Source organism: Enterococcus sp. (assembly GCF_022711995.1).
In the GTDB taxonomy this organism is placed as follows: Bacteria; Bacillota; Bacilli; order Lactobacillales; family Enterococcaceae; genus Enterococcus_D.
The window spans coordinates 1-56382 of sequence record NZ_JALAHI010000037.1 but is presented as its reverse complement, the minus strand read 5'-3'; the positions used below and the strand labels follow the sequence as shown (position 1 = coordinate 56382).

At 42.4% G+C, this 56382-nt stretch carries 68 protein-coding genes; 58 read left to right on the top strand and 10 right to left on the bottom strand.

What is annotated here, in order from left to right:
• Positions 1 to 720 precede the first annotated feature (720 nt).
• The gene (gene guaA / locus Q0A12_RS03610) at positions 721 to 2286 is read right to left on the bottom strand and encodes a glutamine-hydrolyzing GMP synthase (protein ID WP_291291314.1); all 1566 of its coding nucleotides are present in this window, start codon (positions 2284 to 2286) and stop codon (positions 721 to 723) included.
• An 81-nt stretch (positions 2287 to 2367) separates the two neighbouring features.
• The gene (coaA, locus tag Q0A12_RS03605) at positions 2368 to 3291 is read right to left on the bottom strand and encodes a type I pantothenate kinase (protein WP_291291313.1); all 924 of its coding nucleotides are present in this window, start codon (positions 3289 to 3291) and stop codon (positions 2368 to 2370) included.
• Between the two features lie 46 nt (positions 3292 to 3337).
• Here coaA and Q0A12_RS03600 point away from each other — a divergent pair, with 46 nt between their 5' ends.
• From Q0A12_RS03600 to Q0A12_RS03535, 14 genes are all read left to right on the top strand, one after another.
• Positions 3338 to 3643: a hypothetical protein gene (locus Q0A12_RS03600; RefSeq protein ID WP_291291312.1), complete on the top strand. Its 306-nt coding sequence runs from the start codon at positions 3338 to 3340 to the stop codon at positions 3641 to 3643.
• Entirely contained in the window at positions 3600 to 4202 is a 603-nt protein-coding gene (locus tag Q0A12_RS03595) for a class I SAM-dependent methyltransferase (RefSeq protein WP_291291311.1), read from the top strand. The genes Q0A12_RS03600 and Q0A12_RS03595 overlap by 44 nt, the downstream gene beginning before the upstream one ends.
• Before the next feature lie 243 nt (positions 4203 to 4445).
• Positions 4446 to 5465, top strand: a complete 1020-nt coding sequence (locus tag Q0A12_RS03590; protein ID WP_291291310.1) for a LacI family DNA-binding transcriptional regulator — start codon at positions 4446 to 4448, stop codon at positions 5463 to 5465.
• 123 nt (positions 5466 to 5588) lie between these two features.
• Positions 5589 to 6890, top strand: a complete 1302-nt coding sequence (locus Q0A12_RS03585; protein ID WP_291291316.1) for a pyrimidine-nucleoside phosphorylase — start codon at positions 5589 to 5591, stop codon at positions 6888 to 6890.
• Positions 6891 to 6902: 12 nt separating this feature from the next.
• Entirely contained in the window at positions 6903 to 7565 is a 663-nt protein-coding gene (gene deoC / locus Q0A12_RS03580) for a deoxyribose-phosphate aldolase (protein ID WP_291291309.1), read from the top strand.
• A 21-nt stretch (positions 7566 to 7586) separates the two neighbouring features.
• Positions 7587 to 7985: a cytidine deaminase gene (locus Q0A12_RS03575; RefSeq protein ID WP_291291308.1), complete on the top strand. Its 399-nt coding sequence runs from the start codon at positions 7587 to 7589 to the stop codon at positions 7983 to 7985.
• A gap of 63 nt (positions 7986 to 8048) precedes the next feature.
• Positions 8049 to 9164, top strand: a complete 1116-nt coding sequence (locus Q0A12_RS03570) for a BMP family protein (protein WP_291291307.1) — start codon at positions 8049 to 8051, stop codon at positions 9162 to 9164.
• A gap of 254 nt (positions 9165 to 9418) precedes the next feature.
• Positions 9419 to 10987 carry an ABC transporter ATP-binding protein gene (locus tag Q0A12_RS03565; protein ID WP_291291306.1) on the top strand — a complete coding sequence of 523 codons (1569 nt, stop codon included), beginning with the start codon at positions 9419 to 9421 and terminating at the stop codon, positions 10985 to 10987.
• On the top strand, positions 10980 to 12131 hold the full coding sequence (locus Q0A12_RS03560) for an ABC transporter permease (RefSeq protein WP_291291315.1): 1152 nt from the start codon (positions 10980 to 10982) through the stop codon (positions 12129 to 12131). The genes Q0A12_RS03565 and Q0A12_RS03560 overlap by 8 nt, the downstream gene beginning before the upstream one ends.
• The gene (locus Q0A12_RS03555; protein ID WP_291291305.1) at positions 12131 to 13084 is read left to right on the top strand and encodes an ABC transporter permease; all 954 of its coding nucleotides are present in this window, start codon (positions 12131 to 12133) and stop codon (positions 13082 to 13084) included. The genes Q0A12_RS03560 and Q0A12_RS03555 overlap by 1 nt, the downstream gene beginning before the upstream one ends.
• A gap of 167 nt (positions 13085 to 13251) precedes the next feature.
• The gene (gene deoB / locus Q0A12_RS03550) at positions 13252 to 14418 is read left to right on the top strand and encodes a phosphopentomutase (protein ID WP_291291304.1); all 1167 of its coding nucleotides are present in this window, start codon (positions 13252 to 13254) and stop codon (positions 14416 to 14418) included.
• A 10-nt stretch (positions 14419 to 14428) separates the two neighbouring features.
• Positions 14429 to 15247 carry a purine-nucleoside phosphorylase gene (locus tag Q0A12_RS03545; RefSeq protein ID WP_291291303.1) on the top strand — a complete coding sequence of 273 codons (819 nt, stop codon included), beginning with the start codon at positions 14429 to 14431 and terminating at the stop codon, positions 15245 to 15247.
• Positions 15248 to 15300: 53 nt separating this feature from the next.
• The gene (deoD, locus tag Q0A12_RS03540) at positions 15301 to 16005 is read left to right on the top strand and encodes a purine-nucleoside phosphorylase (protein WP_291291302.1); all 705 of its coding nucleotides are present in this window, start codon (positions 15301 to 15303) and stop codon (positions 16003 to 16005) included.
• A gap of 182 nt (positions 16006 to 16187) precedes the next feature.
• The gene (locus tag Q0A12_RS03535; protein ID WP_291291301.1) at positions 16188 to 17375 is read left to right on the top strand and encodes an iron-containing alcohol dehydrogenase; all 1188 of its coding nucleotides are present in this window, start codon (positions 16188 to 16190) and stop codon (positions 17373 to 17375) included.
• A gap of 87 nt (positions 17376 to 17462) precedes the next feature.
• Here the strand turns inward: Q0A12_RS03535 and Q0A12_RS03530 are convergent, their stop codons facing one another.
• The 4 genes from Q0A12_RS03530 to rpiA form a co-directional block, all read right to left on the bottom strand.
• A complete protein-coding gene (locus Q0A12_RS03530; protein ID WP_291291300.1) occupies positions 17463 to 18107 on the bottom strand; it encodes an SGNH/GDSL hydrolase family protein in 645 nt (214 codons plus the stop codon).
• Positions 18108 to 18228: 121 nt separating this feature from the next.
• Positions 18229 to 18915, bottom strand: coding sequence for a 2,3-diphosphoglycerate-dependent phosphoglycerate mutase (gene gpmA / locus Q0A12_RS03525; RefSeq protein WP_003127950.1), 687 nt, complete (start codon positions 18913 to 18915; stop codon positions 18229 to 18231).
• Between the two features lie 232 nt (positions 18916 to 19147).
• The gene (locus tag Q0A12_RS03520) at positions 19148 to 19732 is read right to left on the bottom strand and encodes a recombinase family protein (RefSeq protein WP_291291299.1); all 585 of its coding nucleotides are present in this window, start codon (positions 19730 to 19732) and stop codon (positions 19148 to 19150) included.
• Positions 19733 to 19890: 158 nt separating this feature from the next.
• The gene (rpiA, locus tag Q0A12_RS03515; RefSeq protein WP_291291298.1) at positions 19891 to 20565 is read right to left on the bottom strand and encodes a ribose-5-phosphate isomerase RpiA; all 675 of its coding nucleotides are present in this window, start codon (positions 20563 to 20565) and stop codon (positions 19891 to 19893) included.
• 330 nt (positions 20566 to 20895) lie between these two features.
• Between rpiA and rpsL the strand changes: the two genes are divergently transcribed.
• The 4 genes from rpsL (at position 20896) to tuf (ending at position 25351) form a co-directional block, all read left to right on the top strand.
• Positions 20896 to 21309: a 30S ribosomal protein S12 gene (gene rpsL / locus Q0A12_RS03510; RefSeq protein WP_003127956.1), complete on the top strand. Its 414-nt coding sequence runs from the start codon at positions 20896 to 20898 to the stop codon at positions 21307 to 21309.
• Positions 21310 to 21374: 65 nt separating this feature from the next.
• On the top strand, positions 21375 to 21845 hold the full coding sequence (gene rpsG / locus Q0A12_RS03505; protein WP_003127957.1) for a 30S ribosomal protein S7: 471 nt from the start codon (positions 21375 to 21377) through the stop codon (positions 21843 to 21845).
• An 82-nt stretch (positions 21846 to 21927) separates the two neighbouring features.
• Entirely contained in the window at positions 21928 to 24012 is a 2085-nt protein-coding gene (gene fusA, locus Q0A12_RS03500) for an elongation factor G (RefSeq protein WP_291291297.1), read from the top strand.
• Between the two features lie 151 nt (positions 24013 to 24163).
• Positions 24164 to 25351, top strand: a complete 1188-nt coding sequence (tuf, locus tag Q0A12_RS03495; RefSeq protein WP_228159481.1) for an elongation factor Tu — start codon at positions 24164 to 24166, stop codon at positions 25349 to 25351.
• Between the two features lie 63 nt (positions 25352 to 25414).
• Here tuf and Q0A12_RS03490 read toward each other — a convergent pair whose 3' ends face one another.
• On the bottom strand, positions 25415 to 26140 hold the full coding sequence (locus tag Q0A12_RS03490) for an NADPH-dependent oxidoreductase (RefSeq protein ID WP_291291296.1): 726 nt from the start codon (positions 26138 to 26140) through the stop codon (positions 25415 to 25417).
• Positions 26124 to 27569: a PLP-dependent aminotransferase family protein gene (locus Q0A12_RS03485; protein ID WP_291291295.1), complete on the bottom strand. Its 1446-nt coding sequence runs from the start codon at positions 27567 to 27569 to the stop codon at positions 26124 to 26126. The genes Q0A12_RS03490 and Q0A12_RS03485 overlap by 17 nt, the downstream gene beginning before the upstream one ends.
• A 101-nt stretch (positions 27570 to 27670) precedes the next feature.
• Between Q0A12_RS03485 and thiD the strand changes: the two genes are divergently transcribed.
• From thiD to truA, 35 genes are all read left to right on the top strand, one after another.
• Positions 27671 to 28495 carry a bifunctional hydroxymethylpyrimidine kinase/phosphomethylpyrimidine kinase gene (gene thiD, locus Q0A12_RS03480; RefSeq protein ID WP_291291294.1) on the top strand — a complete coding sequence of 275 codons (825 nt, stop codon included), beginning with the start codon at positions 27671 to 27673 and terminating at the stop codon, positions 28493 to 28495.
• A complete protein-coding gene (locus Q0A12_RS03475) occupies positions 28488 to 29033 on the top strand; it encodes an ECF transporter S component (RefSeq protein ID WP_291291293.1) in 546 nt (181 codons plus the stop codon). The genes thiD and Q0A12_RS03475 overlap by 8 nt, the downstream gene beginning before the upstream one ends.
• 472 nt (positions 29034 to 29505) lie before the next feature.
• Positions 29506 to 29814 carry a 30S ribosomal protein S10 gene (gene rpsJ, locus Q0A12_RS03470; RefSeq protein WP_003127966.1) on the top strand — a complete coding sequence of 103 codons (309 nt, stop codon included), beginning with the start codon at positions 29506 to 29508 and terminating at the stop codon, positions 29812 to 29814.
• A 22-nt stretch (positions 29815 to 29836) separates the two neighbouring features.
• Positions 29837 to 30466 (top strand): 50S ribosomal protein L3, encoded by a 630-nt coding sequence (gene rplC / locus Q0A12_RS03465; protein WP_003127967.1) that lies wholly within the window; start codon positions 29837 to 29839, stop codon positions 30464 to 30466.
• A 29-nt stretch (positions 30467 to 30495) separates the two neighbouring features.
• On the top strand, positions 30496 to 31119 hold the full coding sequence (gene rplD / locus Q0A12_RS03460; protein WP_291291292.1) for a 50S ribosomal protein L4: 624 nt from the start codon (positions 30496 to 30498) through the stop codon (positions 31117 to 31119).
• Positions 31119 to 31412 (top strand): 50S ribosomal protein L23, encoded by a 294-nt coding sequence (locus Q0A12_RS03455; RefSeq protein WP_003127969.1) that lies wholly within the window; start codon positions 31119 to 31121, stop codon positions 31410 to 31412. Before rplD ends, Q0A12_RS03455 begins: the two co-directional genes overlap by 1 nt.
• 39 nt (positions 31413 to 31451) lie before the next feature.
• Positions 31452 to 32285 carry a 50S ribosomal protein L2 gene (gene rplB, locus Q0A12_RS03450; protein ID WP_003127970.1) on the top strand — a complete coding sequence of 278 codons (834 nt, stop codon included), beginning with the start codon at positions 31452 to 31454 and terminating at the stop codon, positions 32283 to 32285.
• Positions 32286 to 32327: 42 nt separating this feature from the next.
• Positions 32328 to 32606, top strand: coding sequence for a 30S ribosomal protein S19 (rpsS, locus tag Q0A12_RS03445; protein ID WP_003127971.1), 279 nt, complete (start codon positions 32328 to 32330; stop codon positions 32604 to 32606).
• Positions 32607 to 32629: 23 nt separating this feature from the next.
• A complete protein-coding gene (gene rplV, locus Q0A12_RS03440) occupies positions 32630 to 32977 on the top strand; it encodes a 50S ribosomal protein L22 (RefSeq protein ID WP_003127973.1) in 348 nt (115 codons plus the stop codon).
• Positions 32978 to 32990: 13 nt separating this feature from the next.
• Positions 32991 to 33647, top strand: a complete 657-nt coding sequence (rpsC, locus tag Q0A12_RS03435) for a 30S ribosomal protein S3 (RefSeq protein ID WP_003127974.1) — start codon at positions 32991 to 32993, stop codon at positions 33645 to 33647.
• A 2-nt stretch (positions 33648 to 33649) separates the two neighbouring features.
• Positions 33650 to 34084 (top strand): 50S ribosomal protein L16, encoded by a 435-nt coding sequence (gene rplP / locus Q0A12_RS03430; protein ID WP_003127975.1) that lies wholly within the window; start codon positions 33650 to 33652, stop codon positions 34082 to 34084.
• Positions 34074 to 34262 carry a 50S ribosomal protein L29 gene (gene rpmC, locus Q0A12_RS03425; protein WP_002288664.1) on the top strand — a complete coding sequence of 63 codons (189 nt, stop codon included), beginning with the start codon at positions 34074 to 34076 and terminating at the stop codon, positions 34260 to 34262. Before rplP ends, rpmC begins: the two co-directional genes overlap by 11 nt.
• A gap of 24 nt (positions 34263 to 34286) precedes the next feature.
• The gene (gene rpsQ / locus Q0A12_RS03420) at positions 34287 to 34553 is read left to right on the top strand and encodes a 30S ribosomal protein S17 (RefSeq protein ID WP_005232528.1); all 267 of its coding nucleotides are present in this window, start codon (positions 34287 to 34289) and stop codon (positions 34551 to 34553) included.
• Positions 34554 to 34613: 60 nt separating this feature from the next.
• Positions 34614 to 34982: a 50S ribosomal protein L14 gene (gene rplN / locus Q0A12_RS03415; protein ID WP_003128006.1), complete on the top strand. Its 369-nt coding sequence runs from the start codon at positions 34614 to 34616 to the stop codon at positions 34980 to 34982.
• Between the two features lie 35 nt (positions 34983 to 35017).
• Positions 35018 to 35329, top strand: coding sequence for a 50S ribosomal protein L24 (rplX, locus tag Q0A12_RS03410; protein ID WP_117474682.1), 312 nt, complete (start codon positions 35018 to 35020; stop codon positions 35327 to 35329).
• A gap of 27 nt (positions 35330 to 35356) precedes the next feature.
• The gene (gene rplE / locus Q0A12_RS03405; RefSeq protein WP_003128008.1) at positions 35357 to 35896 is read left to right on the top strand and encodes a 50S ribosomal protein L5; all 540 of its coding nucleotides are present in this window, start codon (positions 35357 to 35359) and stop codon (positions 35894 to 35896) included.
• Positions 35897 to 35914: 18 nt separating this feature from the next.
• On the top strand, positions 35915 to 36100 hold the full coding sequence (locus Q0A12_RS03400; protein WP_003128010.1) for a type Z 30S ribosomal protein S14: 186 nt from the start codon (positions 35915 to 35917) through the stop codon (positions 36098 to 36100).
• A 32-nt stretch (positions 36101 to 36132) separates the two neighbouring features.
• Positions 36133 to 36531 carry a 30S ribosomal protein S8 gene (gene rpsH, locus Q0A12_RS03395; RefSeq protein ID WP_003128011.1) on the top strand — a complete coding sequence of 133 codons (399 nt, stop codon included), beginning with the start codon at positions 36133 to 36135 and terminating at the stop codon, positions 36529 to 36531.
• Positions 36532 to 36562: 31 nt separating this feature from the next.
• Positions 36563 to 37099, top strand: a complete 537-nt coding sequence (rplF, locus tag Q0A12_RS03390; RefSeq protein ID WP_291291291.1) for a 50S ribosomal protein L6 — start codon at positions 36563 to 36565, stop codon at positions 37097 to 37099.
• A gap of 55 nt (positions 37100 to 37154) precedes the next feature.
• The gene (rplR, locus tag Q0A12_RS03385) at positions 37155 to 37511 is read left to right on the top strand and encodes a 50S ribosomal protein L18 (protein WP_291291290.1); all 357 of its coding nucleotides are present in this window, start codon (positions 37155 to 37157) and stop codon (positions 37509 to 37511) included.
• 20 nt (positions 37512 to 37531) lie between these two features.
• Positions 37532 to 38032 carry a 30S ribosomal protein S5 gene (gene rpsE, locus Q0A12_RS03380; protein WP_003128014.1) on the top strand — a complete coding sequence of 167 codons (501 nt, stop codon included), beginning with the start codon at positions 37532 to 37534 and terminating at the stop codon, positions 38030 to 38032.
• A gap of 13 nt (positions 38033 to 38045) precedes the next feature.
• Complete coding sequence (gene rpmD, locus Q0A12_RS03375; protein WP_003128015.1) at positions 38046 to 38225, top strand: 50S ribosomal protein L30; 180 nt, start codon at positions 38046 to 38048, stop codon at positions 38223 to 38225.
• Between the two features lie 39 nt (positions 38226 to 38264).
• A complete protein-coding gene (gene rplO / locus Q0A12_RS03370; RefSeq protein WP_003128016.1) occupies positions 38265 to 38705 on the top strand; it encodes a 50S ribosomal protein L15 in 441 nt (146 codons plus the stop codon).
• Complete coding sequence (gene secY, locus Q0A12_RS03365; protein ID WP_291291289.1) at positions 38705 to 40000, top strand: preprotein translocase subunit SecY; 1296 nt, start codon at positions 38705 to 38707, stop codon at positions 39998 to 40000. The genes rplO and secY overlap by 1 nt, the downstream gene beginning before the upstream one ends.
• Before the next feature lie 60 nt (positions 40001 to 40060).
• Positions 40061 to 40705 (top strand): adenylate kinase, encoded by a 645-nt coding sequence (locus tag Q0A12_RS03360; RefSeq protein ID WP_291291288.1) that lies wholly within the window; start codon positions 40061 to 40063, stop codon positions 40703 to 40705.
• Positions 40706 to 40893: 188 nt separating this feature from the next.
• Positions 40894 to 41112, top strand: coding sequence for a translation initiation factor IF-1 (gene infA, locus Q0A12_RS03355; RefSeq protein ID WP_002288695.1), 219 nt, complete (start codon positions 40894 to 40896; stop codon positions 41110 to 41112).
• A 32-nt stretch (positions 41113 to 41144) separates the two neighbouring features.
• Positions 41145 to 41261, top strand: a complete 117-nt coding sequence (gene rpmJ, locus Q0A12_RS03350; RefSeq protein WP_002288710.1) for a 50S ribosomal protein L36 — start codon at positions 41145 to 41147, stop codon at positions 41259 to 41261.
• 17 nt (positions 41262 to 41278) lie between these two features.
• Entirely contained in the window at positions 41279 to 41644 is a 366-nt protein-coding gene (gene rpsM / locus Q0A12_RS03345; RefSeq protein ID WP_003128035.1) for a 30S ribosomal protein S13, read from the top strand.
• Between the two features lie 27 nt (positions 41645 to 41671).
• On the top strand, positions 41672 to 42061 hold the full coding sequence (gene rpsK / locus Q0A12_RS03340; RefSeq protein ID WP_003128036.1) for a 30S ribosomal protein S11: 390 nt from the start codon (positions 41672 to 41674) through the stop codon (positions 42059 to 42061).
• Between the two features lie 79 nt (positions 42062 to 42140).
• Positions 42141 to 43079, top strand: coding sequence for a DNA-directed RNA polymerase subunit alpha (locus Q0A12_RS03335; protein ID WP_003128037.1), 939 nt, complete (start codon positions 42141 to 42143; stop codon positions 43077 to 43079).
• A 71-nt stretch (positions 43080 to 43150) separates the two neighbouring features.
• Positions 43151 to 43531: a 50S ribosomal protein L17 gene (rplQ, locus tag Q0A12_RS03330; protein WP_291291287.1), complete on the top strand. Its 381-nt coding sequence runs from the start codon at positions 43151 to 43153 to the stop codon at positions 43529 to 43531.
• Between the two features lie 271 nt (positions 43532 to 43802).
• On the top strand, positions 43803 to 44639 hold the full coding sequence (locus Q0A12_RS03325) for an energy-coupling factor ABC transporter ATP-binding protein (protein WP_291291286.1): 837 nt from the start codon (positions 43803 to 43805) through the stop codon (positions 44637 to 44639).
• Positions 44615 to 45481, top strand: coding sequence for an energy-coupling factor ABC transporter ATP-binding protein (locus Q0A12_RS03320; protein ID WP_291291285.1), 867 nt, complete (start codon positions 44615 to 44617; stop codon positions 45479 to 45481). The genes Q0A12_RS03325 and Q0A12_RS03320 overlap by 25 nt, the downstream gene beginning before the upstream one ends.
• On the top strand, positions 45471 to 46268 hold the full coding sequence (locus Q0A12_RS03315; protein ID WP_291291284.1) for an energy-coupling factor transporter transmembrane component T: 798 nt from the start codon (positions 45471 to 45473) through the stop codon (positions 46266 to 46268). Before Q0A12_RS03320 ends, Q0A12_RS03315 begins: the two co-directional genes overlap by 11 nt.
• A 68-nt stretch (positions 46269 to 46336) precedes the next feature.
• A complete protein-coding gene (gene truA / locus Q0A12_RS03310) occupies positions 46337 to 47080 on the top strand; it encodes a tRNA pseudouridine(38-40) synthase TruA (protein WP_291291283.1) in 744 nt (247 codons plus the stop codon).
• Positions 47081 to 47191: 111 nt separating this feature from the next.
• On the opposite strand, the gene Q0A12_RS03305 is transcribed toward truA, so the two are convergent.
• Both Q0A12_RS03305 and rpmB read right to left on the bottom strand, forming a co-directional pair.
• A complete protein-coding gene (locus Q0A12_RS03305) occupies positions 47192 to 49822 on the bottom strand; it encodes a YfhO family protein (protein ID WP_291291282.1) in 2631 nt (876 codons plus the stop codon).
• Between the two features lie 174 nt (positions 49823 to 49996).
• Entirely contained in the window at positions 49997 to 50185 is a 189-nt protein-coding gene (gene rpmB / locus Q0A12_RS03300) for a 50S ribosomal protein L28 (RefSeq protein WP_003128045.1), read from the bottom strand.
• Positions 50186 to 50451: 266 nt separating this feature from the next.
• Between rpmB and Q0A12_RS03295 the strand changes: the two genes are divergently transcribed.
• The 5 genes from Q0A12_RS03295 to acpP all read left to right on the top strand — a co-directional run bounded on the left by Q0A12_RS03295 (position 50452) and on the right by acpP (position 56157).
• A complete protein-coding gene (locus Q0A12_RS03295; protein ID WP_003128046.1) occupies positions 50452 to 50814 on the top strand; it encodes an Asp23/Gls24 family envelope stress response protein in 363 nt (120 codons plus the stop codon).
• Between the two features lie 44 nt (positions 50815 to 50858).
• Positions 50859 to 52532 carry a DAK2 domain-containing protein gene (locus tag Q0A12_RS03290; RefSeq protein ID WP_291291281.1) on the top strand — a complete coding sequence of 558 codons (1674 nt, stop codon included), beginning with the start codon at positions 50859 to 50861 and terminating at the stop codon, positions 52530 to 52532.
• Between the two features lie 158 nt (positions 52533 to 52690).
• Positions 52691 to 54736 carry an ATP-dependent DNA helicase RecG gene (gene recG / locus Q0A12_RS03285; RefSeq protein ID WP_291291280.1) on the top strand — a complete coding sequence of 682 codons (2046 nt, stop codon included), beginning with the start codon at positions 52691 to 52693 and terminating at the stop codon, positions 54734 to 54736.
• A 47-nt stretch (positions 54737 to 54783) separates the two neighbouring features.
• Positions 54784 to 55800, top strand: a complete 1017-nt coding sequence (gene plsX / locus Q0A12_RS03280; RefSeq protein WP_291291279.1) for a phosphate acyltransferase PlsX — start codon at positions 54784 to 54786, stop codon at positions 55798 to 55800.
• A 114-nt stretch (positions 55801 to 55914) separates the two neighbouring features.
• Complete coding sequence (acpP, locus tag Q0A12_RS03275) at positions 55915 to 56157, top strand: acyl carrier protein (protein ID WP_003128051.1); 243 nt, start codon at positions 55915 to 55917, stop codon at positions 56155 to 56157.
• Positions 56158 to 56382: the final 225 nt, after the last annotated feature.

Sequence of the window (56382 nt, the reverse complement as noted above, 5' to 3'; positions counted from 1 at the left end):
TAGAAAATCCCCTAGTTGGGTTTTAGAGCTATGCTGTTTTGAATGCTTCCAAAACAGGTGGAGCGATTATTAGATCTTCCGGATAGTTTTAGAGCTATGCTGTTTTGAATGCTTCCAAAACTCGATTATGATTCAGAGGTCGAAACTCAATGTTTTAGAGCTATGCTGTTTTGAATGCTTCCAAAACCTATTAAGAGAGATAGATTTTCGTAGGACTGTTTTAGAGCTATGCTGTTTTGAATATTATTAAGTAATGCAATATTTTTTCTAATAGACATATTAACCCCTTATCAAGACTAATTATGATAACGGTTAATCATCTAACGCTACAAATGGCGGATCTGGAAGCTATTCTGGCGGTAACTATTCTTCAAATGCTGGCTCTACTGGAGGAAACTACAGTAGTGGTAATGGTGGAGTATCGTCTGGTGGAAGTAACGGTGAAAATTCTGTGGGTGTTTTAATTACAGATGAGAATGGTAACAGTTGGCAAAATGGCGTTTTTGAAAGACAAGATGATGGATCATTTGTTCATAAAGATAATGACGGAAATGTCTAAGGTGGATGGAAATGGAAATAATCATAAAATTTTTGTTCTCTGAATTTTGTTATAAATTTTGAATAATTTTTTAGTGGTATCAATAGTTACCGGATAGGTTACCGAAAAAGAAGAAAAGGTCTAGAAATGTTGATTTATCAACATCTAGACCTTTATTTTATTTATTCCCACTCCACAGTTGCAGGTGGTTTGCTCGTAATATCATACACGATCCGGTTGACGTGTGCGACTTCGTTGACGATGCGGACGCTGATTTTTTGCAGGACTTCCCATGGGATGCGGGCAAAGTCAGCGGTCATGCCATCGATGGAAGTGACTGCACGGATCCCAATGGTGTAGTCATACGTACGGCCATCGCCCATCACACCTACCGAGCGAATACCTGGTAGGACGGTGAAGTATTGCCAGATGTCGCGGTCTAAACCAGCATTGGCGATTTCTTCTCGCAAGATGGCGTCTGAGTCGCGGACGATCTCTAATTTTTCTTCAGTCAATTCACCAAGAACACGAATGCCTAGACCTGGTCCTGGGAATGGTTGGCGCCATACGATGCTGTCAGGCATGCCTAATTGCGTTCCTAGTTCACGAACTTCGTCTTTGAACAATGTGTTCAATGGTTCGATCAATTTGAACTGCATGTCTTCAGGCAGACCGCCTACATTGTGGTGAGATTTGATGGTTTGTGCTGTTTCTGTTCCTGATTCGATCACATCAGTATAAAGGGTTCCTTGTGCAAGGAATGATACGCCTTCTTCGCCGGCTAATTTGGTTGCTTCGTCATCAAAGACATAAACGAATTCATTTCCAATGATTTTACGTTTTTGTTCTGGATCAGAAACGCCAGCTAGTTTGGATAGGAAACGTTCTTTGGCGTCGACTTTGATGATGTTCAAGCCGAATTTGCCACCAAGGCTTTCCATCACTTGTTCGGCTTCACCTTTACGCAATAAGCCGTGATCAACGAAGATACAGGTTAATTGATCACCAATTGCTTTTTGTAAAAGTACACCAACGACAGAGGAATCTACACCGCCGGAAAGGCCTAATAAGACTTTCTTATCGCCGACTTGTTCGCGGATCTTAGCGATCTCCATATCGATGAAGTTATCCATTGTCCAGTCGCCTGTACATTGGCAGACATCCATTGCAAAGTGTCGCAATAAATCATTTCCGTATTCAGAATGGCGAACTTCGGCATGGAATTGAATGCCGTACATTTTGCGTTCCGCATGTTGGATAGAAGCGATTGGGCAGTCTTTGCTGGTAGCAACGACGTCAAATCCTGTTGGCGCTTGGGTAACAAGGTCGCCGTGACTCATCCAAACGGTTTGTTTGTTCGGAGTATCTTGGAAAAGAGCTGCATCGGCAGAAGTAACTTCTAATTCGGCTTTTCCGTATTCACGGTTTTTAGCTGGTTCGACTTTTCCGCCTAATTTATAAGTAATCAACTGCATACCGTAACAGATTCCTAATACGGGGATTCCCAAATCAAAAATCTTTTCATCAATACCAAAGGCTTTCTCATCATATACACTGTTTGGTCCGCCGGAAAGAATGATCCCTTTAGGATTCATCGCTTTTACTTCTTCAGCAGTAATGCGGTGGCTCAATAACTCTGAGAAAACACCGAACTCACGAATACGGCGGGTGATCAGCTGATTATACTGACTACCGTAGTCGAGTACGATAATTTTTTCAACGTTTGGCATGTTGTCAACGTTTGTCACAATAAATTACCTCTATTCTTTTAGTTTTATTGAAAAAAGGAAGATTCCTTTTCAACAGCATAAGGGTGAATAATGAAGCAGTCAATATTTACGCAGAAAAACTTCATCAATCGAATGGCGCTTTGTTTTATGGAGAATTATATCGGCTCTGCTGCGTGTAGGCAAGATGTACTCGTGTAAATTCTTTAAATTCACATTTTTCCATACTTCTTTTGCCATTTTGATTGCTTCCCCGCGATCTCCGATCGCATACTGATAGTAATAATTACTTGGATCTTGAAACGCTGTGTCCAATAGGGATTCAAAGCGCTCCAAATACCACTTTTCAATCAAGTCGGGTTGAGCATCGACAAAAATCGAAAAATCGAAGAAGTCACTGACATAAATTTGCTGGTTTGCGGGCAACTGCAGTGTATTGATCCCTTCAACGATCAAAATATCTGGTTGGTTGATGATTTCAAACGTGTCAGGAATGATATTGTAGACCTCATGGGAATAGACGGGAATCTTGATTTCAGGTTCTCCGGATTTCACCGCGTTCAAAAAATTGATCAATGCTTCCATATTGTAGCTTTCAGGGAAGCCTTTGCGATCTAAGATTCCTCGTGTTTCTAAGACCTCATTAGGGTACAAGAAGCCGTCGGTGGTAATTAGTTGTACGGTGCGGCGAGGAAAAAGCCGACTCAATAGATTTTGCACCAAACGAGCTGTGGTACTCTTGCCCACAGCAACACTGCCGGCAATACCGATGATAAAGGGCGGCATTTTTACATAGCGATGCAAGAAAAGTCCTTTGCTCAATGTAAGAGATTCAAATTCTTTCATATAAAGGTGGATCAAATGGCACAATGGTACATACACATCTTCGACGTCTTGAACCGAGATGCGGTCATTCAAGCTCTTGATATTGTCTAATTCTTCTTGAGTGAAAGGCATCATGCCATTGGTGTAAAAGCCTTGCCATTGCTCTCGAGGAATTTGATAAAAATTCATGGTTTCCTGCATGTTCGACTCCTTCATATAGAACCGATCTATCTAAGCAGACGGGTTCTTGGCAGCTAGAAAAGGCTGTTTTCTTGCTCTAGTTGCTACTCGAAAGTATTTTACCATAGAAATGACAAGAACTTATAAAAAAACCAGGAAAAATCATTGGCAAAGAGACAAAAATTTTATAAGTTTATCAAGGAAATACCTGTCAGGAGTTTACTTCTGCGCTATTTTCGGTATCATGGAAAAGAATGAAGCAACGGATGATTGCTTAGTAGCGAATGGACGAAGTAAGAATAATCGTTATTTAAAAGAGGAGCGCAAAGATGGGAAATCATTATTATACAGAGAATCCGGAAACGGCACATGATTTTGAACAATGGTCTTTTGAGTTAAAAGGAAAGAAATTTCAGTTTGTGACAGATAGTGGGGTATTTTCAAGGGAGACCGTCGATTATGGCTCTCGCGTACTGATTGATGCCTTTGAATGGGCGGGTTTACCAGAGGGAACGATTTTGGATGTGGGGTGTGGCTATGGACCGATTGGGTTGTCATTGGCTTATGCATCCCAGCGTCCAGTGGAAATGATCGATATCAACCAGCGGGCGGTTGATCTTGCCCAAGGCAATGCGAAACGAAATGGCATCGAGAATGCCGACATTCATGCCTCGAACATTTACGAAACCTTGCATCAAGGCGAATACGCAGCAATTCTTAGCAATCCACCTATTCGGGCAGGCAAAGAGGTTGTTCATGAGATTTTGACAGGGGCTCTGCCGCTATTGAAAACGGGCGGCACATTGACGATTGTGATCCAGAAGAAACAAGGCGCCCCCAGCGCTCAAAAGAAAATGCGTGAAGCCTTTGGCAATGCTGAAATCATCAAGAAAGACAAAGGCTACTATATTATTCAAAGCTATAAAGAATGAGGAAACAGAAGTGAAAGGATGCATTTTCTTTCGATTCTTTTTAAGATCACGAGGAGTTGGTAGATGTTATCAAAAATCGTTGGTCTTTTTTTGTTGTCTCATTTTTCTTGGTTTATTGATTTTGGATGGACACATTGATGTTTTTTTATCCCGGAAAAAAGAAAATTTAGGAAGAAAGCAAGGAGTGCTATTTTTTTGAGGAAAAATTTGCTACACTTTAGGCAAGAAAGAGGTGAGAAGTAAATGAAGCTGACAATCAAGCAGATTGCTGAAATGGCAGGGGTGTCTGTCACCACGGTTTCGCAAATTTTGAACAACAAAGGCAGTCGCTTTAGTGAGGAAACCCGCAAACGGGTACTAGACATTGTCAATAAACACCATTACAAGCCAGATTTTTTTGCTTCGAATCTAATTAATCGTCATTCAAAAACCATCGGCATGATCGTTCCAGATGTTACCGATTTTTTCTTTTCAAAAGTCATTGAAGGGGCAGAGAGCTATTTCAATCCATTGGGCTATATGTTGGTACTCTGCAATTCCCGTCATAGTCAGGAGAAAGAGATTCAATACTTGAAAGAATTGTCGCATCGTTCAGTAGATGGGATTCTATTAGCGACACCGCATCAATTGCCTGAGGAATACTCATTGAAGAGCGGTTTTTTTGATGACCGACCAATTATTTTAGTCGATCGGGGAATCAATCAAAGAGATAATGGACGTTTGATCGTGAAAGAATATGAAGGGGCGTATCAGGCTGTTAGCTATTTGATCGATAATGGGCATCAAAATATCGGCATGCTAAAAGAAAGTACCGGATACTACCAATTGGAAGAACGGTTCAATGGGTACCGTCATGCCTTGAAAGATCATCAAATCCCTTTTAAAGGGCGTTACGTAGAAACGGCTGAATTGACGGTAACTGGCGGCTACGAAGCTTGCAAAAAATTATTGAATTTCCGTGAGTTGACGGCAATTTTTTGCGGCAATGATGCGATGGCTATCGGCTGTTATCAAGCAATTTATGAAGCAGGCAAAAAGGTACCTGAAGACATTTCTGTTATTGGCTTTGATGCTTTGAAATTAACGGAGTATATTACACCACCGTTGACGACTGTCATGCAACCAACTTTTGAGATTGGATTTACCGCAGCAAAATTTTTGGTAGACGCCATCGAGTTTCCTTCTCGACGAATTCCAAATAAGATTTTTGATACAAAATTAATTCTTCGTGAGAGTGTGAAGGCATTGACAATTGAGAAATAGTGCGGTATATTTCCAATTGTAAGTGTTTTCATTGTTTCGATCTATCTAGTAAACTGTTTTACTAAAGTGGTTTACCTATAAAAAAAATATTGTATAATGTCAGAGGAAGCGAGGAACATTTTGATGCGAATGGTGGATTTAATTGAAAAGAAACGTGACGGCAAGTCATTGACAAAGGAAGAGATCGACTACATTGTAACTGCGTATACTGAAGGAAGTATCCCAGATTACCAAATGAGTGCTTTGTTGATGGCTATTTTTTATGTGGATATGTCTGATGAAGAGATCACCAATCTGACTTTAGCTATGGCGAATTCTGGAGAAGTGATTGACCTTTCTTCAATCGAAGGCATTAAAGTAGACAAACATTCAACAGGTGGCGTGGGAGATACCACGACATTGATCTTAGCCCCATTGGTAGCGAGTGTTGGTGTGCCGGTTGCCAAGATGTCTGGTCGTGGGCTTGGTTATACAGGCGGTACGCTGGATAAATTAGAATCCATTCCTGGATTTCAGATTGAAATCGCAGAAGAAGAATTTATTCGTCTCGTGAACGAAAGCAAAGTAGCTGTTATTGGACAGTCGGGGGACTTAGCTCCAGCAGACAAAAAATTGTATGCGTTGCGGGATGTCACAGCAACCGTCAGTTCGATTCCGTTGATCGCTAGCTCGATCATGAGTAAGAAAATTGCAGCCGGTGCGGATGCGATTGTGCTAGATGTGACAACAGGCGATGGCGCATTTATGAAAAAAATCGAAGATGCCAAGCGTTTGGCACAAACGATGGTTCGGATTGGCAAATTGGCTAATCGACAAACAATGGCGGTTATTTCGGATATGTCTCAGCCGCTAGGTGAAGCGATTGGAAATAGTTTAGAGGTCGTAGAAGCAATCGAAACATTGCAGGGAAATGGACCGGCTGATTTAGAAGAAATGTGTTATGCATTAGGCAGCCAAATGGTGGTTTTAGCCAAAAAAGCAGACACGTTGGAAGAAGCGCGGGAAATGTTGGCAGAGGCACTACATTCCGGTAAAGCACTGGCTAAATTCCGTGAGATGATTCGCAACCAAGGTGGCGATGATTCTGTGATCGACGATCCAAGCCAAATTTTAACAGCCAAATACCAACGAGCAATACCAGCAAAAGAGTCTGGTGTTATAACGAAGATCGTTGCGAATGAATTGGGCATCGCAGCCATGATGTTAGGTGCTGGCCGCAAGACCAAAGAAGAAGATATTGATCACGCAGTCGGAATCAAACTCCATAAAAAAGTGGGGGAATCGGTTCAGGCAGGCGAAGCATTGTTGACGATCTACAGCAACACAGAAGCGATCGATGAGGTTATCGAATTGATCAATCAAAACATTGAAATCGGAGAAAGCGGCGGTGAACCACCGTTGATCCATGAAATCATTACAGAATAAGGAGCGAATAAAATGGAATTGAATCGCATGATCGACCATACTATTTTAAAAGCAGATGCAACCAAAGAAGATGTTTTACGCATTATTGAAGAGGCAAAAACCTATCACTTTTACTCCGTCTGCATCAACCCTACATGGGTAGCTTTGGCAGCAGAAGAGTTAAAAGGTGAGCCAACAGCAGTTTGTACAGTCATCGGCTTTCCTTTAGGCGCCAATACCTCAGAAGTTAAAGCTTATGAAACAACTGATGCTATCAAGAATGGTGCTGATGAAGTGGATATGGTCATCAACATTGGGGCACTAAAATCAAAACAATACAAAAAAGTTCAAGCAGACATCGAAGCGGTTGTTGAAGCAGCTAAAGATAAAGCATTAGTAAAAGTAATCATTGAGACAGCACTTCTAGATAACGAGGAAATTGTCAAAGCTTGTGAATTAGCCAAAGCAGCAGGGGCTGATTTCGTCAAAACATCGACTGGTTTTTCTACCGGTGGCGCAGTGGCAGCTGATGTCAAATTGATGCGTGAAACAGTGGGACCTGAAATGGGTGTGAAAGCATCTGGCGGGATCCATAGCGAAGCAGAAGCGGTGGCAATGGTCGAAGCAGGAGCGAATCGTTTAGGAACCAGTGCAAGCGTCGCAATCGTCACTGGATCAACGGGTGCCGGTTACTAATTTCATAAAGCGAGGTTCATCATGACAAAAGCAAAAAAAGAGTGGATCGAAACGGCGGTTGCCGCATTAGATAAAGCCTATGTGCCTTATTCTAAATTCCCTGTTGGCGCCTGTTTGGTCACCAAAGAAGGAACCATCTATCAAGGGATCAATATTGAAAATGCTTCGTTTGGCTTAACGAATTGTGCGGAACGAACGGCATTTTTCAAAGCTGTTTCAGAAGGCGAAAAGGACTTTCAGCACTTGGTTGTTGCAGGTCATACACCCGATCCAATTTCACCTTGCGGCGCTTGCCGCCAAGTAATGGTGGAGTTCTGTCAGCCGGATATGCCAGTCACTTTGGTAGGAGATGATGGTGTGATCAAAGAGACAACTGTCGAAGGGCTATTGCCATATTATTTTACGAACAAAGATCTATAAACCACGTTCATTCAGTCAAAGCGGCTGTTGAAAAAAAACTATTTTATAGGGGGCTTTACAGCAATGAAAAAAGCAAAATTATTTAGTTTAGGTATTGTTGCAGTAGCTGGGTTGACACTACTTGGCGCATGTGGGAATGGAGGAAAGTCAGGTTCGACTGATTCAACAGGCGGCGGTTCTGCAGACGGCAAAACAGATGCAGCACACAGCGTTGCAATCGTTACGGATATTGGTGGTGTAGATGACCGTTCATTCAACCAATCAGCTTGGGAAGGGTTGCAAGCTTGGGGAAAACAACATGACATCGCTCGTGGCGTTGGCGGATATGACTATATTCAATCAAATGAAGCCTCAGAATATACAACAAATGTGAATGGTGCTGTCCAAAATGGATTCAAAACGATTTTTGGTGTCGGCTACCTATTGAAAGATTCAATTGAAGAAGCAGCAGCACAAAATCCTGATACACAATTTGGGATCATTGATGATGTCATCGAAGGTAAAGACAATGTTGTATCTGCAACATTTAAAGACAACGAAGCCGCTTATTTAGCTGGTTTTGCAGCAGCTTACACAACAAAAACGAACAAAGTTGGTTTCATCGGCGGTGAAGAAGGGGTCGTAATCGACCGTTTTGAAGCTGGTTTTATCAAAGGGGTAGAAGATGCAGCTAAAGCATTAGGCAAAGATATCAAAGTTGACCCTCAATATGCCGCATCATTTGGTGACCCTGCCAAAGGAAAAGCATTAGCAGCTTCAATGTACCAAGGTGGCGTTGACGTAATCTTCCATGCTTCAGGTGGTACAGGTGCTGGTGTCTTCCAAGAAGCAAAAGCAATCAATGAACAATTGAACGAAGCAGATCTTGCTGACAAAAAAGTTTGGGTTATCGGTGTAGATAGCGATCAACAAGACGAAGGTGCATACAAAACAAAAGACGGCAAGGAAGACAACTTCACATTGGCTTCAACACTTAAAGGTGTAGGGGCAGCCGTGCAAGATATCTCAACTCGTGCATTGGAAGATAAATTCCCTGGCGGAGAACACATTGTCTATGGTTTGAAAGACGGCGGTGTGGATATCACTGAAGGTTACTTGTCAGATGATGCAAAAGCAGCAATCGAAACAGCAAAACAAGATGTGATCGATGGCAAAGTAGAAGTGCCAGAAAAACCTTAATCAACCATCTATTATTTAGACAATGGTCTAAATGAAAACAAGATAAACAACTATGAGGGTCTGAACGATAGTAGGCAGTTGGCTATCGTTCAGAGACTCATCTTGTCACCATTGCTTTGTTGCTTAATATCTTGATGAAAGCTAGACGGTTTTCATGAGGATAGTAAACATCCTAAGCAATAGCATTTATTTTTGATCAAAATTGTTGTGTCACTGTGTGTGAGAGCGAATTAGAAAGTAAGGATGTGAGAAACTTGGCTGAAGAAAAATATGTTGTAGAAATGCGTCATATCACCAAAGAGTTTGGAACCTTCAAAGCCAATGACGATGTCAACTTACAAGTAAGGCCGGGAGAAATCCACGCATTGCTTGGGGAAAATGGAGCTGGCAAGTCGACCTTGATGAATATGCTGTCAGGTTTGTTAGAACCGACATCAGGCGATATCTTGATGAATGGGGAAAAAGTGAATGTCACTAGTCCTACAGCAGCCAATAAACTTGGGATTGGCATGGTCCATCAGCATTTCATGCTGGTTGATGCGTTTACTGTCACAGAAAATATCATTTTAGGAAGTGAACCGAACAAGCTGGGGATTTTGGACCGCAAAAAAGCCCGCAAAGAGATCCAACGGGTTTCTGAACAATATGGCCTATCGGTTGATCCAGATGCATATGTTCGCGACATCTCAGTCGGGATGGAACAGCGTGTGGAAATTCTAAAAACCCTCTATCGGGGAGCGGATGTATTGATTTTTGATGAACCAACTGCCGTGTTGACGCCTCAAGAGATCGAAGAATTGATCGTAATCATGAGAGGGCTGGTTCGGGAAGGAAAATCGATCATTTTGATCACCCATAAATTGGATGAGATCAAAGCGGTGGCGGACCGTTGTACAGTTATTCGCCGAGGCAAAGGAATCGGTACAGTCAACGTCAAAGACGTCACGTCACAGCAATTGGCAGACATGATGGTCGGTCGTTCTGTTTCCTTCAAAACACCGAAAAAACCTGCTGATCCAAAAGAAGTCGTTCTTTCGATCGAAAACTTAGTCGTGAAAGAAAATCGTGGGTTAGATGCAGTCAAAGGCTTAAGTTTAGAAGTGAGAGCCGGGGAAGTCTTAGGGATCGCCGGAATCGATGGCAATGGCCAGTCAGAGCTGTTGCAAGCAATCACTGGATTACGAAAAGCAGAAAGTGGAAAAGTCTTATTAAATGGCGACGACATCACGAACTTCAAACCTCGTAAAGTAACAGAATCCGGTGTCGGGCATGTGCCGGAGGACCGCCACAAATATGGGTTGGTCCTGGATATGATGCTTTCAGAAAATATTGCTTTACAAACCTATTATCAAAAACCATTGAGCAATTATGGTGTGCTGGACTACGGGGAAATGAATGAATTTGCTCGTGAGTTGATTCAAGAGTTTGATGTCCGTACAGTGAATGAAATCGTGCCAGCCCGTGCTCTTTCAGGGGGGAATCAGCAAAAAGCAATCATTGCTCGGGAAATTAGTCGTGATCCGGATCTATTGATCGTTGCTAATCCTACTCGGGGCTTAGACGTCGGAGCAATTGAGTTTATCCATAAACGGTTGATCGAACAGCGGGATAAGTTTAAAGCTGTTTTATTGGTCAGCTTTGAATTAGATGAAATTTTGAATGTGTCAGACCGAATCGCCGTTATCCATGCTGGTGAAATCGTCGGTGTTGTTGATCCGAAAGAAACTTCGGAAAAAGAACTCGGATTATTGATGGCGGGCTACTCCTTAGAAGAAGCGCGGCGTGAGTTACAAATGGAGGAAGTAGGTGGTTCAGTTGAATAACCGCAAAGAAAAAATTCGGAACCTGCTTGTGCCAATCATCGCTGTCATTCTTGGATTTGTCCTTGGGGGCATTATCATGGCAGCATTTGGCTATAGTCCAATTCATGGCTATCAACAAATGTTCCGTACCGTATTTGTCAATGGACAAAGCGGTGGATTGAATGCACGAAATATTGGAGAGATTTTCGTGACCGCGGCTCCGCTGATTTTTACAGCACTGGGCTTTGCAGTCGCAAACTCTGCAGGATTCTTTAATATTGGGCTTTCTGGTCAAGCGTTAGCGGGCTGGGTATCAAGTATCTGGGTGGCACTGTCCATGCCTGATGCACCACGAATCATCGTGTTGCCTGTTGCGATTTTGGTAGGAGCGGCATGTGGCGCGATCGCAGCGGCAATACCAGGTATCCTCCGTGCCTTTTTCGGTACAAGTGAAGTGATCGTAACCATTATGATGAACTACATTTTACTGTATACAGGGAATCATATCGTCAATAATGTGATGAATGAGTCAATGATTTCAACGAAAGGTGTAACAAAAATGGTAGGCGATAATGCCTCTTTGCAAACGCCTTTCTTAGCAAATCTAACCAATAATTCTCGATTAAATATCGGGATTTTCATGGCACTGATCTTCCTCGTGTTGATTTGGTTCATGATGAAGAAAACAACTTTGGGTTATGAGATTCGAGCAGTTGGACTGAACCCAACGGCATCTGAATATGCAGGGATGAGCAGTAAACGGACCATCATTATTTCAATGATCATCTCTGGAACATTAGCCGGATTAGGTGGCGTCGTTCAAGGTTTAGGAACATTTGAAAACTTCTTTGTTCAAGGTTCATCATTGAGCATTGGTTTTGATGGGATGGCGGTTTCGTTATTAGGTAGCGGCTCATCGATCGGAATTTTGCTTTCTGCATTGTTGTTCAGTGTTCTTAAACTGGGCGGACAAGGAATGCAGTTTGCCGGGATTCCTTCAGAACTTGTTGACGTTGACATCGCGATCATCATCTTCTTCGTTGCAATCAGCTACGTGATTCGTTTTGTATTAGCTAAAATTTTTGACGGTAAAAAAGAAGTTGCTGTTGTCCAAGAAATTGAAGCGAAGCCGAATAACCAAGATCAGGAAGGAGGAACCATCTAATGAATATCAGTTTAATTTCTTCGATCGTTACACAAACGTTGATTTATGCTGCGCCATTGATCCTGACGGCACTGGGCGGCGTTTTCTCAGAGCGAAGCGGGATCGTTAACGTAGGTCTTGAAGGAATCATGGTGATGGGAGCCTTCAGTTCGATCGTTTTCAATATTGAATTTGCGTCACAATTTGGTGCGTGGACACCTTGGTTAGGGATGTTAGTCGGCGGTCTTGTCGGGATGCTTTTCTCACTGCTGCATGCTGTAGCTACCATTAACTTCAGAGCCGATCACATTATCAGTGGTACCGTAATGAATTTGATGGCACCAGCGCTGGCTGTCTTCTTAGTTAAAGCTATCTATAACAAAGGGCAAACAGACAACATTCAACAAACATTAGGCTATTTCAATTTTCCAGTGTTGCGGGATATTCCTGTGATTGGTCCAATCTTCTTTAATCAAACGTTTTTACCTGCTTACTTTGCAATCTTGATTTCTGTCATTGCTTGGTTTGTCATCTTTAAAACACGTTTTGGCTTACGGCTGCGTTCTGTCGGTGAACATCCACAAGCCGCTGATACATTAGGTATCAATGTTTATGTGATGCGCTACTCTGGCGTGTTGATCTCTGGTTTCTTAGGCGGAATGGGTGGGGCATTGTTTGCCCAATCAATCGCTGGCCGTTTTGCGGTGACAACGATTGCTGGTCAAGGGTTTATCTCAATGGCAGCAATGATCTTTGGTAAATGGAATCCATTAGGTGCGATGGGAGCTGCAATCTTCTTCGGATTTGCACAAAACATCAGTATCGTCGGTGGACAATTACCGATCATTTCCTCCATCCCAGCAGTTTATCTGCAAGCTGCACCATACGCGTTAACGATTATTGTTCTGGTGCTGTTCCTTGGAAAAGCGGCAGGACCTAAAGCGAATGGTAAGAACTATATCAAATCTAAATAATTTTTTCTGTATGAAAGGGTGGGGCTATGGGACATGTTTGTGTTGCTGTGCCCTGCCTTTTTCTTTTTGCTCGACCAAAGAGAAATAATAAACTTACGTAAAAGCAAATCTTTCTTATTTCTAGTATGATAAGAAAGGAATAACAATAAAAGAAAGTAGGGAATAGGATGTTTAAACGTATACATTTGATCGTGATGGATTCTGTAGGTATTGGTGAAGCACCGGATGCAGAAAAATTCGGTGATGTGGGTTCTGATACATTAGGACATATCGCCAAAGAAGCTGGCTTGACGATTCCTCATTTGGAACAGTTAGGCCTGGGTACGATCCGTCCATTGGAAGGCGTCAAAAATATCGCAGACCATGACGGTTATGCAACAAAATTAGAAGAAATTTCTGTTGGAAAAGATACCATGACCGGACATTGGGAAATCATGGGTTTGAATATTCAAAAACCCTTCCGTGTGTTTCCTGACGGATTTCCGCAAGAATTGCTGCAACAAATCGAAGAATTCTCTGGCCGCAAAATCGTCTGCAACAAACCGTATTCCGGTACAGCAGTCATCGATGATTACGGCGAACACCAAATGAAAACAGGGGACTTGATCGTTTATACGTCTGCCGATCCAGTCTTACAAATCGCAGCGCATGAAGAAATCATTCCATTGGAAGAATTGTACCGTATTTGCCAATATGTGCGGGACATTACCAAAGATGAACCCTACATGATTGGCCGTATCATTGCTCGTCCATATGTGGGTGAACCTGGAAACTTTACCCGCACTAGCAATCGTCATGACTATGCACTAGATCCTTTTGGACACACTGTATTGGATTCATTAAAAGATGCAGGTAAAGAGGTCATCGCTGTCGGAAAAATCAATGATATCTTTAACGGTCAAGGAATCACGGATTCCGTAAGAACCAAGAGCAATATGGATGGCGTAGATCAACTGTTGAATGTGATGAAACAAGACTTTACTGGATTAAGTTTTACCAATCTAGTCGACTTCGATGCACTTTACGGCCATCGCCGAGATGTCGTCGGGTATGCTCATGCCATTGAAGATTTCGATCTAAGAATCCCAGAGATTCTGGATGCCATGGCTGACGACGATTTATTGATGATTACAGCTGATCACGGAAATGATCCAACTTTTCCTGGAACTGATCATACGAGAGAATATGTTCCATTGTTGGTTTACAGCAAACAATTCAAAGGACAAGGCCAACTACCCCAAGGCCATTATGCCGATATTTCAGCAACAATCGCAGAAAACTTTGCGGTGCCGGCAACAGAAAATGGGGAAAGCTTCCTAAATCATTTAAATTAGAGGTGGAGAAATGACAACATTACATGAAAAACTGCAAGAAACAACGACATTCATCAAGGAAAAGGGCGTGGGATCCGTTGATTTTGGGTTGATCTTGGGTTCGGGATTAGGTGAATTAGCAGATGAGATTGAAAATCCAATCGTGCTGCCCTATAACGATATCCCCCATTTCCCAGTTTCTACAGTCGTGGGACATGCAGGACAGCTAGTTTACGGAACACTCTCTGGAAAAAAAGTATTGGCGATGCAAGGTCGTTTCCATTACTATGAAGGCCATTCTATGCAAACTGTTACTTATCCTGTTCGAGTAATGGCGGCACTTGAAGCCCATTCACTTGTTGTGACGAATGCATGTGGTGGCGTAAATGAAAGCTTCCAACCTGGTGACTTGATGTTGATCACGGATCAAATCAATTTTATGGGAGACAATCCATTGATCGGTGCGAATGAGGAAGAAATGGGTCCTCGATTCCCAGACATGAGCCAAGCTTATCATCTCAGCTACCGAGAAACTGCCAAAGAGATTGCGGCTGCAAAAGGACTACATTTGAAAGAGGGCGTCTACATGGGCTTCTCTGGACCAACCTACGAAACGCCTGCGGAAATTCGATTTGCGCGGACGATCGGTGCTGATGCAGTAGGAATGTCCACTGTACCTGAAGTGATCGTAGCTGTTCACAGCGGCTTGAAAGTATTGGGGGTTTCATGCATCACCAATCTAGCTGCTGGTATGCAAGCAAGTTTGAACCATGAAGAGGTCGTAGAAACAACAGAACGGGTCAAAGCTGAATTTAAGGCACTGATCAAAGAAACTTTAGCGAATCTATAAAGTAAACACTAATTAAAGAGAGTATAAAAGAGAAGTAGAAAAGGAGCGAAAAAATGAGCGTTCATATTGAAGCAAAAGCTGGCGAGATCGCGGATAAGATTTTATTACCCGGTGATCCTTTACGGGCAAAATACATTGCGGAAACATTTTTAGAAGACCCTATCTGTTACAACAATGTCCGGGGAATGCTTGGTTATACCGGTGTCTATAAAGGGGAACGCGTATCGGTACAAGGAACCGGTATGGGGATGCCTTCTGCGACCATTTATGCCCATGAATTGATCAATTCTTATGGAGTTAAAAAATTGATTCGTGTCGGCACTTGTGGCGCGATTTCTAAAGATGTTCATGTACGGGACTTAGTGATTGCCCAAGCGGCAGCGACAAGTTCTTCCATGGTAGCGAAGAATTTCCAAAGTTTCCATTTTCCGCCAATCGCAGATTTTGCTTTGCTGAGAAAAGCGTATGATACAGCAATGGCATCTGGCTTTACTACCCATGTTGGAAATATTTTATCTGAAGATACATTCTACAAAGATGATATGACAGAAACAGTCAAATTGGCTGATCTTGGCGTATTAGGTGTGGAGATGGAAGCTGCGGCACTTTACTATTTAGGGGCTAAGTTCCATGTGCAGACGTTGGCGATTTGTACAGTCAGTGATCATATCATCACTGGAGAAGAAACCACTGCTGAAGAAAGACAAACGACATTTAACGATATGATCAAAGTAGGCTTAGAAACGGCTATTTCTTAATTATTGTTCCGTTGTTCTGTCTATCAAAAACTGGATCTTTTTCTGACTCCCTCCTTTATCTAGGAGACGTGTCAGAAGGGATCCAGTTTTTATGTGGTATGACTTATAGACTCTAGAGGCTAGTTGGAATAGTTGCACTTTTGGACAAAAATGGTTTAATTAAAGAAAAAGGAGGTTGGAGCATGAATAATTTTACGTTTCAGGTGACAACAGATATACGTTTTGGTAAAGATCGGTTAAATGAGTTGCCGGAGGTATTGAACACGTTCGGAAAAAATGTTCTGCTGGTCTATGGTGGCGGCAGTATTAAAAAAAGCGGTCTGTATGAGCAAGTCATGGCGCAATTGCAAAACAACGGCAATCACGTAACAGAATTGGCAGGCGTTGAGCCCAATCCGCGAATTGAAACAGTAGCAAAAGGGGCAGAACTCTGCCGCAGCGAAAAAATTGATGTGATTCTTGCTGTCGGCGGCGGGTCCGTGATTGATTGCAGCAAAGTGATCGCAGGGGCTGCTTGCAGTGAGGAAGATCCTTGGACTTTAGTGACTAAACGCAGCTACCAAGGACCAGCAGTGCCATTAGTTACGATTTTGACATTAGCAGCCACTGGGAGTGAAATGAATCGAGGAGCGGTGATCACAAATCTTGCAGCAAAACAAAAATTAGGGGTTCATGGTCCTAATTTCTTGCCGAAGGTTTCTTTCTTAGACCCAACTTGGACTTTTAGTGTTAGTCGCTATCAAACAGCAGCCGGCTCGGCAGACATTATGAGTCATTTGATTGAAAACTACTTTAGTGCCACAGAAAATACCGATGTCCAAGATGGTATTGCTGAAGGCTTATTAAAAGCGGTAATCAAAAACTTGCCGATTGCTTTGGAGACGCCAGATGACTATGATGCACGGGCAAACTTGATGTGGGCAAGTACATTGGCGTTAAATGGGTTGACAGGTAGTGGGAAAGCCGGTGCTTGGTCTTGCCATCCAATGGAACATGAGCTAAGTGCTTTTTATGATATTACCCACGGGATTGGCTTAGCCATTTTGACGCCTCGCTGGATGCTTCATGTATTGAATGAAACAACAGCACCTAAATTGGCGCGTTTTGCCCGGGAAGTGTTCCAAGTGGAAGAAGCGGTGCCGGAAATGGCAGCCCGGATGGGGATTCAAAAGTTATACGATTTCTTCCTTTCATGTGGGATTCCTATGACTTTACCAGAAGTGGGAATCGAAGATGATCGTCATTTTGAAGAAATGGCTAAACAAGCAGTAGCCTTTAGCTCGATTGCGGCAAATGCCTACGTACCGTTGACAGAATCTGATGTCATTGCCATTTATCAAGAGGCATTGACACCTTCCGAGTATCTCTAAATGAAGAAACCCTGACAGAATAAACAAATAATCGGTAGGATAATTGGTATCCTACCGATTATTTGTCTGTGTACTTTTATCAAAGAATTATCTTGAATAATGGATCCGTTGCAAGATTTCACGGGCGATCACGCCGTGTCCGGCAAGTGTGGGGTGAACGCCATCTTCTCCGGTGTAATAAGTAGGCTGTTTCTTGATCGCCTGTTCTGCAAATATACCGTCTAAAGGAATATAGTCACAACCAAATTCAGCAGCTAGTTCACGAATGGAATGGATCTTGGGATCCAGATCCTTCCGCCAATGGCTGCGATCAGCCGGATAGGGCAGAACGAACGGCTCTAAAAGCAAGATTCTATCGATCCCGCTGTCCGTCACTTGTTGCAAAAACTGTCGATAATCTGCGGCGAATTCGGCGGCTGCTTCGGCAGTACCAAAAGAGGAAGTTCCAACGTTATGCCAAGTATCATTAATACCGATCAAGAAAATCAGTAAGTCTGGCTTTAAATCAATGCAGTCTTCCTCGATGCGATTTAAGATATCGCAAATTTTATTTCCGCCGATGCCGCGGTTAATAAAAGACAACTCTGCATCCGGGTATTTAGCAGCCAGCTGGGCGGTCACAAGAGCAGGGAATCCTTTTCCGAGATCTTTGGGATTCAGCCGGTCGCGATCACAGTCGGTAATGCTGTCGCCGAGAAATAAAATGGTATCGTTTTTGTGTAGGTGACTCATGGTATCATTCTCCTTTGTGTACGCTTTCTTTTTTTGGCGGTTATTGGAAATACAAACAAAGACTGCGCAGTCAGTCTGGAGGGGTACTCCCGACTTGCCGCACAGCCTTCTTCGTTACTGATTATAAGTAGTATTTTTTCGCAACTGTTAGATCATCGTTCAATTCATAAACAAGAGGTTGTCCTGTTGGAATTTCAAGATCCATGATGTCTTCATCAGAGATACCTTCGATGTGTTTTGCTAACGCACGTAGAGAGTTTCCGTGAGCGGCAACTAAAACAGTTTTGTTGTCTTTCAATGCAGGCGCGATTTCATCTTGCCAGAAAGGTAATGCACGTTCTAAGGTTACTTTTAAGTTTTCGCCGCCAGGTACGTCACGAGGGTCTAGCATAGCATAACGACGATCGTTTGCTGCAGAACCTTCGTCAGAAGCATCCATCAATGGAGGCAATACATCGTATGAACGACGCCAGATGTGAACTTGTTCGTCGCCATATTTTTCAGCAGTTTCTTTTTTGTTTAATCCTTGTAATTTACCATAATGACGTTCGTTCAAACGCCATGATTTGATTGTTGGTACCCATAGTTGATCAGAATATTCTAAAATGTAGTTACAAGTTTTGATGGCACGAGTCAATACAGAAGTGTAAGCAACATCGAATTCGATGCCAGCTTCTTTGATTTTACGTCCGCCCTCGATTGCTTCTTCGACACCTTCTGGCGCTAAATCTACATCGGCCCAACCAGTAAATTGGTTCAATTTATTCCATTCGCTTAGTCCGTGACGAGAAAATACTAATTTTGGCATGTAAAACTCTCCTTTTAGATATTAGATATTTTTCTGAAATTTTCAATTCCCTGCTTATTGTACACTTTTTCGCAAACAATTTCTACGTATTTAGTGCAAAACCTTATTTCTTAAAAAAAGAAACAGAAAAAAATGCCTTTTAACAAGACGTTTTTTTCTGCTTCCAGATCCTTTTCTTGAGAGGAAAGACTTCAGTATAAAAACAGATGAATCGCTGGGCCTAGGTAAGTGCTCAATGACTGTATACCTTATTCAATTCTTCTTCTGAAAGTTTTATGTATTTATAGCAGGTTCCAACAGAAACCCCGCATTTAGTGGAGATGAATTGAATCGTCTCTTTTTTATCGTAATAGAGTTGGCGAATTTTTTTGATGGTTTTTGGATCGATTTTTGGACGTCCGCCGATTTTGCCTTTTTTTCTGGCGTTGTTCAATCCAACTAATGTCCGTTCTTTGATCAGTGCTTGTTCCATCACTGCCAAACCTTCCATTAAATTAAAATAAATCGCACCCATTGGTTCTCTTGTATCGATGTTTTCTGCGAGAGAGACCAGGTGAAGATTTCTTTTCCTTAGAAGATCTGTCAATTCAGTTAATTGACGGGTGGTTTTACCTAAGCGATGAAGTTCAGAAACAACAAGTGTTTCCCCTAACTGCATCCGAGCGATAACGGACTCTAAGGAATGATTCTCACAGTCGTCTTCATAGGCATAGGTTTCGTGGAATAACTCCGTGCAACCGAATTCTTGAAGCTTGTTTAATTGTTCACTTGATTCTTTATCAATAATTGTTGTTCGAGCATAACCGATGACTTTCATAGCCGCCCCTTCCTATTCTTTTTATTTGAATGTAGCATAAATGAGAAATAAATGATAGATAAAACTTGCACAAAAATGAATTTAATTCGAGGAAAATGAAGAAAATTACATGGAATCTCAAACAAAAGGAGCAAACGCTCCTTTTGTTATGAAAAATATTAGCGGACGGTGCGAGTTTCTGGACCGTCTTCTTGTCCGATGATGATCGTGTGGACCATATCTAAAAAGAGTCCATGTTCCACCACACCAACGGTTTGATCCAATTCGTGGGCTAATGCGACGGGATCAGTGATGGTTTGTAAATGAAGATCAATGATGTAATGGCCGCAATCGGTTTTTAAGACACTGCCATCTTCTGCTAAGCGGAGGACAGGGTGATAGTTTTTTTCTGTAAACAGGCGCATCAATTGTTGACTACCATAAGGAACAACTTCCACAGGCAATGGAAAGGCGCCTAGTTGGTCAACGATTTTTGATTTATCCACGATCCAAAGCACGTGCTTTGAATTTGTTGCCACGATTTTTTCAAAAAGTAGGGCGGCACCGCCACCTTTGATGCCATGGTAATCTGCACTAATTTCATCCGCACCATCGATGGTTAAATCAACAGCTTCAACTTCGTCAATCGTTTTGACTGGGATTCCCAGTGCTTCGGCTTGTTTTTTTGATGCCCAAGATGTTGGTACTCCGACGATCGATAAGTTTTCCTCTTTGACTCTACGACCTAATTCCTCGATCATATAATACGCCGTTGAACCTGTTCCTAAACCGACCACCATGCCATCGGTCACATAACCGGCTGCTTCAATGCCGACCATCTCTTTTAAATTCATTTTTTGACCCACCTCTAAATAAAATACTGTTTTCCTCTTTATTATATAGTAAGAAGAAGTAAAAAAGGAGGAACAATGGGGAGTTTTTTGGAAAAAATTGCGGATTGTCTCTTTCATAAAAAATCATCTGATAGGTAGTTGACAGAGTCTTTTTATCATGGTATTCTATCAAAGGTGCTTTATCTACAGGTCTCTCGTTGGAGACGTGCTGACTGTCTATCAAAGCATATTTGATAAGAATGCAGAGAATGCATTATTTTTTATCGCAAAAAAAGAACCACCTGGATGTGTGGAACTATAAAGCGAATCAAGGAAGGAGGAAAACTAGGGATGCCTACAATTAATCAATTAGTACGTAAACCTCGTAAATCCAAGGTTGAAAAATCAAATTCACCAGCATTGAACAAAGGATACAACAGTTTCAAAAAAGCTCAAACGAATGTTAACTCACCTCAAAAGCGTGGGGTAGCGACTCGTGTGGGAACTATGACACCGAAAAAACCGAACTCAGCTCTACGTAAATATGCGCGTGTTCGTTTGTCAAACTTGATTGAAGTGACAGCTTATATTCCAGGTATCGGTCACAACTTGCAAGAACACAGTGTGGTATTGCTACGCGGTGGACGTGTAAAAGACTTACCAGGGGTACGTTACCATATCGTTCGTGGTGCATTGGATACTGCCGGTGTTAACGATCGTAAACAATCTCGTTCTAAATATGGAACAAAACGTCCTAAAGCTTAATTTTGATTCAAACTACAAATGAAACTATTTAATCAGAACTGATATTTCGGAAGGAGGAGTTACGGATGCCTCGTAAAGGTCCTGTTGCAAAACGTGATGTTTTACCAGATCCTATTTATAACTCAAAATTAGTAACTCGTTTGATCAACCGTGTAATGGTTGATGGTAAACGCGGTGTTGCTGCAAATATTATCTACAATGCTTTTGGCATTATCAAAGAATCTACAGGAAATGATCCATTGGAAGTTTTCGAACAAGCAATGAAAAACATTATGCCTGTATTGGAAGTTAAAGCTCGCCGTGTCGGTGGTTCTAACTACCAAGTCCCAGTTGAAGTTCGTCCAGAACGTCGTACAACTCTAGGTCTTCGTTGGGTGGTAAACTACGCTCGTTTGCGTGGCGAACACACAATGGAAGAACGTCTTGCGAAAGAAATCATGGATGCAGCAAACAACACTGGTGCTTCTGTGAAAAAACGCGAAGACACACACAAAATGGCGGAAGCCAACCGCGCATTTGCTCACTATCGTTGGTAAGATCCTCACTGCTTTTTTATTGGAAGGTACTGAGACAACCTTAGCTTAGGTTTAAGTAAGAATGAGAGGGGAACAACCTAGAATGGCAAGAGAATTTTCGCTAGAAAAAACTCGTAATATCGGGATCATGGCCCACGTTGACGCTGGTAAAACAACGACGACTGAACGTATCCTTTATTACACAGGTAAAATCCATAAAATTGGTGAAACACATGAAGGTGCTTCTCAAATGGACTGGATGGAACAAGAACAAGAACGTGGGATCACAATCACTTCTGCTGCGACAACTGCGCAATGGAAAGAAAACCGCGTAAATATCATCGACACCCCTGGACACGTAGACTTCACTATCGAAGTTCAACGTTCACTACGGGTTCTTGACGGTGCTGTAACTGTATTGGACTCACAATCAGGTGTAGAACCTCAAACAGAAACAGTTTGGCGTCAAGCAACAGATTACCGCGTACCACGTATCGTATTCTGTAACAAAATGGATAAAATCGGTGCAGATTTCTTATATTCTGTATCTACTTTACATGATCGTTTACAAGCAAATGCTCACCCAATCCAATTACCAATTGGTGCGGAAGATGACTTTACTGGTATCATCGATTTAGTAAAAATGAAAGCTGAAATCTATACAAACGATTTAGGAACAGAGATCCAAGAAACTGAAATTCCTGATGAGTACAAAGAATTAGCTGAAGAATGGCGCGAAAAATTAGTTGAAGCGGTTGCTGATACTGACGAAGAACTAATGATGAAATTCTTGGAAGGTGAAGAAATCACTGAAGAAGAATTAAAAGCTGGTATTCGTCAAGCAACATTGACTGTTGACTTTTTCCCAGTTCTTTGCGGCTCAGCCTTCAAAAACAAAGGGGTTCAATTGATGTTGGATGCAGTCATCGACTACCTTCCTTCACCACTTGATGTTCCTGCAATCAAAGGGATCAACCCTAAAACTGACGAAGAAACAGATCGTCCTGCTGACGATGAAGCACCTTTTGCTTCACTAGCATTTAAAGTAATGACTGACCCATTCGTAGGTCGTTTGACATTCTTCCGTGTGTATTCAGGTGTCTTGAACTCTGGATCATATGTCTTGAATGCTTCAAAAGACAAACGCGAACGTATCGGTCGTATCCTACAAATGCACGCGAACACTCGTGCAGAAATCCAAACAGTTTATTCAGGCGATATCGCTGCAGCTGTTGGTTTGAAAGATACAACAACAGGGGATACATTGTGTGACGAAAAATCACCAGTTATCCTTGAATCAATCGAATTCCCAGAACCAGTTATCGAAGTCGCTGTTGAACCTAAATCAAAAGCTGACCAAGATAAAATGGGTGTGGCTTTACAAAAACTTGCTGAAGAAGATCCATCATTCCGTGTTGAAACAAACGCTGAAACAGGCGAAACTGTTATCGCAGGTATGGGAGAACTTCACTTGGACGTCCTTGTTGACCGTATGCGTCGCGAATTTAAAGTTGAAGCAAACGTTGGTGCGCCTCAAGTTTCTTATCGCGAAACATTCCGTGCTTCTACGCAAGCCGAAGGTAAATTTGTACGTCAGTCTGGTGGTAAAGGACAATACGGTCACGTATGGGTTGAATTTACACCAAACGAAGAAGGTAAAGGCTTTGAATTCGAAAACGCAATTGTCGGTGGTGTGGTTCCACGTGAATACATCCCAGCAGTTGAAAAAGGACTTGAAGACTCAATGGCTAACGGTGTTCTAGCTGGCTATCCATTGGTTGATATCAAAGCGAAGCTTTATGATGGTTCATACCATGATGTCGATTCAAGTGAAACAGCCTTCCGTGTGGCAGCTTCAATGGCTCTACGTGCTGCAGCGAAGAAAGCTAATCCAGTGATTCTTGAACCAATGATGAAAGTTGTTATCACTGTTCCTGAAGATTACTTAGGTGATGTTATGGGACACGTAACAGCTCGTCGTGGACGTGTTGAAGGTATGGAAGCTCATGGTAACTCACAAATCGTTAACGCGATCGTTCCATTGGCTGAAATGTTCGGATATGCAACAACACTTCGTTCATCTACACAAGGACGCGGTACTTTCATGATGACATTTGATCACTACGAAGATGTACCTAAGTCTATTCAAGAAGAAATCATCAAGAAAAACGGCGGCAAAGCTGAATAATTGATGCACAAATACGAAATTCAGTAAAAAGCTATATTTTTTACGAAGTTTCGTGTACAATATTATCGATGATAAGGGATGGGGGGCTTTTAAGCCCTCTACCTATCAAATATAAAAAAATAAACTGTATTTTTAGGAGGAACATTTTAAAATGGCAAAAGAAAAATTTGACCGTTCTAAACCCCACGTAAACATTGGTACGATCGGACACGTTGACCATGGTAAAACTACACTTACAGCTGCTATCACAACTGTATTATCTAAAAAAGGTTTGGCACAAGCTTCTGCTTACGACCAAATCGATGGTGCTCCAGAAGAACGCGAACGCGGAATCACTATCTCAACTGCTCACGTTGAGTATGAAACTGAAGCTCGCCACTACGCTCACGTAGACTGCCCAGGACACGCGGACTATGTTAAAAACATGATCACTGGTGCTGCTCAAATGGACGGCGCGATCTTAGTAGTATCTGCTGCTGATGGTCCTATGCCTCAAACACGTGAACACATCTTGTTATCACGTAACGTTGGTGTACCATACATCGTTGTTTTCTTAAACAAAATGGATATGGTTGATGACGAAGAATTACTAGAATTAGTTGAAATGGAAGTTCGTGACCTATTGTCAGAATATGACTTCCCAGGCGACGATGTTCCTGTAATCGCTGGTTCAGCTTTGAAAGCTCTTGAAGGCGAACCTTCATACGAAGAAAAAATCATGGAATTAATGGCTGCAGTTGACGAATACGTTCCAACTCCAGAACGTGACACTGACAAACCATTCATGATGCCAGTCGAAGACGTATTCTCAATCACTGGACGTGGTACTGTTGCTACAGGCCGTGTTGAACGTGGACAAGTTCGCGTTGGTGACGAAGTAGAAATCGTTGGTATCGCTGAAGAAACTGCTAAAACAACTGTAACAGGTGTTGAAATGTTCCGTAAATTGTTAGACTATGCTGAAGCAGGGGATAACATCGGTGCATTGCTACGTGGGGTTGCTCGTGAAGACATCCAACGTGGACAAGTATTGGCTAAAGCTGGTACAATCACTCCTCATACAAAATTTAAAGCTGAAGTTTACGTTTTGACAAAAGAAGAAGGTGGACGTCACACTCCATTCTTCACTAACTACCGTCCTCAGTTCTACTTCCGTACAACTGACGTAACTGGTGTTGTTGAATTGCCAGAAGGAACTGAAATGGTTATGCCTGGCGATAACGTAACAATCGACGTTGAATTGATCCACCCAATCGCTATCGAAGACGGAACTCGTTTCTCAATTCGTGAAGGCGGACGTACTGTTGGTTCAGGCGTTGTAACTGAAATCAAAGCTTAATTGACTTGATGAATGCAAAAAGCAGAAGCGCTCGCGCTTCTGCTTTTTTTTGCTTGAAATTGTTTATTTGATCAATTTTTGTTCTTTTAGAAACTGATCAAAGCCTTGGTCTGGGATACGACCGTAAAAACCGGCGAATTTTTCTGACCAAGGTTTTGTTTCCCGTGCTTCACCGAAGGCGGTCATGGTTTGGTCATAGTCTTCGATCGCTTTATAGGAATAGTCTTGGTATTTGTTGTAATGAATGACCGCTTCTTGGGGTAGACGAGGTTTGAGGTTCATTTCAACGTTTGGTTTGCCAATGCTCAAGCCAGCCACAGGATAAACGTATTCTGGCAGATCCAGCAATTCAGCGATCGCTTTGCTGTCTTTGCGGACACTGCCGGAAATCACTGTTCCTAGACCAAGGGATTCTGCCGCGATGGCAGCAGACTGCAAAGCAATACTGGCATCGGTTGTCGCAATCAACAAAGGTTGCAGACCTTCATCAACGAGATAAGGGGTTTGTTTTTCTTCGGCAACCTTCTTGGTCCGATTCAAATCAGCTAAGAAAAGCAAAAAGATCGAACTTTCCGCAATGTGAGGATTGCCTGGGTTCCAAGCAACCAACTGTTGTCGCAGGGATGGATCATCGATCACAAGAATCGAATAGGCTTGGCCATTCATCCAGCTAGGTGCTTGTCGAGCGGCAGATAAGATTGCTTTTAGCTGTTCCTCAGATAGCTGGTAGTTGGTGTCGAATTGCCGATAGGTGCGGTGGTTGGTTAATAGATCAATTGTTTCGTTCATATAGTTGCTCCTTTAATTGTGTTGTGATTTTAGCAAATTGCTGGCAAAACAAGTCTAGTTGCGCTTCCGAAAGCCGTGTATAGTTCAGACGAAAGCCGTTGGTATCGTTGCTGAAAAGAAAGGCTGGGGCAATCAGACAATCGTTTTCTAGAAAAATCGTCCAATCCTTTCGTTTCAGTGGGGCGTGTTTCCATTGTAACCAAAGGTACAGTCCCCCTGTGGTCTGTTGAAATGTCCAGTCCGTAGAAAAAGCAGAGAGCCGCTGAATCAAAGCGTGCTGCCGTTGAGCCATTTTTTCTAGCAAATCCTGCTGTTGCTGAGGGTACTCCGTAGAACGGAGAGCGAGATTGGCCAATAGTTGAGGGAAAATCGTGGTTTCGATGGACATTCTCTTTTTCGCTTGAGCAAATTGATCTGCCAATGCTTCGGGGGCTAACAACCAGCCGATTTTGATAGAAGGCCCAAATAGTTTAGACAATGAGCCGAGATAAATGACCGAGTCAGGCGCAAGGGCTTTGAATTTTTCGGGTTGCGGTGTCAAAGCCAAGTCACTAAAAATATCATCTTCAATGATTGGTACTTGATACCTCTGGCAAATAGCAATGATTTCTTTGCGGCGGCCAAGGCTCATGGTACGACCGGTGGGATTTTGGAATGTCGGATTTAAGTAAACAAATTTGATTTTCTGAGCTTTCAATGCTTGTTCTAAATCACTAGGACGCATTCCTTCTTCATCCTGCTTGATCCCAAGGACACGGACATTCATGGTGGTAAATAAGGGCAGAGAAAACAAGAAAGAAGGATCTTCTGTCAGAATGCTGTCTCCTGAAGTCAATAAAACCTGCATTAGTAGCGTGATTCCTTGTGTGGCTCCTGAAGTGATCACCAATTTTTGCCCGGAGGAGGGTATGCCAAAATCGTTTGTCAAATGGGCTAAAAGAACCTCTTGTAATGGCGGATAGCCGGCTGGGTTGCTTTGTAGGCTTTCATTGCGAATCGTCTCCCAGGTAAAAGCCGGAAATTGGAAATCAGGCAACAGCTCTTGGGGTAGATCCCCAGTATAAAGATCAAGAGCTTGTTTGGTTGAACGCAAGTGCTGGATCGCTTCTACAAAGGGGTCTTGCTGCAAATAGGGGCTTGATAGGGAAGAACGAAGATAAGACAATGGTGTCTGACGGTTGCCCCAGCGCCCCTCGGCGACTTGAGTGCCGCTACCTTGCTTGCGGGTGATCCAGCCTAAACTTCTAAGTTCCTCCAATGCTTTGACAATCGTTGAACGATTGACGCTAAAGTCAGCGGCTAATTTTCGTTCAGCGGGCAACTGCTCCCCCGGCGCGTAATCGCCAGCTTGGATTGCCTCGATAAAGTAGGTGACGATTTGTTGGTAAAGCGGCTGTTTCTTCTGCTTGTCGATGTGTTTCCCAGCCATTGACATGCCCCCTTTTTTGATTGGATGGTATAAAAATAAGCCAATTGGCTGTTTTCGTCAAGGGGTCCATTGGATATACTAGGAAAAAGGAGTCGATGATAATGAAAAAAGTATTAACGATCGCTGGATCAGATTCCACTGGTGGCGCAGGCATTGAAGCAGATCTAAAAACCTTTCAAGAGTATGGTGTGTTTGGTTTTGCCTCGATTGCCGCGATCGTCACCATGGATCCGACTACTGGTTGGTCCCATGAAGTGACAGCAATGACCGCTGCGTTGGTGGAAAAACAATTGATTTCGGCTTTTGCAGGAGAGCCGATGGACGCCCTCAAGACAGGGATATTGGGGAATGAAGCCAATATTGCACAGGCTGCAAAAATGATTCAGCAGCAACAAGTGAAACAAGTGGTGGTTGATCCTGTCATTGCTTGCAAAGGAACGGCAAATATCTTACAGCCGAAGAGCGTGGATGCCTTAAAAGAGCATCTCTTGCCGCTGGCCGATGTGGCGACACCGAACTTGATCGAAGCAGGGATCTTATCCGGTTTAGGGGACTTGCAAAACATTGCGGATATGAAAGCTGCAGCAAAAAAGATCTATCAACTCGGAGCAAAATGTGTCGTGGTCAAGGGAGGTCATCGTTTAGCAAGTCCAAAAGCAATTGACGTCGTCTATGATGGGCAATCGTTTACTATTTTGGAAAGCCAACGAATTGAAACGGATTTTAATCACGGGGCAGGCTGCACGTTTTCTGCTGCTATCACCGCAGGATTAGCCAAGGGGCTGACAACCCTTGAAAGTATTAAATTAGCCAAAGACTTTGTTGCAGCAGCGATTCGTCAAGGGGTACTGATCAATCCGTATGTCGGTCACGTCTGGCATGGTGCCTACAATCACGCAGAGGAAAGGATGAGTCCTAATGAGTGATCGCAGAATTCAAAGTATCGTCTTTGTAGCCTTATTTACCGCGTTGACAGTCATCGGTACGATGATCAAGATTCCCTTACCTACAGGTGCGTTTGTTCACCTAGGGAATGCCGTGCTTTTATTAGCTGTCCTATTGCTAGGTTATGTGAAAGGCTCTCTGGCAGGAGGGCTAGGGTTTGCAATTTTTGATTTGTTGAATGGCTATGCGACAGAAGCACCTTACTTTATTTTGGAAAGTTTTATTGTAGGGGCGTTTGCCTATGGGACATTCCTCTTGTTTAAAAAACGTCCATCAGCCATCTGGCAGTTGGTGATCATTGGGTTGGTCACAGGTTTGGCAAAGCTCGCAATGACTCAGATCAAAAATACGGTGATGCTTTGGTACCTGGGGAGTAGTTGGAACGGTGCTTGGGCCGCTGCAGTGCTTAAATTGCCAGCAACAGTGATCAATGTGACAGTCACGATTCTGATTGTGGCACTTGCTTACTTCCCGTTAAAGGCAGCAATTCAACGGGTGACCGCCAAAGGGATCCATTAAAGAAAGCCGATTAAAAGCAGCAATTAAAAGAAACGATTAAAAGAAACGATTAAAAGAAACGATTAAAAGAAACGATTAAAAGAAACGATGATTTGCTGACACGTCTTCATTGGGAAATCCAGTGGAGGCGTGTTTTTGGTTTGTATAGGATGAAAATCGCTGACTTTTTCCTTGATGGGTGGAAGAAAGTCAGCAATTTTTTTGTCGTTTTCAATGAGAAAGAAAGTTTTCTGAAAAAAACGCAAAAGAATCGCGGGTTTTCATTAAAAAAAGCTTGCAATCAGTGTTTATCCATAATATAATCATAAAGGTGCTGTTTACGTTAATGCGTAAGTCACACTGGCAGGAAATAAAACTGCCGGCTACGAAACGAGAGGTTGCGACACGCCCGGACGCTTTGCCATGGACGAGCGTGACGGAAATTTTCGTGGAGCTATGTCTACTTTTCAAAATAGGCGAAGGAGGGAAAACAATGGCAAAACAAAAAATTCGTATCCGTTTAAAAGCGTATGAACATCGTATTTTAGATCAATCAGCGGATAAAATCGTAGAAACTGCAAAAAGAACTGGAGCTGGCGTATCTGGTCCAATTCCATTACCAACTGAACGCAGCTTGTACACGATCATCCGTGCGACGCACAAATACAAAGATTCACGCGAACAATTCGAAATGCGTACACACAAACGTCTAATCGACATTGTGAATCCAACACCAAAAACAGTTGACGCTTTAATGAAGCTTGACTTGCCAAGCGGTGTTAATATCGAAATCAAACTATAATAATTAAGATGGAGGTGTAATCATGACCAAAGGAATCTTAGGGAAAAAAGTGGGAATGACTCAAATCTTCACTGAATCTGGCGAATTGATTCCAGTAACTGTAGTAGAAGCTACTCCAAACGTAGTTCTACAAGTGAAAACAATCGAAAATGACGGCTACGAAGCAATTCAAGTCGGCTACCAAGATATGCGTGAAGTTTTGTCTAACAAACCTGCGAAAGGTCATGTTGCAAAAGCAAACACGGCTCCTAAGCGCTTCATTCGCGAATTCAAGAATGTAGAGCTAGAGGGCTTAGAAGTAGGATCAGAAATTAAAGTTGATATTTTTGAAGCAGGAGACATCATTGATGTAACCGGCACTTCGAAAGGTAAAGGATTCCAAGGCGTTATCAAACGTCACGGACAAAGCCGCGGACCAATGGCTCACGGTTCTCGTTATCACCGTCGTCCTGGATCAATGGGTCCAGTTGCACCTAACCGTGTATTCAAAAACAAACGTCTTGCTGGACGTATGGGCGGTAACCGCATCACGATCCAAAACTTGGAAATCGTGCGCGTAGACGCAGAACGTAACGTTATCTTGATTAAAGGTAATGTACCTGGCGCGAAAAAATCATTGATTACAATCAAATCAGCTGTGAAAGCTAAATAAGTAGATAGGAAGAAAGGAGGAACTAAGGAATGCCGAATGTAGCATTATTCAAACAAGATGGAAGCCAAAATGGCGAAATTACATTGAACGAAGAAATCTTCGGAATCGAACCAAATGAATCAGTTGTCTACGATGCAATCATCATGCAACGTGCTTCATTAAGACAAGGAACACACGCTGTGAAAAACCGCAGTGCTGTTCGTGGCGGTGGCCGTAAACCATGGCGCCAAAAAGGAACAGGTCGTGCTCGTCAAGGTTCAATCCGTTCACCACAATGGCGTGGAGGTGGCGTAGTCTTCGGACCAACACCACGTTCATACAGCTACAAACTTCCTAAAAAAGTTCGTCGCTTAGCAATGAAATCTGTATTGTCAGAAAAAGTTGCTTCAAATAACTTGGTAGCAGTAGAAGGGTTAAACTTTGATGCACCAAAAACAAAAGAATTCAAACAAGTTTTAGCTAACTTGACTATTGACTCAAAAGTATTGGTAGTTTTAGAAACAGAAAACGACTTTGCTGCATTATCTGCACGCAACTTGCCATCTGTTTCAGTAGTAACTGCTGATAACGTGAGCGTATTGGATGTTGTTTCAGCAGATAAAATGTTGGTAACACAAACTGCTCTTACTCAGATCGAGGAGGTGCTTGCATAATGAACTTACTAGACGTCATTAAACGCCCAGTGATCACTGAAAAATCTATGCTTGCCATGGATGACAAGAAATACACTTTCGAAGTGGACACAAAAGCGAACAAAACTTTAGTAAAACAAGCTGTAGAAGCTGCCTTTGACGGCGTGAAAGTGGCTAACGTGAATATCATCAACGTACGCCCTAAATTCAAACGCATGGGTAAATATGCAGGATACACAAAAAAACGTCGCAAAGCTGTTGTGACTTTAACTGAAGATTCAAAAGAAATCCAAATTTTTGACGCTGCTGAATAAGCAGACCATATTTAATTACTAAATGGGAGGGAAAAAGACGTGGCGATTAAAAAGTACAAACCTACCACAAACGGCCGTCGTAATATGACAAGTTCTGATTTCGCTGAAATCACAACTTCAACACCAGAAAAAACATTGTTAGCGCCATTGAAAAACAATGCTGGTCGTAATAACAACGGACGTATCACGGTTCGTCATCAAGGTGGCGGTCACAAACGTCAATACCGTTTGATCGATTTCAAACGTAACAAAGACAATGTCGTTGCTACTGTTAAAACGATTGAATACGATCCAAACCGTTCTGCTAACATTGCGTTAGTTCATTACGAGGATGGAGTAAAAGCATATATCTTAGCACCTAAAGGATTAGAAGTTGGCATGACTGTCGTTTCTGGACCAGATGCAGATATTAAAGTAGGGAATGCATTACCACTAGAAAACATTCCAGTCGGTACTGTGATCCACAACATCGAAATGAAACCAGGAAAAGGCGGACAATTGATCCGTTCAGCTGGTACAAGTGCACAAGTACTTGGTAAAGAAGGTAAATATGTATTGATCCGCTTGAACTCAGGCGAAGTACGTATGATCTTGGCAACATGCCGTGCAACGATTGGTTCTGTTGGTAACGAACAACATGAATTGATCAACATCGGTAAAGCTGGACGTTCTCGTTGGATGCGCAAACGCCCAACTGTACGTGGTAGCGTAATGAACCCTAACGATCACCCACACGGTGGTGGTGAAGGTAAAGCTCCAATCGGACGTAAAGCTCCAGTTTCACCTTGGGGTCAACCAGCACTTGGTTACAAAACACGTAACAAGAAAGCTAAATCAGACAAACTTATCGTTCGTCGTCGTAAGACTAAATAATTTACTTGACCATGTGTCGCACATTTTGAGAGGAGGTACACCATGGGTCGTAGTTTGAAAAAAGGACCTTTTGTCGATGACCATTTGATGAAAAAGGTCGAAGCACAACAAGGCGCTGAAAAGAAAAAAGTGATCAAAACTTGGTCACGTCGTTCCACAATCTTCCCAAGTTTTATCGGATTTACAATTGCTGTGTATGATGGACGGAAACATGTACCAGTTTACATCCAAGAAGACATGGTAGGACACAAACTAGGTGAATTTGCACCAACAAGAACTTATCGCGGACATGCTGCCGACGATAAGAAAACAAGACGCTAATTTTGAGGGGAGGATATCCAAAAATGGCAGAACAAATCACATCAGCGAAAGCAACTGCTAAAACAGTCCGCGTTTCTCCTCGTAAATCACGTCTAGTCATTGATTTGATCAGAGGGAAAAGCGTTGCTGAAGCAATCGCGATCTTGAAGTTCACACCAAATAAAGCAGCTGGAATCATCGAGAAAGTCTTGATGTCAGCTATCGCTAATGCAGAAAACAATTTTGACTTAGATGTTGAAAACTTGATTGTTTCTGAAGCATTCGTCAACGAAGGACCAACAATGAAACGTTTCCGTCCACGTGCGAAAGGTTCAGCTTCTCCAATCAACAAACGTACAAGTCATATTACTGTAGTCGTATCAGAAAAATAAGGAGGGACAATCAGTGGGTCAAAAAGTACATCCAATTGGAATGCGTGTAGGCATCATCCGTGACTGGGATGCAAAATGGTATGCTGAAAAAGAGTATGCTGAATTTCTACATGAAGATTTGAAAATCCGTAAATTTATCGCATCTAAACTTGCTGATGCCGCTGTGTCAACAATTGAAATCGAGCGCGCAGCAAACCGCGTAAATATTTCAATCCACACAGCTAAACCAGGTATGGTTATCGGTAAAGGCGGATCTGAAGTCGAAAACCTAAGAAAAGAATTAAACAAATTAACTGGTAAACGAGTTCACATCAACATCGTTGAAATCAAAAAACCAGATTTAGATGCTAAATTAGTAGGCGAAGGAATCGCACGTCAATTAGAAAACCGTGTTGCTTTCCGTCGTGCGCAAAAACAAGCCATCCAACGCACAATGCGTTCTGGCGCTAAAGGTATCAAAACGCAAGTATCTGGTCGTCTAAACGGAGCAGATATCGCTCGTTCAGAAGGCTACTCAGAAGGAACAGTTCCACTTCATACATTGCGTGCAGATATTGATTACGCATGGGAAGAAGCAGATACAACATACGGAAAACTAGGAGTTAAAGTGTGGATTTATCGTGGAGAAATTCTTCCAACTAAAAAGAACACTGAGAAAGGAGGGAAATAAACATGTTAGTACCTAAACGTGTAAAACACCGTCGTGAATTCCGCGGGAAAATGCGCGGTGAAGCGAAAGGCGGAAAAGAAGTAGTTTTCGGTGAATACGGCTTACAAGCTGTTGAATCACACTGGATCACAAACCGCCAAATCGAAGCTGCCCGTATTGCAATGACTCGTTATATGAAACGTGGCGGGAAAGTATGGATCAAAATTTTCCCTCACAAATCTTATACTGCCAAAGCAATTGGGGTACGTATGGGTTCTGGTAAAGGGGCTCCTGAAGGATGGGTATCACCAGTAAAACGTGGAAAAATCATGTTTGAAATTGCCGGCGTTCCCGAAGAAGTTGCGCGCGAAGCGTTACGTCTTGCTTCTCACAAATTGCCAGTGAAAACAAAGATCGTAAAACGTGAGGAAATGGGTGGTGAATCGAATGAAGGTTAAAGAAATCAGAGAATTAACCACTGCCGAAATGCTAGATCAAGAAAAACAATTGAAAGAAGAATTGTTTAATCTTAGATTCCAATTAGCTACAGGTCAATTAGAAAACACTGCACGTATCAAAGAAGTACGTAAATCGATTGCACGCATCAAAACAGTATTGCGTGAACAAGCAAAGTAATAGTGGAAGGAGGCCATTTAGCGTATGACTGAAGAAAGAAATCAACGTAAAGTTTACCAAGGTCGCGTGGTATCCGATAAAATGGATAAAACAATTTCTGTTGTCGTTGAAACAAAGAAAAACCACCCTATCTACGGCAAACGTCTGAACTATTCTAAGAAATACAAAGCACACGATGAAAACAACGAAGCAAAAGTTGGCGATATCGTGAAAATTATGGAAACTCGTCCATTATCAGCTACGAAACGTTTCCGTCTAGTAGAGATTGTTGAAAAGGCAGTGATTATCTAATCACACGAGATTTTCCTATGTAGATTGTGAATTGCAAAATCTGAAAGGAGGATACACATCGTGATCCAAGCAGAAAGCCGATTAAGAGTGGCGGACAACTCAGGTGCCCGTGAAATTCTAACGATCAAAGTCCTTGGCGGATCTGGTCGTAAAACTGCGAATATTGGTGACGTAATCGTTGCTACGGTCAAACAAGCAACGCCAGGTGGGGTTGTCAAAAAAGGTGACGTCGTTAAAGCCGTTATCGTTCGTACAAAATCAGGAGCACGTCGTACTGACGGTTCTTACATTAAATTTGATGAAAATGCTGCGGTTATTATCCGTGACGATAAGAGCCCACGTGGAACTCGTATCTTTGGACCAGTTGCTCGCGAATTGCGTGAAGGCAACTTTATGAAGATCGTTTCCCTAGCACCAGAAGTATTGTAATAGTGATTCTTATCTAAAGGAGGTGCGAAACAAACATGTTTGTTAAAAAAGGCGATAAAGTTAAAGTTATCACTGGTAAAGACAAAAACAAAGAAGGCGTTGTACTAGCAGCGTTTCCTAAGAAAGACAAAGTCGTTGTTGAAGGTGTGAACATCGTTAAAAAACACCAAAAACCTTCTCAAACAGCTCCTCAAGGCGGAATCGTCGAGATGGAAGCACCAATTCATGTTTCTAACGTGATGGTGGTTGATCCTTCGAACGGTGAAGCAACTCGTGTAGGCTATAAAGAAGTTGACGGCAAAAAAGTCCGCGTTTCTAAAAAAACCGGAGAAGTTCTTGATAAATAATCAAATAAAGGAAGGAGGGGCTAACAGATGAACCGCCTTAAAGAAAAATATTCAAAAGAAGTTGTCCCATCATTAATGGACAAATTTAACTACAGCTCAGTTATGCAAGCGCCGAAAGTTGATAAAATCGTTATCAACATGGGTGTTGGTGATGCTGTATCGAATGCAAAAAACTTAGATAAAGCTGTTGAAGAATTACAATTGATCTCAGGTCAAAAACCATTGATCACTAAAGCGAAAAAATCTATTGCTGGATTCCGTTTACGTGAAGGAATGCCAATCGGAGCAAAAGTTACTCTACGCGGCGAAAGAATGTATGAATTCTTAGACAAGTTAGTAACAGTTTCATTGCCACGTGTCCGTGACTTCCACGGTGTCAGCAAAAAAGCGTTCGACGGACGCGGAAACTACACATTAGGAATCAAAGAACAATTGATCTTCCCTGAAGTAGATTATGATTTGATCGATAAAGTACGTGGTATGGATATCGTTATTGTAACAACAGCCAACACAGATGAAGAATCTCGTGAATTGTTGTCACAATTAGGCATGCCATTCCAAAAATAAAAAAAGGAGGCGAACTACGTGGCTAAAAAATCAATGATTGCTAAAAACAAACGCCCTGCTAAATTCTCAACTCAAGAGTATACTCGTTGCGAACGTTGCGGACGTCCACATTCAGTTTATCGTAAATTTCATCTTTGCCGTATTTGCTTCCGCGAACTTGCCTATAAAGGACAAATTCCCGGCGTGAAGAAAGCTAGCTGGTAAACTATACTCGCATAAAGGAGGTAAATTATCCCATGGTCATGACAGATCCAATCGCAGATTTTCTAACGCGTGTACGTAATGCCAATATGGTAAAACACGAAAGCTTAGAAGTACCTGCTTCAAAAATCAAACGTGATATCGCTGAAATCTTGAAACGTGAAGGTTTCGTCCGCGATGTTGAATATATCGAAGATGACAAACAAGGCGTGATCCGCGTATTCTTGAAATACGGTAAAAACGGTGAACGTGTTATCACAAACTTGAAACGTATCTCTAAACCAGGATTGCGTGCTTATGTCAAAGCTGACGAAGTACCTAAAGTATTGAACGGTTTAGGAATTGCGATCATCTCAACTTCTGAAGGTGTTATCACTGACAAAGAAGCAAGAGCAAAAAATGTTGGCGGCGAAGTAGTCGCTTATGTATGGTAATTTAAAATAATCCACAAGGAGGTGCCTCTAAGTGAGTCGTATCGGTAATAAGATCGTCGTTCTTCCTGCAGGTGTTGAAATCAAACAAGATGGAAACGACATTACAGTTAAAGGACCTAAAGGTGAATTGACACGTACTTTTTCTTCTGATATCAAAATGAATATCGAAGGAAACGAAGTAACATTCACTCGTCCAAACGATAGTAAAGAAATGAAAACTATCCACGGAACTACCCGTGCAAACTTCAACAACATGGTTGTTGGTGTTTCTGAAGGTTTCCAAAAAGCGTTAGAATTGATCGGGGTTGGGTACCGTGCTCAATTACAAGGTAAAAAACTTGTATTGAACGTTGGTTACTCTCATCCAGTTGAAATCGAAGCGCCAGCTGGAATCGAAATCGAAGTTCCTTCAAACACTTCTGTGATCATCAAAGGATCAAATAAAGAAGTTGTTGGCGAATTAGCTGCCAATATTCGTGGCGTTCGTCCTCCAGAACCTTACAAAGGCAAAGGAATTCGTTATGTTGGCGAATTTGTACGCCGTAAAGAAGGTAAAACTGGTAAATAATCGTAAATATTTACGATTCGCAGCTTAGGCTAGCAAATAAAAAGAGGTGACAATTGTGATTACAAAACCAGATAAAAATAAAACACGTCAGAAAAGACATCGTCGTGTACGTAACAAAATCTCTGGTACTGCTGAGTGCCCACGCTTAAACGTGTTCCGTTCGAACAAAAACATCTACGCGCAAATTATTGATGACGTAGCGGGTGTGACGCTAGCAAGTGCCTCTGCCTTAGATAAAGAAGTTTCAGGTGAGAACAAAACTGAACAAGCACAAGCTGTCGGTAAATTAGTGGCAGAACGTGCAGCAGCAAAAGGTATTAAAGAAGTAGTCTTTGACCGTGGTGGATACCTTTACCATGGCCGTGTAGCAGCTTTAGCTGAAGCAGCTCGCGAAAATGGACTGGAATTTTAAGAGAAGGAGGAACACCATTCATGGTTTATATTGATCCAAAACATTTGGAATTAGAAGACCGCGTTGTTGCGATCAACCGTGTAACTAAAGTTGTTAAAGGTGGACGTCGTCTACGTTTTGCTGCATTAGTTGTTGTCGGTGATAAAAACGGACACGTAGGTTTTGGTACTGGTAAAGCACAAGAAGTACCAGAAGCAATCCGTAAAGCAATCGAAGACGCGAAGAAAAACTTGGTAGAAGTACCAATGGTTGGTTCTACGATCCCTCACGAAGTTATCGGTGTATTCGGCGGCGGACGCATCCTTATGAAACCTGCTGTAGAAGGTTCTGGGGTAGCTGCTGGTGGACCCGTTCGTGCCGTATTGGAATTAGCTGGGGTAGCGGATATCACATCTAAATCTTTAGGTTCTAACACACCAATCAACGTTGTTCGCGCAACAGTTGAAGGGTTGAAACAATTGAAACGCGCTGAAGAAGTGGCAGCACTTCGCGGCAAATCAGTAGAAGAATTAATCGGTTAAGGAGGACACTATAATGGCTGAATTGAAAATCACTTTAAAACGCAGTATTATTGGACGTCCCCAAAACCAACGCGATACTGTAAAAGCGTTAGGTCTTACAAAGTTGAACTCAACAGTAGTAAAACCTGCCAATGATGCAATCAAAGGCATGGTCAACACTGTTTCTCACTTAGTGGACGTTGAAGAAGTCTAAGGATCAGCAGATCTAGTTTGATAAGGAGGTGCCAAACCTATGAAACTTCATGAATTAAAACCATCAGAAGGATCACGCCAAGTACGTAATCGTGTTGGTCGCGGAACTTCATCTGGTAACGGTAAAACAGCTGGACGCGGACAAAAAGGTCAAAAAGCTCGTTCAGGTGGCGGAGTACGTTTAGGCTTTGAAGGGGGACAAACACCATTGTTCCGTCGTTTGCCAAAACGCGGCTTTACAAATGTCAACCGCAAAGAATACGCAGTTATCAACCTTGATGTCTTAAACCGCTTCGAAGACGGTGCAGAAGTAACACCTGTTGCTTTGCATGAAGCTGGAATCGTCAAAGATGAAAAAGCTGGAATCAAAGTATTAGCAAATGGAGAACTAACGAAGAAATTGACTGTGAAAGCAGCAAAATTCTCAAAAGCAGCTGAAGAAGCAATCGTTGCTGCTGGTGGATCAATCGAGGTGATCTAATGTTCAAACTACTAAAGGATGCCTTTAAAGTAAAAGATATTAGATCCAGGATTTTCTTCACCGTACTTATCTTGTTTGTCTTTCGTCTGGGTACACATATTACTGTGCCAGGCGTAGACGCAAGCCGTTTGTTGGAAATTGCTGATTTACCGTTTCTGAACATGTTAAACTTGGTCAGCGGTGGTGCAATGCAGCAATTCTCGATCTTCTCAATGGGTGTGTCACCATATATCACTGCTTCGATTGTTATCCAATTGTTGCAAATGGATATTGTGCCTAGATTTGTTGAGTGGTCAAAACAAGGTGAAGTTGGTCGTAAGAAATTGAATCAGGCAACCCGTTATCTGACATTGGTACTGGCTTTCGTTCAGTCAATGACATTAACAGCCGGATTCAACTATTACACACAGCTTGGCTTTGTCAATAATCCAAATGTCTCTACCTTTATCGTGATTGGCTTGATTCTAACCGCAGGTACGATGTTCGTTACTTGGTTAGGAGAACAAATCACTGAACGAGGTATTGGGAATGGTGTGTCAATGATCATCTTTGCAGGGATCATTTCACGCTTGCCTGCTAGTATCAAAGAATTGGTAGAGGATTATTTCATCAATGTTGATCCATCTGATATTTGGATGAACGCATTGTTTATGGTCTTGCTTGTGGTAGCTGTTTTGGTCATCATCACATTTGTGACATATGTCCAACAAGCAGAACGCAAGATTCCAATTCAATATACTAAGCGAGTAGCTGGTGCACCTACAAGCAGTTACCTTCCATTGAAGGTCAACGCTGCTGGGGTTATTCCAGTAATCTTTGCAAGTTCGTTTATTACTACGCCAAATGCGATTATTCAAGCATTAGGCAGCTCATATAAAGGTGAAACTTGGTATGAAGTAGTACAAACGATTTTTAGTTATAACACCGTACCTGGTGCGATCATCTATACTGTTTTGATCGTGGCGTTTACGTTCTTCTATGCATTTGTACAAGTGAACCCTGAGAAATTAGCGGAAAACTTACAAAAACAAGGAAGTTATATTCCAAGTGTGCGCCCTGGTAAAGGAACAGAAGAATACGTTTCACGTCTGCTTATGCGATTAAGTACAGTTGGATCGGTCTTCTTGGGACTGGTTGCCTTGTTGCCAATCATCGCTCAGATGGTATGGAACTTGCCGCAATCAATCGGTTTAGGTGGAACAAGTTTATTGATCGTTATCGGGGTAGCTCTGGATACTGCCAAGCAGTTAGAAGGACTTATGCTGAAACGGAAATACACTGGTTTTATCAATTAAAGTTATTGAGGTGTTGAGGGCTTCCTCAACACTATTCAAAAACTTACAGGAGGAATTAGAATGAACCTCATTTTAATGGGACTACCTGGTGCCGGTAAAGGTACTCAGGCAGAACGTATCGTTGCTGAATACGGTCTTCCTCATATTTCTACAGGTGATATGTTTCGGGCTGCAATGGCCAACGAAACAGAATTAGGCCTGAAAGCAAAATCTTACATGGATCAAGGCGCTTTGGTTCCAGATGAGGTCACTAACGGTATCGTCAAAGAGCGTTTAGCTGAACCAGACACGGAGAAAGGCTTCTTATTAGATGGCTTCCCTCGTACGTTGGAACAAGCTGAAGCATTAGACGAAATGTTGAAAGACCTAAACAAAAAACTAGACGCTGTCATTGATATTCATGTTCCTGAAGAAGTTCTCGTAGAACGTTTAGCCGGCCGCTTCATGTGCCGCAATTGTGGGGCAACTTATCATAAATTGTTCAATCCGCCAAAAGTGGAAGGAACATGTGATCGTTGTGGAAGTCACGACTTCTACCAACGTGAAGATGATAAGCCTGAGACGGTCAAAAATCGTCTAGCTGTCAATATCAAAAGCAGTGAACCAATTCTAGCTTATTATAAAGAAAAAGGTTTATTGCAGTCGATTGATGGTGATCGCGACATCGATGCTGTATTTAAAGATGTTACAAACATCATTGACTAATCATAGATTGCCCGTCACCGACTTGCAGCTATAAAACTTTCTCTTGAAACCTTTGACAGAGTATGATAAAATATGTCAGTCCGACTTCTACTGTTATCAAGTAGAAGCATAGTTTGAGAATATCAGGTGGGAACCCCGTTTCCGCCATTTTATCGTGTGAAAATCACAAGTACAAGGAGGTACTGTGCGTGGCAAAAGAAGATATGATTGAAGTCGAAGGTACAGTCGTCGAAACTTTGCCGAATGCAATGTTTAAAGTCGAATTGGAAAACGGACACCAAGTTCTAGCGACCGTTTCTGGTAAGATCCGGATGCACTACATTCGTATATTACCTGGAGACAAAGTGACGGTTGAATTATCACCGTATGACCTGAACCGTGGCCGCATTACTTATCGCTTTAAATAATTGTACTCCGTAAAACCACAGGAGGTATTATCATGAAAGTAAGACCATCAGTAAAACCAATGTGCGAACATTGTAAAGTAATTCGTCGTAAAGGACGCGTTATGGTGATTTGCCCAGCAAATCCAAAACATAAACAACGTCAAGGATAATCGGAGGTGTAACAAATATGGCTCGTATTGCAGGAGTAGATATTCCTCGTGATAAACGTGTGGTCGTTTCACTTACTTATATCTATGGTATTGGTAACACGACTGCAAAACAAATTTTAGCAAACGCTGGCGTTTCTGAAGAAGTTCGTGTTCGTGATCTAACGAATGAACAAACAGATGCTATCCGTGCTGAAGTTGATAAATTAAAAGTTGAAGGTGACCTTCGTCGTGAAGTGAACTTAAACATCAAACGTTTGATGGAAATCGGTTCATACCGTGGTATCCGTCATCGCCGTGGATTGCCAGTTCGTGGACAAAACACGAAAAACAATGCACGTACTCGTAAAGGCCCGTCTAAAACAGTCGCAGGCAAGAAAAAATAATTCCTAAGTGAAGGAGGTTAAAACTTCATGGCAGCAAAAAAAGTGAGTCGCAAACGCCGTGTGAAAAAGAATATTGAAGCGGGTATTGCACATATTCACTCAACATTCAATAATACAATCATTATGATCACTGATACTCATGGGAATGCATTAGCATGGTCATCAGCTGGTTCATTAGGTTTCAAAGGAAGCAAAAAATCTACTCCTTTTGCCGCTCAAATGGCAGCAGAAACAGCTACCAAAGCAGCAATGGAACACGGATTAAGAACTGTAGAAGTAACAGTTAAAGGACCTGGTTCTGGACGTGAAGCAGCAATTCGTTCATTACAAGCAGCAGGTTTGGAAGTGACTGCAATCCGTGACGTGACTCCAGTCCCTCATAATGGATGCCGCCCTCCAAAACGCCGTCGTGTTTAATGAGTGCTGCTCATTTTGAGTGTAACAATTACGTCATTGAACAAGACACTTTTCGTTTTGAAAGGGGTAAAAGATAAGAATGATTGAATTCGAAAAACCAAGAATCGCAAAAATTGATGAAGAAAAAGATTATGGCAAGTTCATCGTTGAGCCTCTTGAAAGAGGATACGGAACTACTTTAGGAAATTCCTTACGTCGTATTTTATTATCTTCTTTACCTGGTGCAGCAATCACCAATATTCAAATCGATGGAGTTTTACACGAATTCTCAACTGTTAAGGGCGTACGGGAAGACGTTGCTCAAATCATCTTGAATATCAAAGGTCTTGCGTTAAAAATGTACGGGGATGAAGAAAAAACCCTGGAAATCGATATTACAGGACCTGCTACAGTAACTGCCGGCGATATCATCGTAGACAGTGATGTAGAAATCCTTAACAAAGATATGTATATCTGCAACGTTTCTGAAGGAGCTTCATTCCATGCTCGCTTAACTGTGAAACCTGGACGCGGCTACGTTCAAGCAGATGAAAATAAAAAAGAAGATATGCCAATCGGTGTTCTTCCAGTCGATTCAATCTATACACCAGTACGTCGTGTGAACTACCAAGTAGAAAACACTCGTGTTGGTCGTCGGGATGATTTTGACAAATTAACGATGGAAATATGGACTGATGGCTCAATTGAACCATTGGAAGCAATGAGTTTAGCTGCAAAAATCATGACTGAACATTTAGACATCTTTGTAAACCTAACGGACGAAGCGAAAAACGCGGAGATCATGGTGGAAAAAGAAGAAACACAAAAAGAAAAAATGTTGGAAATGACGATTGAAGAATTAGACTTATCTGTTCGTTCATACAACTGTCTAAAACGTGCAGGAATCAATACTGTACAAGAATTGACTAATAAATCTGAACCAGAAATGATCAAAGTACGGAACTTAGGCCGTAAATCTCTTGAAGAGGTCAAAGTGAAATTACACGATCTTGGTTTAGGACTACGTAAAGACGATTAAAAAGTCTTCGATTACGTTAGTTTCGGCTCGTCTGATCGAGACGACATACGAAAGTGAAGGAGGGAAACCACGTGAGTTATCGTAAACTAGGACGCACATCTAGCCAACGTAAAGCGATGTTGCGTGATTTAACAACTGATTTATTGATTAACGAACGCATCGTAACGACTGAAGCTCGTGCGAAAGAAGTTCGTTCAACTGCAGAAAAAATGATCACTTTAGGTAAACGTGGTGATTTGCATGCACGTCGCCAAGCAGCCGCATTTGTTCGTAATGAAGTTGCCAGCGTACGTGAAGAAAACGAAGAAGTAGTTATTGAATCAGCTTTGCAAAAACTATTCAATGATATCGCTCCTCGTTATACAGATCGCCAAGGTGGCTACACTCGCATCTTGAAAACAGAACCAAGACGCGGAGATGGTGCACCAATGGTTATCCTAGAACTTGTTTAAAATCACACTTATCATCACTTTATAGATGTTTATTAAGAGTGTTATGATGTTGGAAGAACCTTTCCGAGTCTAGCTCAGCGCCTACACCTCGATGTATTTCGAGGTGTACGCACTCATCATAAAGTGCTTTTTTTTTACTTTCGATGATCTGTCTTGACAGGTTATGGCAAGTGAAAACAAAGTTCTGTTTGAAAATCTCATCGGAATGATTGAAAATAGTTTGCTTTTTTGGTAGTGTAAGAAAGAATTAACTGGAATGAAGGAGTATATCATGAAGCCCATCATTGAATTGAATGCTATCACTGTTCGTTATACCGAAGAAGACCGCCCGGCACTAAACAATGTTTCTTTATCCATTGAACAAGGGGAATGGGTCGCACTTATCGGTCATAACGGTTCAGGAAAATCAACCTTGGCAAAAACCATCAACGGGTTGATTTTACCGCAAGAAGGAAGCGTTACAGTAGGAGACATGCTACTTAATGAAGAAAATATTTGGAATATCCGTAAAATGGTTGGAATGGTTTTTCAAAATCCTGACAATCAATTTGTCGGTTCTACTGTTGAAGATGATGTGGCATTTGGTCTGGAGAATCAAGGGATCCCTCGGGATGAGATGGTCACTCGAGTCAAAGATGCCTTAGAGCAAGTTCGGATGAGCGAGTTTGTGACTCGAGAGCCTGCTAGACTTTCTGGTGGACAAAAACAACGGGTGGCGATTGCCGGCGTTGTGGCGTTGCGTCCAAATATCATCATCTTAGATGAAGCAACAAGTATGCTGGATCCTGAAGGAAGAGCAGAAGTTATTTCTACGATCAAAAAAATCAAAGAAGAAAATAATTTGACCGTTCTATCAATTACCCATGATATCGATGAGGCAGCCAATGCCAACCGAGTGATGGTGATGCGTCAAGGGGAACTTGTCCGGGAAGGTACACCGGCAGAAATCTTTTCCGCAGGCCCGGAATTGATTGAACTAGGTCTAGACTTGCCTTTTCCAGAAAAATTAAAGGCGTCGTTGAAGCAACGAGGCATCTCTGTGCCGACAACATATTTGACAGAGGAAGGAATGGTGGATTGGTTATGGACATCCGTTTTGAAAAAGTAGCATTTACCTATCAACCGCATTCCCCATTTGAACAACGAGTGCTATTCGATATTGACCTCGATATTAAAGAAGGCTCATATACCGCATTAGTTGGGCACACAGGAAGCGGGAAATCCACCTTGCTTCAGCATCTAAATGCGTTATTAAAACCCACTGCTGGGAAAGTGACGATTGGTGATCGTGTGATCACTCCTGAAACGGACAATAAAAATTTGAAACCATTGCGTAAAAAAGTAGGCATTGTGTTTCAATTTCCTGAATCTCAGTTGTTTGAAGAAACCGTGGCTCGCGATATTGCTTTTGGTCCCAAAAACTTTGGTGTCAGTGAAGAAGCAGCGGCAGAACTAGCAAAAGAATACATCAAACTGGTCGGATTAGATGAGAGCTTTCTTGAACGCTCGCCATTTGATCTCTCAGGGGGGCAGATGCGCCGAGTAGCCATCGCTGGGGTCTTAGCAATGGAACCAGAAGTATTGGTGTTAGATGAGCCGACAGCAGGTTTAGATCCACAAGGGCGCAAAGAAATGATGGAGATGTTTCAGCGTCTGCACCAAGAAAAAAATATGACCATTGTCTTAGTCACTCACTTGATGGATGATGTCGCCAATTTTGCTGATTATGTCTATGTATTGGAAAAAGGACGTATCGTGAAGCAAGGTGCGCCAAAGACGGTATTTCAAGATACAGCGTGGTTGCAAGAAAAGCAACTAGGTGTGCCGACAGCCACTGCTTTTGCCGCATTATTACAGGAAAAAGGTGTGGCATTTGACTACCTGCCTTTGACAGCAGAAGAACTTGCGGATCAGCTTGTAGCAAAGGAGGCGACCGCAAATGATGAATAAACTGATTTTGGGACGCTTTATTCCCGGTGATTCGTTTATCCATAAACTGGATCCTCGGGTGAAATTACTTGCCAGTTTCTATTTTATCGGAATCATTTTTTTGGCAAACAATTGGCAGAGCTATCTTTTGGCGGCTGTCTTTACGTTAATTAGTATTTTTCTTTCAAAAATCGATTTTGGCTTTTTCGCTCGCGGCGTTCGCCCGCTGATCTGGCTGATTTTGTTTACGGTCGCATTGCAGGTTCTTTTCACGACTGGTGGAGAAGTCTATTGGTCTTGGTGGATCTTCAATATCACGGAATTTGGTTTACAAAACGGCGCCTTTATCTTTTGCCGCTTTGTGCTGATTATTTTTATGTCGACATTACTGACATTGACGACACCACCGTTGGAATTATCCGATGCCATCGAATATATATTACGCCCTTTAAAAGCCGTCCGATTCCCTGTCCATGAAATTTCTCTCATGCTGTCCATCGCGTTGCGCTTTGTGCCGACATTGATGGATGAAACAGAGAAAATCATGAATGCACAGCGGGCTCGTGGTGTTGATTTTGGTGCAGGTGGGTTGTTACAAAAGATGAAGGCGATCGTTCCATTGCTGATCCCTTTGTTTGTCAGCAGCTTTAACCGAGCGGAGGAACTAGCAACAGCCATGGAGGCTAGAGGCTATCAAGGCGGTGAAGGACGGACAAAATACCGAATCCTTCATTGGCACAACCGTGATACCCTCGTCGTGCTGGTCTTTGCGCTCTTTACAGTAGGGTTAGTCTTATTAAGAGGATAGAATGAGGATCTGGGGAGTGTGCAATCGACTCCTCAGATTTTTTTGAGAAAATGAAAGCAGGTGAAAAGATGGTACGTTACAAAGCGACCATTGCCTATGACGGCACCAATTTCCAAGGGTTTCAGCGACAACCCAATGGACGCACAGTACAAGAAGAAATTGAAAAAACATTGACGCGGATGAACAACGGTCAGGCAATCCAAATTCACGGTTCCGGACGGACCGATGCCGGCGTTCATGCTTTAGGACAAGTGATCCATTTTGATTTTGACGAACGTCCACTGGAAAAAATGCGTTTTGGGCTTGATACACAAACGCCGGAAGATATTGCTGTGAAACAGGTAGAGATCGTGGATGCAAACTTTCATGCCCGCTATCTTGTGCGGGAGAAGACCTACCAATTTCGTGTCGATATCGGCAAACCCCGTAGTCCTTTTCGCAGATACTATGCCAGCTATTATCCGTATCCGTTGGATCTTGCAAAGATTCAACAGGCACTGCCGGATTTATTAGGCACCCATGATTTTACCAGTTTTTGTGCCACTGGCAGTTCTGTGGAAGACAAAGTCCGGACGATTCATCAAGCCACTATGGAAGTCAACGAGGCTGGCGATGAGCTGCTTTTTACTTTTCGCGGCGATGGCTTCTTGTACAAGATGATTCGCATTATCGTAGGGACCTTGTTAAAGATTGGTAATGGACGAATGCCTGCCGACTGTATCCCTGCCATTATCGCGCAAAAAGACCGCAATGCGGCTGGACCGACGGCTCATCCAGAAGGACTGTATCTAGTTCAAGTCAATTATGAATAAGCAACAAAGAAGCGCCCCCCAGTCCTTGATTCAAATCGAGGTCTGGGAGGCGCTTCTTTTACTAGTTGTTTCCTTTTACTACTTACTCATTTTGTGAGGGCAATAAGTGGTTCAACGGTTTGTCTTGTCTTGGTATCGGTCCGCTGCGCCAGTCGCCGTTTTTCTTTGATAGAAATAACGGAACAAGATAAAGAGGAGCAGACAGGTGAAGAACAAGATGACACCGATCATAAAGCCTTGGGGTAAATAAGTCAATTCCAGATGGTGGGTGCCACTTGGAATCGTCACACTGATAAAGGCATCCTGAAAGGCATCGATAGCAATAGGCTTGCCATCCAATTTGGCCGACCAGCCTTTATCATAAGGAATCGTCGTAATAAGCTGCTGTTCTTTCTCCGTCGTGATATCCGCTTGGGCATTTCGTTTGCCGACAGTCATAGCAACGTCTTTCTTTTGGATCGCATCAATCGCTCGTTGAAAGGCGTTGGTATCTAATGTGACCACTTGTGGATTTTGGAAAGAAATCGACTGAGTCCCATAGAAACTGGCGGTAAATTGAACCGTCGTCTCTGTATCGTAGTAGCCTAAATCATAATACTGACCATTGATTCCGATTTGACTTTCGCGTTGTTCACCGTTGACAGTAATCGTTGCGGTCGAGCTCTCTAATTCGCCAAAGTTTGCCGGATACAGACTCAGATAGGCTTGGGAATGCGCCGGTACGGTTACTTGCCAAGTGATTTCTTTGGCAATATTGCCTTCTTGTTCTTTGAAAGTTGTGTACATGCCATTTTCTGTGATCTCTGTATTATTGCTGCTAATGACAGTGATAGGGTGGAAACTAAAATAATTTTGTTCAATATTTGCCAATCCATTGATCAGATTCTTTTGGCTTGTTAGATTGTCGTTGGCTGGCTGCTGGATCTCGTTGATAGAGGGATCTGCTAAAAAGCCTAGTGGCAGCGCATTTTTATTTTGATACAGTTTATAGTCGCCAGCCTCACCTACACGGTCAAAGCCATATTTCGATAAATTCTGTTTGCTGATGTTGTATTTGATCCCAGTAAAAGCATCCATCAATAGGGTGTTATTCGGGTAGCGAATATTCAGATTGGTTCCTCTTGAACGGAAGCCTAGTTTGTCTAGGTAGCTGGAAGAGTTGCGGTTACGGATCGAAGAAAACATACTTACACCGCTGTAACCGTAATTGATACTATCGTTAGACGATACAGGATCCAAATTTTCTAAGCGGAAAAAGGTCTCATTTTCTTTATCGGCTTGATCCACTAACTGCTTGATCGCCGGGTAAGGATTCGTGAATAAACTTCGAGAAGCGTAATTCCAATCATTTAAGATTCCCCGAACCATCCCACTGGTATTGATCGCCATCTCACCGCAAACGAAAACCAATAAAAGGAGTGCGACTTTCTTTTTGCTCAACATTCCAAGCTGACCAAAACCAATAGATAGCAAGTAAAGAACGAGGAAGACGACCGTCAATGCGAAAGAAGCAGTTGAGACGTATTCATAAGAGCTTCCGCCTAAAGCAAAGGAAAGGGCAAAGAGCGCGATCGTAGAGAGTCCTACGATCACAAAAAGCCCACGGTCTTTTTGCTGCAATTGTTCCCAACCGTATCCAGCTAACAGGATAACTAAAAAGGAGAACAAATAGGCATAGCGGAACAAAAACATATTGGGTGCGTGCATTCCGTGCCAGAATAGATTCAATGGAACAATATAGAAGCTGGCGATCAAAACACCAAAAAGTCCAGCATACAATAGTTTATCTTTTAAAGGAATCTTCTTGGAAACAAAATATATAATACAAAATAGGACGGGCAAGAGGCCGATATAAATAAAAGGGATCGAGCCGTATTTGGTCGTATCATATACGCCAATCATATTTTTCATTACGATATCAAAGACACCAGTGGCTTCGGTTTTGAACTTCGTAATGGTCGAGAGTTCTTCTCCGTTTGAGCGCAAATCAAGTACCGCTGGCAAAATGATGATCATGGAAGCTCCACCAGCTAATAAGGAAGTAATCCCATAAGGTATGATCGCTTTCTTGTTTTGCTTCCAATTGCGGCCTAACTGTACCAGCAAATACAAGACAGAGAACACACCGATCATGAATCCCATATAAAAACTCGAGATGAATAGCAGCAAGTAGCTGACAAATAAAAGAGTCGGCTTTCTTTTCTGCAAGATACGGTCAATCCCTAAAATCACTAATGGCAAATAGATCAGGGCATCTAGCCACATGATCAATTCAGAATGAGCCGTGATAAAAGACATCAAGGCATAGCAGACAGCTAATGTCACATGGTGCCAGCGCTGAAGCTTGAATGTTTGACTTGCATAAAACCAAAATGCCAAACCAGCACTGCCGATTTTCAAAAGGGTCAGTACATAGAGGGCATCGGGCATCAATTGATTTGGAAAGAATAAAACCAGTGGTGTAAACAGTCCCCCTAAATAGTAAGAAACCAATGCCAGATAGTTCAGCCCCAAGGAGGCGTTCCACGTGTAAAAAATGCTTTGTTTTCCTAATAAGACATTCCGAAAACTAGCATGAAAATTTGAAAATTGCGAAAAAGCATCGCTCGCTAACACACTGCGGCTGCTGCCGGGATAAATCCCAATCGTTAAATAAATGACTGCCATAATAAGCAGCGGTAGTAAAAAACTGGCGGTCATATAAGGCCAATGTTGTTTGACGAATGATTTGATAGTAGCCAAGAATAGTCACCTAATCCCTATGAATTTTTTATTAGTGTACCATAATTCAAAGAATTAAAAAAACAATCTCACTAGCTGTTTAAAGAAAAAATAAAGGAGGTGGGAGAAGGAAAGATGGAAAAAAGACAACAAAAAAGACCGCTCATAAGAACGGCCGAAAATGTGTGGTTAAGATTATACGCGCTCAACTTTTCCAGATTTCAAAGCACGAGTTGACACCCAAACTTTTTTAGGTTTTCCGTCAATCATAACGCGAACTTTTTGCAAGTTAGGTTTCACAGTACGTTTCGTCGCATTCATTGCGTGTGAACGGTTGTTTCCACTTGTAGTTTTACGTCCAGTAAAGTAACAAACTTTAGCCATGTGGTTATTTCCTCCTTTGCCTTGATGTTGGAGCGCTATTTCAGCTCATACCATCTGAATTTATCATAGAAAGTTAGAAAATGCAAGGGTAATTTTCAAGAAAGATTGACTTTTGACAGCAAACATTGTAAATTAAACAAGGTCAGAATACAAGAATATCTGATGCTAAGCCCCTTTTCATAAGTCACATCCTTTTATTTGACTAGCAGCTATGATAAAATATGAAAGAAGAAAGATGGGAATATCCCGTTTAAGGAGGCTATATTATGGCTGTAAAAATTAAAACCTCATCAGGTATTATTGAAATTAGTAACGAGGTCATCGCCACGGTTGTCGGCGGCGCAGCAACAGATGTGTTTGGCATTGTAGGCATGGCCAGCAAGAAACAAATCAAAGACAACATCAATGAAATTTTACGCAAAGAAAATTATTCTCGCGGTGTCGTTGTTCGTCAAGAAGAAAACGGTATTGCAGTGGATGTCTACACGATCGTTAGCTATGGCACAAAAATTTCTGAAGTTTCACGCAATGTGCAAGAAAAAGTGAAATACAATCTTGAAACAATGTTAGGCGTTTCAGCAAATTCAGTAAATGTTTTTGTCCAAGGTGTACGTGTACTGCCAGATTAGGCAAGAGATCCGTTTGTGGCGGATGATTTTAAGGAGGATTATCAGTGAAGGTAACGAATATCAGCGCAGGTCAGTTTCAAGAGATGGTACAGGCAGGCGCGGCTCGTCTACAAGTAAATGCAGAGTTTGTCAATTCATTGAATGTATTTCCAGTCCCTGACGGAGATACAGGAACGAATATGAATTTATCAATGACAAGCGGTGCAAAAGCAGTAGCAGATGCCACTTCAGAAAAAGTGGGCGATCTTGCCACAACTCTTTCAAAAGGACTATTAATGGGCGCACGAGGAAACTCAGGCGTCATTTTGTCTCAATTGTTCCGTGGGTTTGCCAAAGCGATCCCAATGGTGGAAACATTAACCGCGCCAGAATTGGCAGAAGCCTTTACACATGGGGTCGAAACCGCCTATAAAGCTGTTATGAAGCCTGTTGAAGGAACGATTCTGACAGTAGCACGTATCGCGGCAGAATATGGCGAGAAAAAAGCGCAAACCAGCGATGACTGTGTAGAAGTGATGAAAGCAGTCGTTCATGGGGCAAAACGTTCATTAGCCAAAACCCCTGATTTATTGCCAGTCTTAAAGGAAGTTGGCGTAGTCGATAGTGGCGGACAAGGATTATTATTCATTTATGAAGGTTTCTTGAACGCATTGACTGGAGAATACCAAGCCAATGATGTCTATGAGCCAACACCAGCAGCCATGGATGAAATGGTCAATGCTGAACATCATCGCAGTGTGCAAGGACAAATGGCTACTGAAGATATCAAATTCGGTTATTGTACAGAGATCATGGTTAAAATCGGTGAAGGTCCAACGGTGGACAGCACCTTTGATTATGAAACATTCCGAAATTATTTAAATGAACTAGGGGATTCTTTGCTAGTCGTCAACGATGATGAAATCATCAAAGTTCACGTCCACACGGAACACCCAGGGGAAGTCATGAACTATGGCCAAAAATTTGGTTCATTGATCAAAATCAAAGTAGACAATATGCGTGTTCAACACGAAACAATTCTGGAACACGATCAACCATCTGCTGCAGTGAAACATCCTCGCACCCCTTATGCAATCATAGCGATTGCAGCCGGTGACGGATTAAATAAATTGTTTACCAGCCTAGGTGCAAGCTATGTGATCAGCGGCGGCCAAACGATGAATCCAAGTACGGAAGATATCGTGACTGCAATCAATGAAGTCAATGCCGATCAGGTCATCGTCTTGCCAAACAATAAAAATATCTTTATGGCGGCCCAACAAGCAGCTGAAGTATCAGAATTGCCAGTGGCTGTTGTTGAGACCCGGACGATTTCACAAGGGATGACAGCGATGTTAGCCTTTAATGAACAAGCAACATTAGCAGAAAATCAACAAGCGATGACGGAAGTCTTATCAAGTGTTGTCAGCGGCTCAGTGACTCACGCGATTCGCAATACATCGATTGATGGGATTGAAATCACAGAAGGCGACTTCTTAGGTATGGTCGATGGAAAAATCGTAGTTTCGGTACCCGATCGCTTCTCAGCGTCCATGGATACATTGACTAAAATGATCTCAGATGACACGGAGATCGTCACGATTATCATTGGTGAAGAAGGAAAAGCCAAAGAAGCAGCAAAAATTGAAGCAGCATTGACAGAAATCCATCCGGAGATCGAAGTGGAGATCCATCAAGGAGATCAACCTGTTTATCCATATCTTTTCTCGGCTGAATAATACATGAAGACAGACGGGGCAAAAGTCGCAGGGCGATTTTTGTCTCGTCTCTTTTTCGATTGAGAAGGGAAAGACAGCTTTTTTTTCGACTTCTTTCCTAATCTTTCGTAAATGAACTAGAGAAGTGTAAAATAAAGAAAAGCGGTACACAACTATTTTTGAGGAGGGAAGCAATGCTTGATCAACCAATCACTGTCTTGTCTGGTGTCGGAGAAAAACGGGCAAAAGATCTCGCAGCACTTGGCATCCAGACGATCGAAGATTTACTGAGATACTACCCCTTTCGCTACGAAGATATTCAAGAACGTCAGTTAAACGAAATACAAGACCAAGAAAAAGTCACGATCAAAGGCATCGTTGTTTCGCCTGCTGTGTTGAATCGCTTTGGCTATAAAAAGAGCCGTCTGCAATTTCGCATGATGCAAGACCATGATGTCTTCAATGTTTCCTTTTTTAATCAGCCTTATCTGAAAGACAAAGTTGAATTGTCAGAAGAAATCGCCGTCTATGGGAAATGGGATGCAAAGCGGAAGTCATTATCCGGAATGAAGATTCTTGGCAGTAAGAAGCCCGGAGACTTTGCCCCTATTTATCATGTGAACAAATCAGTCCGGCAAAGTGTGCTGGTGGACCTGATTCGGCAGGCTTTTGAACGGTATGGGGAGCAAATCGAGGAGATCCTTCCACTGTCATTAATTGAGAAGTACCGTTTGCTGGACCGCCGTACTGCTATGCGGGCGATGCACTTTCCACAAGACCCAAAAGAAAGCCATCAAGCGAAGCGTCGGATCGTTTTTGAGGAATTCTTTTTATTTCAGATGCAGATCCAAGGATTAAAAAACTCGGAAAAGTCCGAAAAAAATGGCTTAGCCATTGATTATGATGTTCAGCGGCTCAAAGCATTTACTCAAACACTGCCTTTTGAACTGACTGCTGCGCAAAAGCGAGTCACCAACGAGATCTGCCATGATCTCAAAAGTCCGCAACACATGCAGCGATTGCTGCAAGGAGATGTTGGGAGCGGTAAAACAGTCGTGGCAGCAATTGCACTGTACGCCACCATGACAGCTGGCTTTCAAGGGGCCTTGATGGTGCCGACAGAGATTCTGGCGCAACAGCACTTGGAAAGCTTGAATCAACTCTTTGATCCTTTAGAAGTAACTACAGCGTTGCTGACAGGTTCTACCAAAGCAAAGGAACGCCGGGTCATCTTGGAACAATTAGCGGCAGGTGAGATCGATATTGTCGTAGGAACTCATGCCTTGATTCAGGAAGGGGTCAATTTTGCCCATCTAGGCTTAGTCATCACCGATGAACAACATCGCTTTGGTGTCAATCAGCGGAAGGTTTTACGGGAAAAGGGCTATCTGCCAGATGTCTTGTTCATGACGGCGACGCCGATTCCACGAACCTTAGCCATCACGGCCTATGGCGAGATGGATGTGTCGATCATCGATGAGATGCCGGCAGGACGAATTCCGGTGGAAACCCGCTGGGTGCGTCCGCCTCAATTGGAATCTGTGTTGGACTGGGCTCGTCAGGAATTAGTCAAAGGACACCAAATGTATGTGATCTGTCCGCTGATCGAAGAATCAGAGATGCTAGATGTCAAGAATGCCACGGAGATTTACGAGCAGCTACAGGGGCATTTTGCTCCTGACTACCAAGTAGGCATTCTCCACGGCAAAATGAAGAATACCGATAAAGATGCCATCATGGAAGAATTCAAAGACAATCAGCTGCAAATCTTAGTATCAACGACAGTTATTGAAGTCGGGGTAAATGTTCCGAATGCAACGGTCATGCTGATCATTGATGCGGATCGTTTCGGACTAGCTCAGCTGCACCAGTTGCGGGGGCGTGTGGGTCGAGGAGCTGAAGCCTCGTATTGTATTTTGGTGGCCAATCCCAAAAATGAAACCGGGGTAGAGCGGATGAAAATCATGACTGAAACCACCAATGGTTTTATTGTCAGTGAAAAAGACCTGAAGTTACGGGGACCGGGGGAAGTCTTTGGTAACCGTCAATCCGGTTTACCAGAGTTTGCTGCCGCAGACTTAGTCGCTGATGCCCATATTCTTGAAGTCGCCCAAGTAGAAGCCACACAAATCTGGCAGAAACCTCAATGGCAAGTCTTACCAGAGTATCAAGGCTTAGCGGATTATTTAGCCGCACAAAAGCAAGACAATCAATTTTTTGATTAAAGAATATGGTATACTATTTTGGAAAAATGAAGGGAGTGGCGAAAGTCATGAGAATTGCCGTAGATGCCATGGGTGGCGATAATGCACCAAAAGCAATCGTTGAAGGCGTCATGTTAGCAAAAAAAGAGTATCCAGAAATTGAATTTCTATTATATGGAAAAGAAGATGAAATCAGAAAATATGTGACCGACGAAAGTCAACTCACGATCATTCACACCGATGAAAAAATCAACAGTGATGATGAACCCGTAAAAGCGATCCGCCGCAAGAAAAATGCGTCAATGGTCTTGGCAGCGCAAGCAGTCAAAGAAGGAAAGGCCGATGCCATTTTCTCTGCTGGAAATACCGGGGCTTTGTTAGCTGCTGGTCTGTTTATTGTCGGACGAATCAAAGGCATCGAACGTCCGGGATTGATGTCAACGATGCCCGTTCTAGGAAAAGAAGCTGGATTCGATATGCTGGATCTAGGCGCCAATGCAGACAATAAGGCAGAGCATTTAGTGCAATATGCCGTATTGGGTTCCTTTTATGCCCAAAAAGTCCGAGGCATCAAACAGCCGCGGGTAGGGCTGTTGAACAATGGTACCGAAGAAACCAAAGGCAGCGAGCTGACCAAAAAAGCCTTTGAACTGTTGACCGAAGAACCATCGATTCATTTTATTGGAAACGTTGAGGCGCGGGAACTGTTGAATGGGGCGGCAGATGTAGTAGTGACCGATGGATTTACTGGAAATGCTGTTTTAAAATCTATTGAAGGCACTGCATTGAATATGATGTCGCTGTTGAAACAGTCTATTATGAGTTCGGGAACCAAAGGGAAATTGGGCGCTTTATTATTGAAAGATGCCTTACGCAATTTGAAAAACGAGATGGATTATGCCAAACACGGAGGGGCTGTTTTGTTTGGTCTGAAAGCACCCGTAATCAAAACCCATGGAGCGACGGGTCCAGATGCTGTGGCAGCGACCATCAAACAAATCCATACGATGTTGCAGGCCGAAGTAGTGCCCCAATTGGTGGCGCACTTTGAAGAAGCGCCTAAGCAAGAAGAGTCAGCGCAATGAGACTGCAATCATTGTAATGAAAATGCAAAAAAACACTGGACAAATCTGTGGGTAAGCAGTACAATGTTTGTTAGCCATTCTATGTTTTGTGTGAACGCGTGGAGGTGAAGGCAATTGACGCGAGAAGAAGTATTCAAGAAAGTTGCAGTAGTGATCGCAAATCATTTTGAGATCGATGCAGATAAAGTAACGGATACAATGAGTATTAAAGACGACTTGAACGCTGATTCAATCAGTGTGATGGAATTCGTCTTAGAATTAGAAGATGAATTTGGTACGGAGATTTCTGATGAAGATGCCGAACAGATTGAAACTGTCGGCGGAGCAGTTGATTATATTTCAAGCCATCTTGCTTAAGACAGATACAAGAGCTGAGTCCTAGATGACCCAGCTCTTTCTTTATCGGATTTTGTTTATTAATCATTCGTTTATTGAAAAAAATGTGGCTTTTTTTGCACCATCCTAAAAAAATGTAAGTTTAATGTAAGTATTCTGAAAATTCAGTATCTTAAAAATTTATAGACTTGCATTCTGGTGAGCGATTCTATATAATTATTAAGAAAATATTACACGATGTTAAGA

Coding starts and splice junctions, on each gene's coding strand:
- coaA (WP_291291313.1), bottom strand. CDS start 3,291: ATGCAGGAAACCATGAATTTTTATCAAATTCCTCGAGAGCAATGGCAA.
- Q0A12_RS03595 (WP_291291311.1), top strand. CDS start 3,600: ATGGGAAATCATTATTATACAGAGAATCCGGAAACGGCACATGATTTT.
- Q0A12_RS03590 (WP_291291310.1), top strand. CDS start 4,446: ATGAAGCTGACAATCAAGCAGATTGCTGAAATGGCAGGGGTGTCTGTC.
- Q0A12_RS03585 (WP_291291316.1), top strand. CDS start 5,589: ATGCGAATGGTGGATTTAATTGAAAAGAAACGTGACGGCAAGTCATTG.
- deoC (WP_291291309.1), top strand. CDS start 6,903: ATGGAATTGAATCGCATGATCGACCATACTATTTTAAAAGCAGATGCA.
- Q0A12_RS03575 (WP_291291308.1), top strand. CDS start 7,587: ATGACAAAAGCAAAAAAAGAGTGGATCGAAACGGCGGTTGCCGCATTA.
- Q0A12_RS03570 (WP_291291307.1), top strand. CDS start 8,049: ATGAAAAAAGCAAAATTATTTAGTTTAGGTATTGTTGCAGTAGCTGGG.
- Q0A12_RS03555 (WP_291291305.1), top strand. CDS start 12,131: ATGAATATCAGTTTAATTTCTTCGATCGTTACACAAACGTTGATTTAT.
- deoB (WP_291291304.1), top strand. CDS start 13,252: ATGTTTAAACGTATACATTTGATCGTGATGGATTCTGTAGGTATTGGT.
- Q0A12_RS03545 (WP_291291303.1), top strand. CDS start 14,429: ATGACAACATTACATGAAAAACTGCAAGAAACAACGACATTCATCAAG.
- deoD (WP_291291302.1), top strand. CDS start 15,301: ATGAGCGTTCATATTGAAGCAAAAGCTGGCGAGATCGCGGATAAGATT.
- Q0A12_RS03535 (WP_291291301.1), top strand. CDS start 16,188: ATGAATAATTTTACGTTTCAGGTGACAACAGATATACGTTTTGGTAAA.
- Q0A12_RS03530 (WP_291291300.1), bottom strand. CDS start 18,107: ATGAGTCACCTACACAAAAACGATACCATTTTATTTCTCGGCGACAGC.
- gpmA (WP_003127950.1), bottom strand. CDS start 18,915: ATGCCAAAATTAGTATTTTCTCGTCACGGACTAAGCGAATGGAATAAA.
- Q0A12_RS03520 (WP_291291299.1), bottom strand. CDS start 19,732: ATGAAAGTCATCGGTTATGCTCGAACAACAATTATTGATAAAGAATCA.
- rpiA (WP_291291298.1), bottom strand. CDS start 20,565: ATGAATTTAAAAGAGATGGTCGGCATTGAAGCAGCCGGTTATGTGACC.
- rpsL (WP_003127956.1), top strand. CDS start 20,896: ATGCCTACAATTAATCAATTAGTACGTAAACCTCGTAAATCCAAGGTT.
- rpsG (WP_003127957.1), top strand. CDS start 21,375: ATGCCTCGTAAAGGTCCTGTTGCAAAACGTGATGTTTTACCAGATCCT.
- fusA (WP_291291297.1), top strand. CDS start 21,928: ATGGCAAGAGAATTTTCGCTAGAAAAAACTCGTAATATCGGGATCATG.
- tuf (WP_228159481.1), top strand. CDS start 24,164: ATGGCAAAAGAAAAATTTGACCGTTCTAAACCCCACGTAAACATTGGT.
- Q0A12_RS03490 (WP_291291296.1), bottom strand. CDS start 26,140: ATGAACGAAACAATTGATCTATTAACCAACCACCGCACCTATCGGCAA.
- Q0A12_RS03485 (WP_291291295.1), bottom strand. CDS start 27,569: ATGGCTGGGAAACACATCGACAAGCAGAAGAAACAGCCGCTTTACCAA.
- thiD (WP_291291294.1), top strand. CDS start 27,671: ATGAAAAAAGTATTAACGATCGCTGGATCAGATTCCACTGGTGGCGCA.
- Q0A12_RS03475 (WP_291291293.1), top strand. CDS start 28,488: ATGAGTGATCGCAGAATTCAAAGTATCGTCTTTGTAGCCTTATTTACC.
- rpsJ (WP_003127966.1), top strand. CDS start 29,506: ATGGCAAAACAAAAAATTCGTATCCGTTTAAAAGCGTATGAACATCGT.
- rplC (WP_003127967.1), top strand. CDS start 29,837: ATGACCAAAGGAATCTTAGGGAAAAAAGTGGGAATGACTCAAATCTTC.
- rplD (WP_291291292.1), top strand. CDS start 30,496: ATGCCGAATGTAGCATTATTCAAACAAGATGGAAGCCAAAATGGCGAA.
- Q0A12_RS03455 (WP_003127969.1), top strand. CDS start 31,119: ATGAACTTACTAGACGTCATTAAACGCCCAGTGATCACTGAAAAATCT.
- rpsS (WP_003127971.1), top strand. CDS start 32,328: ATGGGTCGTAGTTTGAAAAAAGGACCTTTTGTCGATGACCATTTGATG.
- rplV (WP_003127973.1), top strand. CDS start 32,630: ATGGCAGAACAAATCACATCAGCGAAAGCAACTGCTAAAACAGTCCGC.
- rplP (WP_003127975.1), top strand. CDS start 33,650: ATGTTAGTACCTAAACGTGTAAAACACCGTCGTGAATTCCGCGGGAAA.
- rpmC (WP_002288664.1), top strand. CDS start 34,074: ATGAAGGTTAAAGAAATCAGAGAATTAACCACTGCCGAAATGCTAGAT.
- rpsQ (WP_005232528.1), top strand. CDS start 34,287: ATGACTGAAGAAAGAAATCAACGTAAAGTTTACCAAGGTCGCGTGGTA.
- rplX (WP_117474682.1), top strand. CDS start 35,018: ATGTTTGTTAAAAAAGGCGATAAAGTTAAAGTTATCACTGGTAAAGAC.
- rplE (WP_003128008.1), top strand. CDS start 35,357: ATGAACCGCCTTAAAGAAAAATATTCAAAAGAAGTTGTCCCATCATTA.
- rpsH (WP_003128011.1), top strand. CDS start 36,133: ATGGTCATGACAGATCCAATCGCAGATTTTCTAACGCGTGTACGTAAT.
- rpsE (WP_003128014.1), top strand. CDS start 37,532: ATGGTTTATATTGATCCAAAACATTTGGAATTAGAAGACCGCGTTGTT.
- rpmD (WP_003128015.1), top strand. CDS start 38,046: ATGGCTGAATTGAAAATCACTTTAAAACGCAGTATTATTGGACGTCCC.
- rplO (WP_003128016.1), top strand. CDS start 38,265: ATGAAACTTCATGAATTAAAACCATCAGAAGGATCACGCCAAGTACGT.
- secY (WP_291291289.1), top strand. CDS start 38,705: ATGTTCAAACTACTAAAGGATGCCTTTAAAGTAAAAGATATTAGATCC.
- Q0A12_RS03360 (WP_291291288.1), top strand. CDS start 40,061: ATGAACCTCATTTTAATGGGACTACCTGGTGCCGGTAAAGGTACTCAG.
- rpmJ (WP_002288710.1), top strand. CDS start 41,145: ATGAAAGTAAGACCATCAGTAAAACCAATGTGCGAACATTGTAAAGTA.
- rpsM (WP_003128035.1), top strand. CDS start 41,279: ATGGCTCGTATTGCAGGAGTAGATATTCCTCGTGATAAACGTGTGGTC.
- rpsK (WP_003128036.1), top strand. CDS start 41,672: ATGGCAGCAAAAAAAGTGAGTCGCAAACGCCGTGTGAAAAAGAATATT.
- Q0A12_RS03335 (WP_003128037.1), top strand. CDS start 42,141: ATGATTGAATTCGAAAAACCAAGAATCGCAAAAATTGATGAAGAAAAA.
- Q0A12_RS03325 (WP_291291286.1), top strand. CDS start 43,803: ATGAAGCCCATCATTGAATTGAATGCTATCACTGTTCGTTATACCGAA.
- Q0A12_RS03320 (WP_291291285.1), top strand. CDS start 44,615: ATGGACATCCGTTTTGAAAAAGTAGCATTTACCTATCAACCGCATTCC.
- Q0A12_RS03315 (WP_291291284.1), top strand. CDS start 45,471: ATGATGAATAAACTGATTTTGGGACGCTTTATTCCCGGTGATTCGTTT.
- truA (WP_291291283.1), top strand. CDS start 46,337: ATGGTACGTTACAAAGCGACCATTGCCTATGACGGCACCAATTTCCAA.
- rpmB (WP_003128045.1), bottom strand. CDS start 50,185: ATGGCTAAAGTTTGTTACTTTACTGGACGTAAAACTACAAGTGGAAAC.
- Q0A12_RS03295 (WP_003128046.1), top strand. CDS start 50,452: ATGGCTGTAAAAATTAAAACCTCATCAGGTATTATTGAAATTAGTAAC.
- plsX (WP_291291279.1), top strand. CDS start 54,784: ATGAGAATTGCCGTAGATGCCATGGGTGGCGATAATGCACCAAAAGCA.